This is a genomic window from Leptolyngbya sp. FACHB-541 (genome assembly GCF_014695875.1).
Classification (GTDB): Bacteria; Cyanobacteriota; Cyanobacteriia; order Elainellales; family Elainellaceae; genus JAAUTN01.
The window spans coordinates 115,344-173,014 of record NZ_JACJPC010000027.1 but is presented as its reverse complement, the minus strand read 5'-3'; the positions used below and the strand labels follow the sequence as shown (position 1 = coordinate 173,014).

Annotated in this window: 54 protein-coding genes and 1 pseudogene (2 of these 55 cut by a window edge); 27 read left to right on the top strand and 28 right to left on the bottom strand. The window is 48.1% G+C overall.

Annotated features, from left to right (window positions below):
* From H6G00_RS04230 to H6G00_RS04205, 6 genes are all read left to right on the top strand, one after another.
* Positions 1-1,012, top strand: the 3' portion of a protein-coding gene (locus H6G00_RS04230) for an ABC transporter ATP-binding protein (protein ID WP_242042118.1). The gene continues 536 nt to the left of window position 1, outside the view; only the last 1,012 of its 1,548 coding nucleotides appear in the window; the start codon falls outside the window, past its left edge; the stop codon is at positions 1,010-1,012.
* On the top strand, positions 1,009-2,067 hold the full coding sequence (locus tag H6G00_RS04225) for an ABC transporter permease (RefSeq protein ID WP_190795746.1): 1,059 nt from the start codon (positions 1,009-1,011) through the stop codon (positions 2,065-2,067). Before H6G00_RS04230 ends, H6G00_RS04225 begins: the two co-directional genes overlap by 4 nt.
* 18 nt (positions 2,068-2,085) lie before the next feature.
* On the top strand, positions 2,086-3,054 hold the full coding sequence (locus H6G00_RS04220; protein ID WP_190795745.1) for an ABC transporter permease: 969 nt from the start codon (positions 2,086-2,088) through the stop codon (positions 3,052-3,054).
* 112 nt (positions 3,055-3,166) lie between these two features.
* Complete coding sequence (locus tag H6G00_RS04215) at positions 3,167-4,804, top strand: DUF2079 domain-containing protein (protein WP_190795744.1); 1,638 nt, start codon at positions 3,167-3,169, stop codon at positions 4,802-4,804.
* A 65-nt stretch (positions 4,805-4,869) separates the two neighbouring features.
* Positions 4,870-6,645 (top strand): hypothetical protein, encoded by a 1,776-nt coding sequence (locus tag H6G00_RS04210; protein ID WP_242042117.1) that lies wholly within the window; start codon positions 4,870-4,872, stop codon positions 6,643-6,645.
* A 131-nt stretch (positions 6,646-6,776) separates the two neighbouring features.
* Entirely contained in the window at positions 6,777-7,643 is an 867-nt protein-coding gene (locus H6G00_RS04205; protein ID WP_190645573.1) for a branched-chain amino acid ABC transporter permease, read from the top strand.
* Between the two features lie 225 nt (positions 7,644-7,868).
* Here H6G00_RS04205 and H6G00_RS04200 read toward each other — a convergent pair whose 3' ends face one another.
* Positions 7,869-8,009, bottom strand: coding sequence for a photosystem I protein PsaX (locus tag H6G00_RS04200; RefSeq protein WP_190645572.1), 141 nt, complete (start codon positions 8,007-8,009; stop codon positions 7,869-7,871).
* Positions 8,010-8,159: 150 nt separating this feature from the next.
* Entirely contained in the window at positions 8,160-9,098 is a 939-nt protein-coding gene (lipA, locus tag H6G00_RS04195) for a lipoyl synthase (RefSeq protein ID WP_190795743.1), read from the bottom strand.
* 483 nt (positions 9,099-9,581) lie between these two features.
* Here lipA and H6G00_RS04190 point away from each other — a divergent pair, with 483 nt between their 5' ends.
* Positions 9,582-10,136, top strand: coding sequence for a response regulator (locus H6G00_RS04190; RefSeq protein ID WP_190795742.1), 555 nt, complete (start codon positions 9,582-9,584; stop codon positions 10,134-10,136).
* An 11-nt stretch (positions 10,137-10,147) separates the two neighbouring features.
* Here H6G00_RS04190 and recR read toward each other — a convergent pair whose 3' ends face one another.
* Positions 10,148-10,750 (bottom strand): recombination mediator RecR, encoded by a 603-nt coding sequence (gene recR / locus H6G00_RS04185; RefSeq protein ID WP_190645664.1) that lies wholly within the window; start codon positions 10,748-10,750, stop codon positions 10,148-10,150.
* A gap of 155 nt (positions 10,751-10,905) precedes the next feature.
* On the opposite strand from recR, the gene H6G00_RS04180 reads away from it, so the two are divergent.
* Together H6G00_RS04180 and H6G00_RS04175 are read left to right on the top strand one after the other, a co-directional pair.
* On the top strand, positions 10,906-11,226 hold the full coding sequence (locus H6G00_RS04180; RefSeq protein WP_190795741.1) for a hypothetical protein: 321 nt from the start codon (positions 10,906-10,908) through the stop codon (positions 11,224-11,226).
* 70 nt (positions 11,227-11,296) lie between these two features.
* A complete protein-coding gene (locus H6G00_RS04175) occupies positions 11,297-11,740 on the top strand; it encodes a DUF29 domain-containing protein (protein ID WP_190795740.1) in 444 nt (147 codons plus the stop codon).
* 46 nt (positions 11,741-11,786) lie between these two features.
* Here H6G00_RS04175 and H6G00_RS04170 read toward each other — a convergent pair whose 3' ends face one another.
* Both H6G00_RS04170 and H6G00_RS04165 read right to left on the bottom strand, forming a co-directional pair.
* Complete coding sequence (locus tag H6G00_RS04170) at positions 11,787-12,290, bottom strand: GNAT family N-acetyltransferase (protein WP_190795739.1); 504 nt, start codon at positions 12,288-12,290, stop codon at positions 11,787-11,789.
* Between the two features lie 12 nt (positions 12,291-12,302).
* Positions 12,303-12,800 carry a GNAT family N-acetyltransferase gene (locus H6G00_RS04165; RefSeq protein WP_190795738.1) on the bottom strand — a complete coding sequence of 166 codons (498 nt, stop codon included), beginning with the start codon at positions 12,798-12,800 and terminating at the stop codon, positions 12,303-12,305.
* A 191-nt stretch (positions 12,801-12,991) separates the two neighbouring features.
* Between H6G00_RS04165 and H6G00_RS04160 the strand changes: the two genes are divergently transcribed.
* A complete protein-coding gene (locus tag H6G00_RS04160) occupies positions 12,992-14,440 on the top strand; it encodes a PLP-dependent aminotransferase family protein (RefSeq protein WP_190795737.1) in 1,449 nt (482 codons plus the stop codon).
* Positions 14,441-14,658: 218 nt separating this feature from the next.
* Here the strand turns inward: H6G00_RS04160 and H6G00_RS04155 are convergent, their stop codons facing one another.
* Entirely contained in the window at positions 14,659-15,435 is a 777-nt protein-coding gene (locus H6G00_RS04155; RefSeq protein WP_190795736.1) for a hypothetical protein, read from the bottom strand.
* A gap of 314 nt (positions 15,436-15,749) precedes the next feature.
* Between H6G00_RS04155 and H6G00_RS35180 the strand changes: the two genes are divergently transcribed.
* Positions 15,750-16,016, top strand: coding sequence for a hypothetical protein (locus H6G00_RS35180; RefSeq protein ID WP_347278148.1), 267 nt, complete (start codon positions 15,750-15,752; stop codon positions 16,014-16,016).
* Here the strand turns inward: H6G00_RS35180 and H6G00_RS04150 are convergent.
* The 3 genes from H6G00_RS04150 to H6G00_RS04140 all read right to left on the bottom strand — a co-directional run bounded on the left by H6G00_RS04150 (position 15,959) and on the right by H6G00_RS04140 (position 22,508).
* Positions 15,959-16,240 carry a hypothetical protein gene (locus tag H6G00_RS04150; protein WP_190683286.1) on the bottom strand — a complete coding sequence of 94 codons (282 nt, stop codon included), beginning with the start codon at positions 16,238-16,240 and terminating at the stop codon, positions 15,959-15,961. The genes H6G00_RS35180 and H6G00_RS04150 overlap by 58 nt on opposite strands.
* A gap of 91 nt (positions 16,241-16,331) precedes the next feature.
* On the bottom strand, positions 16,332-20,807 hold the full coding sequence (locus tag H6G00_RS04145) for a choice-of-anchor D domain-containing protein (RefSeq protein WP_190795735.1): 4,476 nt from the start codon (positions 20,805-20,807) through the stop codon (positions 16,332-16,334).
* Between the two features lie 465 nt (positions 20,808-21,272).
* Entirely contained in the window at positions 21,273-22,508 is a 1,236-nt protein-coding gene (locus tag H6G00_RS04140) for a lipid-A-disaccharide synthase-related protein (protein ID WP_190645561.1), read from the bottom strand.
* A gap of 237 nt (positions 22,509-22,745) precedes the next feature.
* On the opposite strand from H6G00_RS04140, the gene H6G00_RS04135 reads away from it, so the two are divergent.
* Both H6G00_RS04135 and H6G00_RS04130 read left to right on the top strand, forming a co-directional pair.
* Complete coding sequence (locus tag H6G00_RS04135) at positions 22,746-23,654, top strand: hypothetical protein (protein WP_190645560.1); 909 nt, start codon at positions 22,746-22,748, stop codon at positions 23,652-23,654.
* A gap of 286 nt (positions 23,655-23,940) precedes the next feature.
* Positions 23,941-24,477, top strand: coding sequence for a DoxX family membrane protein (locus H6G00_RS04130; protein WP_190645559.1), 537 nt, complete (start codon positions 23,941-23,943; stop codon positions 24,475-24,477).
* A gap of 37 nt (positions 24,478-24,514) precedes the next feature.
* Here H6G00_RS04130 and H6G00_RS04125 read toward each other — a convergent pair whose 3' ends face one another.
* Entirely contained in the window at positions 24,515-24,799 is a 285-nt protein-coding gene (locus H6G00_RS04125) for a hypothetical protein (RefSeq protein ID WP_190795734.1), read from the bottom strand.
* A gap of 539 nt (positions 24,800-25,338) precedes the next feature.
* On the opposite strand from H6G00_RS04125, the gene H6G00_RS04120 reads away from it, so the two are divergent.
* The gene (locus H6G00_RS04120) at positions 25,339-25,632 is read left to right on the top strand and encodes a hypothetical protein (protein ID WP_190645557.1); all 294 of its coding nucleotides are present in this window, start codon (positions 25,339-25,341) and stop codon (positions 25,630-25,632) included.
* Here H6G00_RS04120 and H6G00_RS04115 read toward each other — a convergent pair.
* Positions 25,627-27,084: an aminotransferase class I/II-fold pyridoxal phosphate-dependent enzyme gene (locus tag H6G00_RS04115; protein WP_190645556.1), complete on the bottom strand. Its 1,458-nt coding sequence runs from the start codon at positions 27,082-27,084 to the stop codon at positions 25,627-25,629. The genes H6G00_RS04120 and H6G00_RS04115 overlap by 6 nt on opposite strands.
* 207 nt (positions 27,085-27,291) lie before the next feature.
* On the opposite strand from H6G00_RS04115, the gene H6G00_RS04110 reads away from it, so the two are divergent.
* The 3 genes from H6G00_RS04110 (at position 27,292) to H6G00_RS04100 (ending at position 30,394) form a co-directional block, all read left to right on the top strand.
* Positions 27,292-27,555: a hypothetical protein gene (locus H6G00_RS04110; RefSeq protein WP_190795733.1), complete on the top strand. Its 264-nt coding sequence runs from the start codon at positions 27,292-27,294 to the stop codon at positions 27,553-27,555.
* Between the two features lie 296 nt (positions 27,556-27,851).
* Complete coding sequence (locus tag H6G00_RS04105) at positions 27,852-28,556, top strand: SAM-dependent methyltransferase (RefSeq protein WP_190795732.1); 705 nt, start codon at positions 27,852-27,854, stop codon at positions 28,554-28,556.
* A gap of 101 nt (positions 28,557-28,657) precedes the next feature.
* Positions 28,658-30,394, top strand: coding sequence for a CHASE domain-containing protein (locus H6G00_RS04100; RefSeq protein WP_190795731.1), 1,737 nt, complete (start codon positions 28,658-28,660; stop codon positions 30,392-30,394).
* A 68-nt stretch (positions 30,395-30,462) separates the two neighbouring features.
* On the opposite strand, the gene H6G00_RS04095 is transcribed toward H6G00_RS04100, so the two are convergent.
* From H6G00_RS04095 to H6G00_RS04080, 4 genes and pseudogenes are all read right to left on the bottom strand, one after another.
* The gene (locus H6G00_RS04095; RefSeq protein ID WP_190795730.1) at positions 30,463-30,651 is read right to left on the bottom strand and encodes a hypothetical protein; all 189 of its coding nucleotides are present in this window, start codon (positions 30,649-30,651) and stop codon (positions 30,463-30,465) included.
* A 281-nt stretch (positions 30,652-30,932) separates the two neighbouring features.
* Positions 30,933-31,211 (bottom strand): hypothetical protein, encoded by a 279-nt coding sequence (locus H6G00_RS04090; RefSeq protein ID WP_190795729.1) that lies wholly within the window; start codon positions 31,209-31,211, stop codon positions 30,933-30,935.
* Positions 31,208-31,999: pseudogene (locus tag H6G00_RS35175) on the bottom strand (ATP-binding cassette domain-containing protein). The gene H6G00_RS04090 and the pseudogene H6G00_RS35175 overlap by 4 nt, the downstream one beginning before the upstream one ends.
* Before the next feature lie 40 nt (positions 32,000-32,039).
* The gene (locus H6G00_RS04080) at positions 32,040-32,429 is read right to left on the bottom strand and encodes a hypothetical protein (protein WP_199318294.1); all 390 of its coding nucleotides are present in this window, start codon (positions 32,427-32,429) and stop codon (positions 32,040-32,042) included.
* A 60-nt stretch (positions 32,430-32,489) separates the two neighbouring features.
* Here H6G00_RS04080 and H6G00_RS04075 point away from each other — a divergent pair, with 60 nt between their 5' ends.
* On the top strand, positions 32,490-33,797 hold the full coding sequence (locus H6G00_RS04075; RefSeq protein ID WP_190795728.1) for a recombinase family protein: 1,308 nt from the start codon (positions 32,490-32,492) through the stop codon (positions 33,795-33,797).
* Positions 33,798-33,816: 19 nt separating this feature from the next.
* On the opposite strand, the gene H6G00_RS04070 is transcribed toward H6G00_RS04075, so the two are convergent.
* The 5 genes from H6G00_RS04070 to H6G00_RS04055 all read right to left on the bottom strand — a co-directional run bounded on the left by H6G00_RS04070 (position 33,817) and on the right by H6G00_RS04055 (position 39,524).
* The gene (locus H6G00_RS04070; protein ID WP_190795727.1) at positions 33,817-35,496 is read right to left on the bottom strand and encodes a hypothetical protein; all 1,680 of its coding nucleotides are present in this window, start codon (positions 35,494-35,496) and stop codon (positions 33,817-33,819) included.
* Positions 35,497-35,797: 301 nt separating this feature from the next.
* A complete protein-coding gene (locus H6G00_RS36535; protein WP_347278146.1) occupies positions 35,798-35,980 on the bottom strand; it encodes a hypothetical protein in 183 nt (60 codons plus the stop codon).
* A gap of 539 nt (positions 35,981-36,519) precedes the next feature.
* Positions 36,520-36,957 (bottom strand): GNAT family N-acetyltransferase, encoded by a 438-nt coding sequence (locus tag H6G00_RS04065; RefSeq protein WP_190795726.1) that lies wholly within the window; start codon positions 36,955-36,957, stop codon positions 36,520-36,522.
* Positions 36,958-37,477: 520 nt separating this feature from the next.
* Entirely contained in the window at positions 37,478-38,272 is a 795-nt protein-coding gene (locus H6G00_RS04060; RefSeq protein ID WP_190683232.1) for an RNA polymerase sigma factor SigF, read from the bottom strand.
* 421 nt (positions 38,273-38,693) lie between these two features.
* Positions 38,694-39,524: a photosystem II manganese-stabilizing polypeptide gene (locus tag H6G00_RS04055; RefSeq protein WP_190795725.1), complete on the bottom strand. Its 831-nt coding sequence runs from the start codon at positions 39,522-39,524 to the stop codon at positions 38,694-38,696.
* A 610-nt stretch (positions 39,525-40,134) separates the two neighbouring features.
* Between H6G00_RS04055 and H6G00_RS04050 the strand changes: the two genes are divergently transcribed.
* Together H6G00_RS04050 and clpP are read left to right on the top strand one after the other, a co-directional pair.
* Positions 40,135-40,527, top strand: a complete 393-nt coding sequence (locus H6G00_RS04050; protein WP_242042116.1) for a hypothetical protein — start codon at positions 40,135-40,137, stop codon at positions 40,525-40,527.
* Between the two features lie 137 nt (positions 40,528-40,664).
* Positions 40,665-41,273 carry an ATP-dependent Clp endopeptidase proteolytic subunit ClpP gene (gene clpP, locus H6G00_RS04045; protein WP_190642261.1) on the top strand — a complete coding sequence of 203 codons (609 nt, stop codon included), beginning with the start codon at positions 40,665-40,667 and terminating at the stop codon, positions 41,271-41,273.
* Between the two features lie 60 nt (positions 41,274-41,333).
* Here the strand turns inward: clpP and H6G00_RS04040 are convergent, their stop codons facing one another.
* Positions 41,334-42,173, bottom strand: coding sequence for a hypothetical protein (locus H6G00_RS04040; protein ID WP_190795724.1), 840 nt, complete (start codon positions 42,171-42,173; stop codon positions 41,334-41,336).
* 238 nt (positions 42,174-42,411) lie between these two features.
* On the opposite strand from H6G00_RS04040, the gene H6G00_RS04035 reads away from it, so the two are divergent.
* Complete coding sequence (locus tag H6G00_RS04035) at positions 42,412-43,200, top strand: DUF475 domain-containing protein (protein ID WP_190795723.1); 789 nt, start codon at positions 42,412-42,414, stop codon at positions 43,198-43,200.
* Positions 43,201-43,357: 157 nt separating this feature from the next.
* Here H6G00_RS04035 and ndk read toward each other — a convergent pair whose 3' ends face one another.
* On the bottom strand, positions 43,358-43,807 hold the full coding sequence (gene ndk / locus H6G00_RS04030; RefSeq protein ID WP_190795722.1) for a nucleoside-diphosphate kinase: 450 nt from the start codon (positions 43,805-43,807) through the stop codon (positions 43,358-43,360).
* Positions 43,808-44,006: 199 nt separating this feature from the next.
* Here ndk and speA point away from each other — a divergent pair, with 199 nt between their 5' ends.
* A complete protein-coding gene (gene speA, locus H6G00_RS04025) occupies positions 44,007-45,980 on the top strand; it encodes a biosynthetic arginine decarboxylase (RefSeq protein ID WP_190795721.1) in 1,974 nt (657 codons plus the stop codon).
* A 196-nt stretch (positions 45,981-46,176) separates the two neighbouring features.
* On the opposite strand, the gene H6G00_RS04020 is transcribed toward speA, so the two are convergent.
* The 3 genes from H6G00_RS04020 to H6G00_RS04010 form a co-directional block, all read right to left on the bottom strand.
* On the bottom strand, positions 46,177-46,467 hold the full coding sequence (locus tag H6G00_RS04020; RefSeq protein ID WP_190795720.1) for a GlsB/YeaQ/YmgE family stress response membrane protein: 291 nt from the start codon (positions 46,465-46,467) through the stop codon (positions 46,177-46,179).
* A gap of 34 nt (positions 46,468-46,501) precedes the next feature.
* Entirely contained in the window at positions 46,502-46,660 is a 159-nt protein-coding gene (locus H6G00_RS04015; RefSeq protein ID WP_190683215.1) for a YqaE/Pmp3 family membrane protein, read from the bottom strand.
* Between the two features lie 135 nt (positions 46,661-46,795).
* Positions 46,796-47,812, bottom strand: a complete 1,017-nt coding sequence (locus H6G00_RS04010; protein ID WP_190795719.1) for a tetratricopeptide repeat protein — start codon at positions 47,810-47,812, stop codon at positions 46,796-46,798.
* Positions 47,813-48,444: 632 nt separating this feature from the next.
* On the opposite strand from H6G00_RS04010, the gene H6G00_RS04005 reads away from it, so the two are divergent.
* From H6G00_RS04005 to H6G00_RS03995, 3 genes are all read left to right on the top strand, one after another.
* Entirely contained in the window at positions 48,445-50,112 is a 1,668-nt protein-coding gene (locus tag H6G00_RS04005; protein ID WP_190795718.1) for a radical SAM protein, read from the top strand.
* A gap of 130 nt (positions 50,113-50,242) precedes the next feature.
* Positions 50,243-51,055: a pantothenate kinase gene (locus tag H6G00_RS04000; RefSeq protein ID WP_347278145.1), complete on the top strand. Its 813-nt coding sequence runs from the start codon at positions 50,243-50,245 to the stop codon at positions 51,053-51,055.
* Positions 51,056-51,209: 154 nt separating this feature from the next.
* Positions 51,210-53,558 (top strand): cation:proton antiporter, encoded by a 2,349-nt coding sequence (locus tag H6G00_RS03995; RefSeq protein WP_190795717.1) that lies wholly within the window; start codon positions 51,210-51,212, stop codon positions 53,556-53,558.
* On the opposite strand, the gene H6G00_RS03990 is transcribed toward H6G00_RS03995, so the two are convergent.
* The gene (locus H6G00_RS03990) at positions 53,555-53,770 is read right to left on the bottom strand and encodes an RNA-binding protein hfq (protein ID WP_190642292.1); all 216 of its coding nucleotides are present in this window, start codon (positions 53,768-53,770) and stop codon (positions 53,555-53,557) included. The two genes, H6G00_RS03995 and H6G00_RS03990, sit on opposite strands and share 4 nt — an antisense overlap.
* A gap of 248 nt (positions 53,771-54,018) precedes the next feature.
* Between H6G00_RS03990 and dapF the strand changes: the two genes are divergently transcribed.
* Positions 54,019-54,876, top strand: coding sequence for a diaminopimelate epimerase (gene dapF / locus H6G00_RS03985; RefSeq protein ID WP_190642251.1), 858 nt, complete (start codon positions 54,019-54,021; stop codon positions 54,874-54,876).
* Between the two features lie 72 nt (positions 54,877-54,948).
* Positions 54,949-55,668, top strand: coding sequence for a PD-(D/E)XK nuclease family protein (locus H6G00_RS03980; RefSeq protein ID WP_190795716.1), 720 nt, complete (start codon positions 54,949-54,951; stop codon positions 55,666-55,668).
* A 239-nt stretch (positions 55,669-55,907) separates the two neighbouring features.
* Here H6G00_RS03980 and ndhD1 read toward each other — a convergent pair whose 3' ends face one another.
* Entirely contained in the window at positions 55,908-57,494 is a 1,587-nt protein-coding gene (gene ndhD1, locus H6G00_RS03975) for a photosynthetic/respiratory NAD(P)H-quinone oxidoreductase subunit D1 (RefSeq protein ID WP_190795715.1), read from the bottom strand.
* Positions 57,495-57,542: 48 nt separating this feature from the next.
* Positions 57,543-57,671, bottom strand: the final stretch of a protein-coding gene (locus H6G00_RS03970) for an NAD(P)H-quinone oxidoreductase subunit 5 (protein WP_190795714.1). 1,962 nt of this gene lie beyond the right edge of the window; only the last 129 of its 2,091 coding nucleotides appear in the window; its start codon lies beyond the right edge, outside the window — the gene reads right to left on this strand; it ends in the stop codon at positions 57,543-57,545.

The window sequence follows — 57,671 nt, the reverse complement described above, 5'->3', positions numbered from 1 at the left end:
GACCCCGCAAGAAACTGAAGGGTTAATGACCATTCTGCGAGGATTGGCGGCTCAGGGAACTGCAATTATTTTTATTAGCCACAAGCTAAATGAAGTGTTGTCATTGTGCGATCGCGTCACTGTGTTGCGAGACGGTCAGCGAGTTGGCTCTGTCGAGGTTGCTGACTGTGATGCTCATCATTTGACTGAGCTAATGGTGGGGAGAGAGGTGAATCTAGACCGTCCAAATCGGGTCGTTGTGGAAGTTGTGGATCGTTCTCCCCTGCTGTCTCTGGAGCAAGTTTCTGCGGTAGGGCATCACCGCTTGCCGGTTCTCCAGAATGTTAATCTTCAAGTTTATCCAGGCGAAATTGTTGGCATTGCTGGGGTTGATGGTAACGGGCAACAGGAATTGGAAGAGGCAATTATTGGGCTGCGATCGCTCACTCAAGGACAAATTCACTGTAACGGCACCCTGGCTCATATTCCCTCCGATCGCTACAGCATGGGCTTGATCTCTGAGTTTTCGGTGACAGAAAATCTGCTGCTGCGCGATATCGATCGTTTCCCCTTCAGCCAGAAAGGATTTCTGCGTCCAGCGCAAATGGTGAAACAGGCGATCGCCCTGGTGCAGCAATACCTGATTCGGACTCCTTCGGTTTACACGCCGAGCGGCACCTTGTCTGGTGGCAATGCTCAAAAGGTGATTATTGCTCGTGAGCTATGTCGCAACCATCCAATTATTCTCGCGGCTCAACCGACACGAGGGCTAGATGTAGGAGCGATGGAATATGTTCATGCTCAACTGATGGCTCGGCGAGATGCAGGAGCAGCAATTTTGCTGATTTCAACAGAACTGGATGAAATCTTGCGCCTGTGCGATCGCATCGCCGTTCTCTATGAAGGTCAGATTGTCGGTTTGATAGACGCAGCGACAGCAGATGTCAATCATCTGGGGCTACTGATGGCAGGCAAGACTCAAGTTACGGATGACCCCATGATGAGTGAGAAGCGATCGCTCCAAACTTCATGACTTCTAATTCTGTTGCATCTAACCCGATCAAACAATTCTCGCTGCAAAGGTTGAAACCTTTAGCTCCAGTGCTGGGAATTCTTATCGCCCTATTATTCAGCAGCATTTTGCTGGTGCTTAGTGGAGCCAACCCGCTACAAGCCTACCAGAAATTGCTCCTTGGTGCATTTGGAGGATCGCGTCAACTGACTGAGACGTTGCTCAAAACTACGCCTATTTTGATCATCGCGCTGGGGTTGGCGATCGCCTTCAAAGCACGGGTTTGGAACATTGGGGCAGAAGGCCAGTATCACATTGGAGCCTTGCTGGGTGGCTGGGTTGCTCTCACATTTCCAACGCTACCCGCTATTTTGCTGATTCCTCTAATGCTGATTGCAGGTGGACTGGGCGGTTTATTGTGGAGCGGCTTGGCTGGGTTGCTGCATTTGAAGCGAGGAGTCAACCTGATCATCTGCACTCTAATGCTGAACTACATTGGCATTCTGTTGGTGCAGTATGCTGCACGAGTTCCATTGCGCGACCCCAACGGCTTCTTGCCCGAATCTGCCAAATTTGTGGCGGCAGCACGTTTGCCCCGCCTGGGAGATAGTCGGCTTCACATCGGCGTTTTGCTGGCGTTGATCCTGGTCGGTCTAGCCTATGTGCTGCTGTGGCGTACTACACTTGGCTTTCGGCTGCAGGCAGTGGGCGCAAAGCTCAGCGTCGCAGAATGGGTCGGCATCAAAACCGGACGAAGCATTCTGACCGCTTTACTGATCAGCGGCACTTTGGCAGGGTTGGCAGGTGTGATCGAGGTCAGCGCCACCTACACCCGTCTAAAGCCCAGCATTTCTGATGGCTACGGCTTCACCGGCATTTTAGTGGCGCTGTTGGGGCAACTGCATCCTGTTGGCATATTAGTTGCAGCCGTGCTGTTTTCAGCTCTGGAGGTCGGTGCACAGGGCTTAAATGTGTCTCTGCAAATTCCAGCGGCGGTTGCTGGCGTACTACAGGCGCTACTGGTGCTGGGTGTGCTGGCTGGACAGGCGATCGCCCAACGAGAACCAACTGCTTAACCCATTCCTTCTTTGCTTATGCCCTGGGATCAAATCTTAACCACTACCTTCCTGATTGCCATTCTCACCGCCGGGATTCGGCTTGCCGTGCCCGTGCTGCTGGCTGTTTTAGGCGAAATCATTACCCAGCTATCCGGTGTGATGAACCTGGGATTGGAGGGCGTAATGCTGGTTGGTGGATTAGCTGGATTTGCGACTACCTATGCGCTGCAACAGACAACAGGATTGATTGAACTGTCCGTTTGGCCGGGATTGCTGGCAGGACTGCTAGCTGGAATGTTGATGGGGTTGGTGATGGCAATTCTCTCAATTACCTGCCGCACCGATCAGGTCATCGCCGGAATTACACTGGTTCTCCTGGGGCAAAGCCTGACGACTTATTTCTACCGAGAGTATCCTGCTTTGGGCAAAGCTCGCGTTACTGGGCTAACTTCCCTGCCGATTCCAGGACTCTCCAAAATTCCAGTAGTAGGTGATGTGCTGTTTAACCATAGCCTGGTGGTTTATTTGAGTGCGCTGCTCGTGATGCTCTGCTGGTTTTTGCTGTACCGCACCCGCTGGGGGCTTCAGATTCGCGCAACCGGAGAACATCCAGCCGTTGTAGACACTTCTGGGCTAAGTGTCACCACTATTCGCTATCTTTGCACCCTAGCAGGTTCTGCCCTGGCTGGGTTTGGTGGGGCTGTGTTGACGGTGGTACAGCTCAATTTATTTATTGAAGGAGTGACGGCTGGGCGAGGTTGGATTGCGATCGCCCTCGTGTTTTTCTCCCGTTGGCAACCCGGACTGGCACTATTCGGCGCACTGCTATTCGGAATTGCCGACGCAATCCAATTTCGAATTCAAGCATTAGGATCGGAAACTCTGCCCTACGAATCTCTGTTGATGCTCCCCTACCTGCTAACGCTGCTGGTATTGGTGAGTCGCCGCATCCGTGACCAAACTCCAACCGCACTGGGCATTCCTTACATTCAGGGCAAACGGTGAATGGGCAAACGCTATGGCTTACCCATCCGAAAATTGCTGACACTAGATTCAGAGGAATGGTAAGCTAAATCGCACTAATGCTTACTCCCCCGTCCATGACTTTTTCTCGGTAATGATCTGGCAAAAAGCTTTTAAGTCGCCTCAACTCCAGTTCGTGATCGGCGTTGCTATCCTTTTCTGGGGAGTATGCTGCATCTTGGTGTTGCACAGATACTACAATTTTTCCTTAACTTACGTTTCCTTTGATCAAGGAATCTTCAACCAAGTTTTTTGGAATAGTTTGCACAGTCGGCTGTTTGAAAGTTCCTTATCGTCTACTGAGTCGGCAAGCGTCATGCAGGGCGACATTCCAGATGTGTCTTATCGTCGTCTAGGACAGCATTTTACGCCTGCCCTGCTGCTGTGGCTACCTTTCTATGCTTTGTTTCAATCACCTGCTGGGTTGTCCATTTTACAAGTGACGCTAGTTACAGCAGCAGGATTTGTACTGTATGCGTTGGCGCGACACTACCACTCGCCTCAGCTATCGAGTTTGATAGTGGTGAGTTATTTTGGTGCGATCGCTGTCATTGGTCCCACTGTTGCTAATTTTCACGACATTTGTCAGATCCCACTTTATGGTTTTGGATTACTCCTGGCATTAGAAAAACGCAGGTGGTGGATAGTTGGAATTCTGGCAATCTTGCTTCTACTGGTTCGGGAAGACAGCGGCATAATTTTGTTCAGCATTGGGTTTTACCTAGTGATCAGCCGTCGCTATCCCCGTATTGGGGTCGGGTTGTGTCTGTTGAGCTTGGCTTACATCCTCCTTGTCACCAACTTAATCATGCCGCTGTTTTCTCAAGACATTTCTCAGCGGTTCATGGTGGAACAGTTTGGGCAATTCGTTGACAATGAAGAAGCCTCAACACTAGACGTGCTATGGGCGATCGCTCGTAACCCTGGACAATTGATTGTTGAAATTGTGACACCCGTGGGGAAGACGATCAGTTATTTGTTAGGGCATTGGGTGCCACTCGCTTTTGTGCCGTTAGTTGCTCCTGAAGCTTGGGCATTAGCTGGATTTCCACTGCTCAAAATTTTGCTACTAAAGGCAGAAGTCACCGCTCTATCTCCACACTGGCGCTATGCGATGTCTTTGGTTCCAGGATTGTTTTACGGAACTATTCTCTGGTGGGCAAAGCATCCCGATCGCTTCACTCGTCAGTTTCGGTTCTTCTGGACTGCCTGTATTGGGCTCTCGCTATTCTTCACTTTGACAGCAAATCCCAGCCATGCACTGTCTTGGGCAATTCCAGATTCTTTCCAACCTTGGGTTTATGTGTCTCCGCCACAACAATGGCAGCATAGTCAGGCAGTTCGATCGCTCCTTGCCCAAATTCCAAGTGATGCTAGTGTAACCGCCACAGATCAAATCGTTTCTCATTTGTCGAGTCGGCGAGAGGCACTGCGGTTTCCCAGCTTCCAATTGCGAAATGATTTGGACGAGAGTGTATCGGTAGAGTATGCGATCGCCGATCTTTGGTATCTGCAACAGTATGAACCGGCGTTTGAGAGCTACCGCGAAAGTCTCAAGTCAATGATTGATGCTACCAATACCCTCATAGAGCGTCAGTACGGCCTGATTGGTTTTGAAGATAGTGTTGTTCTTCTGCAAAATGGAGCAAATTCTAATCGGACAGCTCTAAATGCGTGGACAACCTACCAACAAGAATTAGCTCCTATCTTTAGCAACGAAGCTTCTCCATAACAATTTTTTGACAAGACAATCAAATTCTTGTAGCCAATTTAGTTGGCAAATCAACTTGTTCCTTTATGCGTATTAAAAACCTCCTAAAACTTAAGGCATCATCAGGACAACCAAATAAACACCATGAATTTATTTGGTTGTGTCTAAGTTTAATGATTCCGCTCCACTTTGGATTAATATCTCTTCAGCGCGCGTTCAGTGCCGAAAATGTTGTGCAAGATGATGCTAGGCATCACGTTGTTTGGTTACAGCGGTATATCGATCCTCAACTTTTTCCGAATGACTTAATTGCAGATTACTTTCAAACCCTTGCTCCTGCTGGATTTCGATCGCTCTATTGGATGGTGGCAAAGCTAGGAATTGAGCCGCTCCTGTTAGCTAAGATTCTACCTGTAATATTGGCACTAATCACTTCTGCTTACATCTTCAAAGCTTATCTACGTCTCTTGCCAATTCCGGCAGGTGCTTTTCTAGCCGTTTTACTGCTCAATCAAACTTTTTGGTTAAAGGATGATATTGCTTCGGCAACCCCCCGAGCTTTTGTATATCCCCTTTTTGCTGCTTTCTTATATTATCTGTTGCGGCGATCGCTAGTTCCTTGCTTAATCACAATTGCTCTCCAGGGACTATTTTTTCCACAACTTCTGCTTGTAGAAATTACGATTCTCACTGTTCGTTTAATCAATTGGCAAAACGGATTACCTCGCCTAACTCAGGAGAAGCATCATTACATCGTTTGGTTACTCGGTTTAGGAGTTGCTGCTCTTGTCGTACTTCCATTTACGCAGAGTTTTTCAGGGTTTGGGGAAGTTGTAACAGCTTCACAGATGAAAGCAATGCCTGAATTTGGTTCAGAAGGGAGAAGTAAGTATTTTGGTGTTGATCCTCTTTCATTTATATTGTCAGGTTCTAGCGGTTTACGAGCTCCTGACATGCCTTACGTCAACTGGATTAGTTTAAGTTTGCCAATAATACTAAAATCTCAATTGTCACTGGTTAGGAGCGTTACGAGAGAAATTCGTATTTTATGGCAAATATTATTTGCTTCCTTGGGAGTGTTTCTTCTAGCTCATCTAGTGTTGTTGAAACTGTATTTTCCCAGTCGATATACTTATCACAGTTTACGGTTTGTGATGCCAATAGCGGCTGCGATCGCTTTTACAATTTTGTTTCATGCAAGTTGGCGTTGGTTACAGCAAAATAGAGCGGTAAACGCATCAGGTCAAATCGCTTCCATTCGTTCCTTTGCTAAACCAAGATATAAGGTTAAACATTATGCTGCAATAGGGATGATAGGAACGCTATTTATCCTGTGTTTAGTTACCTTCGCTTTGCCTGCTGTTGCCTTAAATCGTCAACAGTGGGTAGTTGGGCGTTATCCAGAAATCTATGATTTCTTTGCCAAACAACCAAAAGATACACTCATTGCTTCTTTAGCTAAGGAAGCCAATTCTTTTCCTGCATTTTCCCAGCGTTCGATTTTAGCTGGAGAAGAATTTGCATTTGCCTATCATCCAAGCTATTACAATCAATTTAAGCAACACACTATTGATACTATCTATGCGCTATACAGTTCTGATTCTGAGGAAGTTGAGGAAGTGATTCAATCCTATGGGATTGATTTCTTTGTAGTAGAAAACACCTCTTTTCAGTCCGAGTTTCTTAAAGAGAAAAAGTGGTTAATCCATAGTTCTTTTCAGCCAGTTGTGCTTGAGGCAATTGCTTGGCTTGAACGAGGAGAAAAGCCTGTTTTGCAGAGGTTGCAAGATCAATGCTCAGTTTTATCTGAAAGAAACTTGACTATCATTGATGCGAACTGCATTACAATCTCTGACGGCTAATTCTTTGCTTTTGGGTATACAATCTGAAATTTGGTGCAGTTTGAACTTTCGAACTGGAATTGTTCTTAGACAATTGTTTCCAGGAATGGCAGATCAAATAAACTGTTGCTCAGGGGTCACATAAGGTAGGTATGGATCAACAACTCATTCAACTGTTGGTAAACGGGATTGCGACTGGCAGCATTATTGCTCTGGCCGCAGTCGGGCTGACGTTAACCTACGGAATTTTGCGACTCGCAAACTTTGCTCATGGCGATTTGATGACGCTCGGAGCTTACCTGACCCTATTGATCAACGCTAACGGAGCTAATATTTGGCTCTCGATGATTGTTGGAGCGGTAGCAACAGTAGGAGCAGCCCTTGTTAGCGAAAAGCTACTGTGGTCGCCCATGCGCGATCGCCGGGCTACCTCCACCACGCTGATCATTATTTCAATCGGTTTAGCTTTATTTATCCGCAACGGCATCATCCTATTTTGGGGAGGAGACAACCAGGCTTATAACCTGCCCGTCGCCACTGCGCTTGATATCTTTGGCATCAAGATTGCCTACTACCGAATTGTGGTTGTGGCGCTTGCTATCCTGGCAATTTTAGGACTTCATTACCTGCTGCAAAACACCAAGATCGGTAAGGCAATGCGGGCAGTCGCAGATAATATTGACTTGGCGCGTGTCTCCGGCATTAACGTCGATCAGGTCGTCATCTGGACATGGGTGATCGCTGCGGGGCTAACGGCATTAGGGGGCGGTATGTACGGGCTGATTACGGCAGTGCGCCCAAATATGGGCTGGTTCTTAATTCTGCCGATGTTTGCCTCGGTGATTTTAGGCGGAATCGGCAATCCTTATGGGGCGATCGCCGGAGCTTTCGTCATTGGCATTGCCCAGGAAGTTGGCACCTACTGGCTCCCTACAGAATACAAGCTGGGGGTTGCCTTATTTATCATGATTCTGGTTTTGCTGATTCGCCCTCAAGGGCTGTTCCGAGGCACAATTTGATTACTTTAGTCCATAACCTGATAACAGCCAAACTGAGAATAGCGCCCGTCAGCGACGATATTCTGTCTGAATTCAAACTTTGCAGCAGAGCTTGGAATGGACAGCCGCCACCAACAAAAATAATGGCTGTAAGTTGAAGACCTTGGATTGAATCCACAGCCCTCAACTCACAGCCAAAGATTTTGTATTTGTCAGCTTGGCTAGAGCAAGCTGCTTGCGTAGAAATTACTTAAGAATGCCAAAGTAGAAGGCTGCAACCAAGAAATTGCCCGCCAGCAGAATAATTGCCCAAAGCGTGCGATAGGGGTAGGGAGGGTTCCCTGAAGTAGCAACGTTTTCTTTCAGTCTTGCTTGTTTAGAAGTCATGGGAATCAATTCCTTATGAGTAACTTTACATGTGAACTCAAACCTAAATTAATTATTAACTGTCGGATGACAAAGCACAGCACCCAATTGACAGAACTCAATATTAATTCTGCGGTTATGGCTAATTTGGCTTCACCTGCGACCTAAGTGCTACTCGCTCTCTCCTGCGTGGTATGAGCTACGGACGAGTGGGCCAGAACGAACGTGAGCAAATCCCAGATCACGGGCAATCGCCCCCAATTCCTCAAATTCTTCTGGTGTCCAATATTTCTGTACTGGCAAATGTGCTAGCGATGGGCGCATGTATTGTCCTAGAGTGAGGCGATCGCAGCCTACCGCTCTCAAGTCCTGCATCGCTTCAACTAACTCAGCTTTCGTTTCCCCATGCCCCAACATCAGTCCAGATTTCGTGGGAATCGATGGCTCAAGTTCTTTGACGATTTGCAGCACTTGAAGCGATCGCTCATACTTTGCCCCTCGACGCACCGGACCTTGAAGGCGGCGCACCGTTTCCACATTGTGGTTGTAGCAAGCAGGCTCAGCCTGTACAACTGTAGCAATGCGCTGTCGCTGAGCGATATCTCCCTCTGTGCCACCCCAAAAATCGGGAGTCAACACTTCAATCTGGGTTCCAAAATTGACTTGGCGGACGGCTTCCATCGTTTGGGCAAACCATCCCGCTCCCTGATCAGGCAGATCATCCCGTGCTACTGAAGTCAGCACCACGTAGCGCAGCCCCAACAGTCGGACTGACTCAGCGATTTTTTGAGGTTCCTCTGGGTCTAGCGGCATTGGAGCATGGCCCTTATCGACCTGACAAAAGCCACAGGCACGGGTACAGGTCGGACCCATCAGCAAAAAGGTGGCCGTTTTTTGGGCATAGCATTCGCCTCGATTGGGGCAACGCCCTTCTTCACAGATTGTGTGAATTTGCCGCTGCTTAATAATCTGCTGCACCGTGGAGATTTCGCTGGCTTTACCGATGGGGCGACGCAGCCAAGTTGGCAAAGGAGAGGGCGATCGCCTTACTCCTACTTCTACGTCCTCCTCCGCAACTCGATTTGAGGTTTGATCCACGTCTAAAGGCATATTCTCCCAATCCCATCACTACCCGGCAGAGCCAATATGCTACCGATTCTATCGTCTCCTCCCGGTAAAACGGCTCTGTTGGCGCTATGGAGGAGTGTCAAATCCGCAAAGACTTTTTTGTGTAGAGGACGATAAGATTTGGGATAGCTAAATGAAGTAGGGGTGATGCAGTTAAATCCTGATTCTGGAGAGTAAAGACTTGCCAGAAGATTCAACTAAACGCCTCAACTTAGCGAATAGTTAGAAAATTGTTTTGCCGCAAACAGCGATGTCTGGCTAAAATGCAAGCTATTCCGTAGATCAGAGGCTACACTAGTCCATGACACAATAGACGTTGCATAGCAGATGATGCAAGGCATAGTCTATTTTTCCTAAGCGTTCTCAAGCTTTTGTTATGGGTCGGTTTCATGTCCCTACAGAGCAGGTAGTTCGACAAAATACACCCTTCGTTTGTTCCTTCGAGTCACACCAAAGGAGTCCATTGTGGCAAGTCACAAAATCCTAGTCATTGATGACAGCAGAGTTATCCGCAACATGGTAAGGGACATGTTGCCCAAAGGTAACTTCCAAGTCCTGGAAGCCAAAGATGGGATTGAAGGACTTGATGCGATTCGGCAAGAACGCCCCAACTTGATTATGTTGGATTTCCTACTGCCCCGCATGAGCGGTTGGGAAGTTTTCCAGCAAATTCAAGGGCAGACTGATTTGCAAAGCATTCCTCTCGTGATGATGTCTGGTCGGCGAGAAGAGGTCACCGAAAAGATTTCAGAACCCTTTGAGTTTTTTGAATTTATTGAGAAGCCGTTTGAGCAAAAGCAGCTGATTGAGGCGATCAAGGCAGCGATGGCAAAGGCCCGCCTGCCTCGCCGCCCTCAACCTGTAGCTGGTGTCGGAGCTAACGCTGGCACTGCCGCCAGCGTTAGCTCAGCCGAAGTGGAGGCACTCAACCAAAAAATCGCCAAGATGCAGGGTGAAATCGATACGCTGAAGAAACAAATGGGTCAGCTTCTAACGTTTATTAAGCAAAAGCTGAAGTAGCCCAACAGTTCCTAATCTAAGTCTCGCCTGCCTTCCAGAGCGCGTGCCAGAGTTACTTCATCGGCATATTCCAAATCGCCGCCCATGGGCAAGCCGAATGCAATTCGGGTGACTCGCGTAAAGGGTTTAAGCAACTGCCCAACATAAAGGGTGGTTGTTTCGCCTTCAACGCTGGGGCTAATTGCCAAAATCACTTCTTTAATGCTCTGCTGACTGACCCTTCGCACAAGCTGTGTGATGTGAAGTTGGTCCGGACCGATGCCGTCTATAGGTGAGATCAATCCGCCCAGGACGTGATATTTTCCCTTGTATTCACGGGTTCGCTCTAAGGCAATCACATCTCTGGAATCGGCAACCACGCAAATAGTGTTGTGATCGCGGTTTGGAGCGCTACAGATTTCGCAGACAGGTTCAGCAGATAGGTGAAAGCATACAGAACAGAAGCCAACTTGCTGCTTAGCTTCCATCAGGGCTTGAGCCAGCGCTTTGACCTCTTCTTCAGGGCGCTTGAGGATGTGCAGCGCGAGACGCTGGGCTGTTTTGGGACCAACACCAGGTAATCGCTGAAACTGCTCGATGAGACGAGCTAGAGGGCGTGTGTAAGCTGTCAGAATTCCTCCAGGTTTTCCTGCCTAAAATTTGATCATATAGCAATCCTTTGGGGGTTGTGGGCTACTCTTGAGGTAGCTGGTGTAATGGGCAGCGCCCGTTTTCGGTTTTGAAGTAGCTTGATCGAGTTCGCTATTGAGACAAGACGAGAGGGCAAACTATGAAACTCATTCTTCTAACTGCGGTAACACTTCTGAGCGTTGTTGGAGCCACTTCTGCCTGGGCTAACACTCTGGAAACTGAGTCAGTTGGTGTTCCTCAAGGTAATGCATCTCAGCTTCTACTCCCCGAACAAGAGCCTGAAGAATTTGAATATGATGGCGAGCGCCTCAACACTCTAGAAAACAACATTAACCAAACTGTCTTTGACGAGGATTCAATTCGTTCCAATATTATTCGTCCACCCGGTGAGCTAGGACTACCGCAAGAGCTGATTATTATCGACTCAGATAACGGCCCTGCGGTTGGCACAGAACTATAGCCCATTTGCGTAGGAGCGTTTCCTAGAAACGCTCCTGCGTTTAGCATTCGCTTTGTCAAAGGTAAAACAGATGGATACCCTTCACCTATATGAAATAGATTTCTATGCCTGGACGCAGGAGCAGATTGGTTTGCTCAAAGCGCATCAATGGGAACAATTAGATGCAGCAAACTTGATTGAAGAAATTGAAACTTTGGGCAGAAAAGAGCGCCAAGAGTTAAGAAATCGATTAGGTATTCTATTGGGACATCTGTTGAAGTGGCAATTCCAATCTGAAAAACGCAACAATAGCTGGCTAGGAACAATTCGTGAACAGAGGATTCAGATTAAGCTGCTTTTGAAAGATAGTCCTAGTTTGAAATCTTATCTGGCTGAAATTTTCTTTGCTGCTTATGAGTTAGGCTTAGCTTTAGCAATTCGGGAAACTCAGCTGGGAGAACAAATTTTTCCAGAAGTTTGTCCTTATACAGTTGAACAAACGATCAATCCTGATTTCTTGCCAGAGCCAGATTAGATTGACGGTTTAGAGAGAGTTTAAAGGGTGAAAAATGCTCCTCATCCTAAAGCTTTAGGTTCAATTTCTGGTGAGTTACTGAGTTGCCCCAAGCATTGTCTGTGTATTCTTCGTCAACGACGAACCCAAACTTTTCATAGAGGTGTCGAGCGGCAGTTAATCCTGAGAAAGTCCAAAGATAAATTTGATTGAGCTGAGCCTGTTTACAAAAAACGATCGCCTTCTCTAACAGCAGTTGACCGATCCCATAACCCTGATATTCGGGTGAAAGAATAAACCATCTTAATCGGGCACCTTTAGATTTGGCTTTACTGCCGTCAATGGCGATCGCCCCCACAACCTCCCCATTCAAATTTGCTGTCCAAATGCCATCGTGAGATGGCTCAAAGCGAAGCAAAAATTCTGATAGCTGAGTCGCGATTTCGGCTTCAAACTTTACGTCTAAGCCCCAATTTTGGCTGTAGTAAATGGCATGAAGTTCGGTAATGCGACCAATCGTGCCGGGAGTATATCCTTTAATTTCAACTTGAATACCACTGGTTGACTGCATCAAGGACATCTCCTAACCGTTTAGGGTTGAAAGAACGTACTTGTAGAATCGAGTATCTGCTTGCATGACGGGAAATGTAGAAGGCAATTCAGCTTGGTTGATCTGTAGAAAACCATTCTTTTCGTAAAAGCGATGGGCAGCTTTAAAGACCTCAATCGTGCCCAGATAAAGTTCTGAGATAGAGTGGATTTCAGCCCAATCTAATAAAGTGTTGAGAAGCTGTTGACCAACCCCAATATGCTTGCCTCGATAGTTTTGATCAACAAACATCTTTCGGATCGCAGCTTGACTATTACCGATATCAATTAAGGCGATCGTACCTACTACTCTTTCTTGTTCAGTAGCAATCCAAAAGTTTCCCTTTTTAACTTGATAAAACTGAGGAATTTTGAGCAGGTCGGGCTGGTTCTCAATTTTGATCGGTGCTGCAAATTCATCTTGCTGAACATGTCGAATTAAGTTAATTACCTGGTCACGATATTCAGATGTGTAAGTCTGTACGGTTGGCATTGGCTAGCCCAGAATGGAGAAGAATCTGTAGAAACAAGACTCAACCAAATTCTAAGCTAGCCTTCACGCCACAAACAGATGCAGTTAATCGGATTTGTACCCTAACAGTTTTATTTTGAGATTAACTGTACTGTTAGTTGTAACGGAAATTGTGTCTGTCTATTGGCTCCTACTTCGGGCAAGATGGCTGCATGAATGAGAGCAAATCGCTTAAGTCGAGTCCGCTTTATGAACAGGTTGCCGATAAGGTTGCTCGATTGATTCAGCAAGGCACCTTACAGACGGGCGATCGCATTCCTTCGGTGCGCCAGCTTCGTTCTCAGCTTGGCGTTAGTGTGACGACGGTGCTAGAAGCCTATCGGTTGCTGGAGAGTGAGGGCTTAGTAGAAGCTCGTCCCCAATCGGGCTATTATGTGCGGTCCCAACAGCAGGATTTGCCGCCGGAGCCATCAATTTCTGCGCCCGAGGCGATCGCCACACCTGTTGGAGTTGGCTCACTGGTTTCTGAAATTTTGGCTGCGGCACGAAACCCAGAAATGTTTCCGTTGGGGGCATCGGTAAACAGTCCTGCCTTGTTACCCACGCTGAAGCTGAATCGCGTTTTGGCAAAAATTGCTCGTCATGCGGATGTCAACAGCAATGTTTATGATCTGCCGCCCGGAAACGAGCATGTGCGGCGACGGATTGCGCGGCGATCGCTCACTTGGGGAGGTAGCCTTACCGCTGAAGAAATTGTCACCACTTGCGGCTGTATGGAATCGCTCAATCTTTGCCTCAAAGCGGTAGCAAAGCCAGGGGACGTGATCGTGGTGGAGTCGCCTGTTTTTTACGGATTTCTACAAATTTTGGAAAGCTTGGGAATGAAGGCCTTGGAAATTCCCACCCATCCTAGAGATGGCGTTAGCCTGGAAGCGCTGGACGCTGCCATTCGCACTCATCCGGTAAAAGCCTGTCTCCTGACCCCAACCTTCAGTAATCCATTGGGAAGCTGTATGCCGGAGGAAAACAAGCAGCAATTGGTTGAAATGCTGGCTCAGGCACAGATTCCGCTGATTGAGGATGATGTTTCTGGGGATCTTTATTTTGATGCCAATCGCCCCAAGCCTGCTAAGGCCTTTGATCGAGAAGGAATGGTGCTGCTGTGTTCTTCTTTTTCTAAGGTGTTAGCTCCTGGATATCGTCTGGGTTGGACAGCGGCAGGACGATTTCAACCTCAGGTTGAGCGGCTGAAATATGCCAACACGCTTTCAAATCCAGTTTTGCTGCAATTGGCGATCGCCGAATTCCTTCAAAGCGGCAGCTACGACCACCACCTGCGGCAACTGCGTCAGGCTTATGCAATTCAGGTACAGCGAATGAGTCAGGCAGTCAGCCAGTTCTTCCCAAAAGGGACTAAGATTACCCGACCCCAAGGCGGCTTTTTGCTGTGGGTGGAGCTACCTGAAACCGTCGATTCCCTGGAGCTATACCGACAGGCGATGCAGCAGAACATTAGCATCGTCCCTGGACCAATTTTCTCAACTACACAAAGATACCAAAACTGCATTCGGTTGAACTGCGGCTATCCCTGGTCACGCGAAGTGGAGCAAGCTGTTAATGTTTTAGGGCAGTTGGCAGGGGCGATCGCTCGGACTGCGTAGCATCTGCGGTTGGCAATTCCTAGTTCATGCAACGTATCTCATGGGAATCGGGGGTATTCGTTGGAATTGGGTTTTGCTGCATTCGCTCGATCATCGGTTGCCGACACCTTCGCAGCATCACTAGGGGCTTTGGTAAATCTGCTGCACTAGAGTTGTTAGACACGGTGAAAAGTCAACATATGATGTGTTCAAGAATCTCTTTGGCAGAAAATTTAGTGTTAAGTATTTTTTGAAAATAGCTTCTTAGCGTCCCTACTACAAAGATGACTTGCAAATTCTAGAAGACCATCTAAGGTGACAAACTCAAGATGAGAAATAACGAACTCTTTTTCACCAGATGATGATTGATAGAGGTACTTTCGATTTACAAAGAATGGGCATTGATTTACCAACTCTGGATCTGAAATACGGTTTCCATTCACGTCATATTTTACGCACCACAACCGGTTGTTAGGGACAACAACTAAGGGGAAAACCAATGAAGCCGCCTGCTGACCAATGCGCTTTCCATCAGAAAATATTAGAGATATTAAGTCATGGGCAGAACTCAATGCTTGTGACCACTTGTTGTAAATACCTGAATCACCAGAAAAGATGTCAGCATCGTTCTTTAATCTGCCAACCTGATCACATGATTTACCAACAAATGCACCAGCAGGATAAAGAGAATCAGTGTTTTTCAATCGATAGGTTTGAGCATAAGAAATCATGGCAGCTGTTTTAGGTGTCAAACGTTGCGTTGTTCCGAACTTAGTCTGAATTTCAGTCTGTGGCTTAACAGAAATCGACAATTCATGAAATGCTTCTTCAGATCGTCGAGGTAAGCATGAAATCAGGATCGGAAAATTAGGGCGGAGATTTTTACATTCAACCGCAAGACGCAGGAGTTTTTCCTCTATCTGACGAGTTGCACGAATATCATATTCACGAGGTATCTGTGTAGCAGGATCTTCATAAGTACCTCCATGTTCGCAAGTAAAACCTAGCTTGATCAATTCTCTTAAAGTTTTGATCTCGAATGAAAAGTCCGAATGGTATCCAGGTACTCAATTAGGTCAGACGCTGCTATTGGATCAGGCTTCAGCTTTACCATCCGAATCTATTGGTCAGTAGAGAGAGCACATACTAAAATCAACTTAATTATGGCAGGAACATCTGTACTTAACACAAATGCACAGCCTCATTAAAGTAGAAATGTTTGTGAACAAGCAAGCTGTCTAACAACTTGTTAAGTTGAGGTGAGATCAGGCTTTTGGGGGTTCGACGACCTCGTTGTAGCAAGGAAGAATTCGCTCGATGAGGTGATGAGATCTATGAGTCTTGTGCTTGCTCACAAGTTGAGGAAGGTATTTATGGCAGGATTGTGGCGGTTGATGTTGAAAGTGGAACTTTTGAGCTTTCAGATGACATCCTAACTGCAACTAACGCTTTATTTAAGCAACTGTTGTTTGAGCAACTGTCTGATGCTCAATCCCGAATTGTCTGTATCGGACATCGAATAGTTCACCATTTTGGTGTTCAATCTTTGAGTTCACTCCAGTCGGGGCAGACGTCTCCTTGCCAGCCGAAGGGGTGAAAGCCACAAATTAGTACAGTGCGGTTGGCGCGGTTGTAGCCGTAGGCAATGCCGTGATAGTGTTCGCAGCGCTGGCAGACCTTGGGGCGAGAGGGGCTAACGTCAGTGAAGCCAAGTTGCGATCGCAATATATGTTGTTTGCTCTGCTGTCGGTGCCAGCGGTCGTAAGCAGCTTTTCTCAGAAAATAGTTGGCTTGGCAGAAGGGATCTTGGGCAGTATCCATGATGGAGGAGGGGTTGATTTGGGTAGTGACACAACGCAGACTAATCGATAGGCGAATTCTAGTGAAAGGCTAGCAAAATGTTCGCGAAATATTAACGTCCGTAGGGAGTGTAGCTTGGGACAGCAGCATTTCCAGAAGGTTCTCCAGAGCCACTGAGGCTGACGCTAACGGGGCCATCGGGAGCGTTGGTGGGAATGGTAAGTTGGGCGGTGCGATCGCCCGCTGCAAAAGGCGTAAAGCCAAGAGTAAGCTGACAACTGCTTCCCGGCTCAAGGGACTGATAGGAACACTCCAAAGTGTCGCCTGAGCTAGTTGAGAGTGCAAAAAAATCAGGATCACCCGTAAAGGCAATATTGCCAATTTCTAAAGGATTTGAGCCTGTGTTTGTTAAGGTTAGAACCTGTTGGTCAGCTGTGACGAGCAACGGCTGAGTGCCAAAATTAAGATTTGGAGAACTGAGCGACAAAGATGAATTTCCGCCCGGAGTTTCACTCGGAGTTTCCCCTGGAGTTGCGCCCGGAGTTTCCCCTGAGCTACTTCCAACGCCGATCAGATTCACCGCGATCGGACGGTCGGAGGCATTGCTGGGAATGGTCAGTTGGGCAGCGCGATCGCTCTCTGAACCGGCGAACAAGATGCTGATGTCACAGCGATCGCCAGGAGCTAAAACAGTATTAGAACAGCTAATTAAGCCATTATCTTCGGCGCTGGAGAAAGAGTCGGGATTGTTTCCGGTGATGGCAATGTTGCCAAGTCTCAGGTCGGCAGTGCCGTTGTTGGTGACTGAGATGACTGCTTCGCTATTTGCGGTGTTAAAGGTAAGGTTTGCGGGTGTGACGCTAATTCTCGCGGCTTGCGGAGTGCCGCTGCCGCCACCGCTGCCAGCACCGCTGCTAGCATTGCCGTTGTCGCCACTACTGGTTCCGCTGCCCCGTCCAGTTAACCCAACACCAGGGATGCGATTGGGGGCATTGCTGGAAACGGTTAGCTCGGCAGTGCGATCGCTGCCTGAGCCTCGAAAGGCGATCGCCACATCACACCGTTCGCCAGGAGCCAGGACGGTGTTAGCGCAGTTGATTGAGTTATCTCGCGTTGCCAGAGCAAAATAATTAGGATCGTTACCTGCGATCGCAATATTGCCAACTCGCAAATCAATTGCACCGTCGTTTCTGATGGTGATGACTTTGCCATTAGGGTCAGTTTCTTGCGCGTCAAAGGTGAGTTCGTCTGGAGTAAGGGCAATGCGCGGCACGCGGGGAATTGCGTTAACTCCAGTGCCGCCCAACCGCACACTTACGATGCCATTTGGGGCATTGCTGACGATCCGCAGGTCGGCAACCCGCTCGCCTGCCGCACCAGGAGCGAAGCTAATTTCAACAGTGCAGCTTGAGTTGGGCGCAACTGTATTGTTGGTGCAATTAGTGGAAGATTGGAAATCGTCTACATTCTGCCCGCCCAGGCTAAGTTCCTGCATCACGATTGGGGCAGAACCAGGATTATTCAGGGTAATCGTTTCTGTTACCCGTTGAGGCGCAACGTTTGCGCCAGCGACTCGCAGTTCCCCAAAGTCCACACTGTCAGGATTTACTCCCAGATTGGTTGTGCTGCCGCTAAAGCCCTGCTGAGGGGAACCTGCGGCAGCCGATTCATTGCCAAACCCACGCAATGGCACCGCCCAGGGGCGATCGCTCGTATTGCTTTGAATCACTAAACTGGCAGCGCGATCGCTGACTGCGGTTGGGGCAAAGCTCGCCTCAATCGTGCATGTCACGCCTGGTTGAATTGGCAGTCCAGTGCAGTTTTCAGTAGCCTGAAAGTCTGCTCGTGCCGGACCTGCCAGCTCAATACGCTCAAAGGTGACCGGAGCTGCACTGACGTTCTCTAATGTAATCACCTGGATTGGCGTTTGAATGCCAACGTCCTGTGCCTCAAAGTTGAGTCGGTTGGGGTTGAAACTGATCAGTGGATTGTTTGGCTCTTCGCCGGAACCGCGTAGGGGAATGGACTGTATGCGATCGCCCTGAGCATCATAGAAAGTTAAATTAGCCCGACGGTTGCCCGTGTCGGTTGGTACAAAGCTGACCTCAACTGTACAGCCTGCCGCTGGCTGAATTGGGGCAGCAGTGCAGTTTTCAGTCACTTCAAAGTCTTCAGAATCAGCCCCCGTCGGGGCAACGCGGCTAAATTGTAAAGGCGCTGAATCGCGATTTTCTAACTCCACCGTCTCCACCGCGCTGACGGTGTTTTGCTCCTGGTTGTCAAAATCCAGGCGATCGCGGCTCAACCACAGATCGGAATTGCGATTAGAGGTAAACAGCAGGGCCAACAGCGTGCCCAGAGCTGCAAACAGACCTGCCAAAATTGCCCACTTTAACCAGGGCGGTGCAGGAGTCGAGGTTGAACTAATCGTAGGAAGGGGAGTCGGCGTAGGTATCGGTGCGGCAATTGGCTCCGGCTCCGGCTCAAGCACTGGAATGGGTGGCTCTACCTGAGTGAGGGGAGGCAAAAGCAGCCCTAGATTGTGCAGCGTCGCTACCGTTCCGGGCTGGTCGCCCACAGATTCACGCTGTTCTAATGCCTGCGTCAACCAGGATTGAGCTGCAAACGAATCTTCTAGACACAGGGCGCGAGTGCCTAGCTGATGCATTGCCCAGGCTTTGGCAGCGCAATCGCCCAATGCCTGCGCTGCCTGCAATGCCCACTGCAATGCCTGTTCCCAGGCTCCCCATAGACCGCTCAGCGTCAAAGCAGGATCAATCGCCTTTGCTAGCCGCAGCACTTCTGACCAGCGCTGCGTTTCCACCCCAAGCTGCATCATTCGCAGCAACACATTACTTTCTTGAGCAAGTTCTGTCACCTGCCCATGTTGCTCCGCCCAAGTGGTGAAATAACTTAATATCCGATTGATCCACTGGTCGCGCTTGGGAACTCGTTGGAGGGGGGCAAGCAAGTTTGGAGCAATGCTGTAGCGGTTGCCATCGGTTAGTGCTAACCCTCGACTAGATAGCGATCGCAGCGTATTTTCAACATCGGGCAGTCTGGTCACAGCAGCCAAATTTTCTGGACGGGCAGGCACACCGCCTAGCACACTCAGCGCCGCCAAAGCCTGCCGCTCTGCCTGCGGTAGACTCGCAGACGCTTTTAACACCATCGCTTCTGGAGAGGGGCTGTCCTGCAACTGCTGGGCGATCGCGACTAGAGGGGATGATTCAAATGGCTGTCGATCGACGGGTTGATGATCTACCTCCAGTTGATTCAGGGGCTCATCAAACGGTCGATTTACATCAGCTGCCTGATGTCTTGCCAGTGACGCAACCTGGAGAATTCGCAGCGGATGCCCACCCAACACGTTGCAGATCTTTGCAGCGGGAGTATGCTCCTGCGCCTCAATCGGACGACCCAGACCCCGTTCCAGAAGGGTCAGCGCATCGTCCAGCGGCAAGCCTGGTATTGGAATTGCTTGTCCTTCGCTCCAAAGGTGGCGTTCCAAACCAGTTAGCAGAAACGTCAAATTGGGTGAGGCGTTGAGGAGATTTTCAACTTCCTCCCGCGATATCTGCACATCGTCCAGCAGAATCAGGGCCTTTTTGTCTTGCAGTGCATCCCGAATTTCTGTCTCTGTTGCTTTAATGGGAAGGCTGCTTTCGTATTCATAAAAATCTGTTAGCAAAATTTGCAGCAGATCTGGCACGGTCTGTCGGTAGGCATGACGATAGACGATGCCATCGGGAAAGGTGTTTGCCAAGCCCGAGACGTAGGCGATCGCCTGCAATAGCGACGTTTTTCCTAAGCCCGTTTCACCCCAAAACTCAACTGGTGTAGCAGATCGCAGATTGGTGAGCGCTGCCTCAACTTCTACCTGTCGCCCCAACAACTCAGGAAAAGGTGGGCAATAGCGCTGAGGTGTAGGAACCGGACGCAATTTCAAGTTTCGTAAACCGCCGGTTTGTGTGGTGTCGATCACCCCACCGTAGTCCGTCAGGTGCATGACCTTGTTGGCGATCGCAATCTGCTGCCCAACGCCATGTCCACCACTGTAGGGCTCTGAGCCATCGGCATTACCAGGCTGAACTAGAGTTGCTCCATTGTGACCATTGACCACCCCTCCAATTGGCTCTTGTTGCAGGACAGTGCCATTCCCGGAGTTGTCTGATGGCTCTAACCCTAACTCATCCAACCCTCTATCCATCCCGCTGGTATTGCTTGAGGGCTGATATAGAGTAGAGAGCCTTTGCTGCACCGTCGCAACAGAAAAGGCATTGGCTGGGTTAAGGTCAACTGCCTCCTGCCAAATCGGTTGACGTTGCCCCTTTTGTCGCCCATAAATTCTCACCATCCGAATCGACTCAACGCCCAAGCTAGTCAAGCCATTTCGAATAAAAGGAACCAGTTGTGCCTGAGGTGGAGCCTGATTTGCCTCAAGAAAAAGATGCAGACAGTCTTCGTCAATTTCTGCTTGAGTCCGAATGCCCTTGGGTTGCAGAGAGCGGTCAATCAGGGCGGCGATCGCCTCCGGATCGCCCTGCCTGGATTGCTCCAAAAGATTCTCCTGAGTTTCTTGCATCATAATTGCAACCCTGCAACATTAATTCAATTCAGCACAAGTCAGCGGTCACATTTCGAGAGGAATTTGACAAGGAAAAACGATCGATTCAGGAAGATTAAAAGAAGGTGGAGCTATGGATGATAGGGGGCATTGATCATCGGTCAAGGGTCATTAGGAGTAAACAATATAGTGAATCACAAATAACGAGTGGCAGGTGACAAATTAACCCCAAGTAGTTGTGCAAATTATCTCTGTATCTCCTGCAAATTGCTAGAAAAGCCAACTGATTTCTATATTCATAACGTTAATTTTGAAGAATTAGTCCAAATTTGGCATGATCCCCTTGATATAGCAATTTTGGTACTACTTGAATTTAAGGATGCTTAGGCTATTAAGCTACCTGGCAGAGGCGTTCTACAAAACATTCTGCAAAACTCATCCCCTAGCGTCCAACCCTAACCCTTAGCTCCTAAACCCCTAACTTCCCTACCCCAACTGCTCCAACAGAACTTTAGCAATCCGCTGTGTTGCTCCTGGTTGTCCCATGCGACGACGACCATTTTCATTGATTAATTGAAGGCGATCGGGATCTTGTAAGAGGGAGTCAATCACCTCAGCTACTCTAGTGGGCTGTTTTACCAGAATGGCGGATGGTCCAAGCAATCGAGTTTGGGCCTCGGCAAAAGCAGGGGTGAACTGCGGCCCTTCACCTGGAAGAATCAGGGCAGGTTTACCCAAGCCAACAAACTGTTCGGTGGCCGTGCCTGACATGGCGATCGCAAAATCTGCCTGGTGCAAACAATCCTCAAATGCCGACTGAGTCAAAATCAGCGTCGCACTGTGTTGGACGAACTTGAGGTCAGGATCAGCAGCCTGCTGTCGCCAACCTTGAGCTTCTAGAGCCTGTTGCAGCGGCAAAAGTTCCAGGCTGGGGGCGATCGCTCCCAACAACAGCAACTTTCGCCGTCTAAATAGAGTCAGCACACCGCGTACTGCCTGTAGAATGTGCTGCCAGTTTTGATATGCCTCTGGCACTCTAGAACCAGGTAACAGAACTAACGTTAGCGGTCGCTCAGCCTCAAAGTCTGCTTCGGATGCGTGAAGTTGAATTCCTTTAGGCTCCAGCCCGTCCATCATCGGGTTGCCCAGATCGTGAGCGGCGATCGCCCACTTGCTTAAAACCTCTGCTGTCAACCTGTCTCTGAGGAAAACAGCCTTGCAGCGGCGACGGCTCATCAGCCAGCGATCCCAGGGGAGGTAAACGGAACCTGACCAGCCTTCGAGTTGCTCAAACCAGGAAGGGCGCGGCAACCAACCTGCCTCATCGCGCAGGTAATATTCTGACTTGGCAGTGCTGACAAAGGCATAGGGGGCACCGCTCCACCAGGCAAACAGCAGCGGCACAATGTCGCCAACCGCCAAAATCGAGCCGCCTGTCTTAACCCAATCTTTGATTGCCTTAAGTTGAGACAGCGTGAGTTGCAGCAGCCCGCCTTTTAGGTCTCGCGCTAACTGCCTGCTATCCATATAAATGAAGCCACCCGAAGGCATTTGTCTCACTTGCCCAATCAGCGGAATGCCTGCCTGAATGTAAGCGCGTCCTTCTCCCACAATGGGTAGGGCCGCTAGCTTAGGATGGCTGGGATGCTGTTGCAGGGCTTGCAAAATGCGAAGGGCGATCGCATCTTCTCCGTGACCGTTACTCAGGCAAAGTAGCTTCATGCGAATTGACGATGAGATCTAATCATCATGTCATTGTGTAACACCTTAATGGAAGAAAAAGAACTCAAGATTGTTGCTTTTTTCAAACAAACGCGAAGTTTGGTCAGCCAAGAACAAGCAAAATAAAGCCTTTCTTAAGAGAACAACAAATCTTGCCCGTCTATGCTGATCGAGCCACCACAATATCCTAAATAGGCGTAAAACGCTAAAGCCCAAGTCACTATCCAGGTCATGCTCATGCTCAATGTCCTGACTTGTCCAATTCAGCAGCAATCGCCTTCGACTCACGATCAGGTGCAGATTGCGCTGGCGATCGCCGATGACAACATTCTCAAATCGCTACTGGTGAACTGCACCCCCGCGATCGCCCGTCCGTCTCTCATCGGAACGGTTAGCTCCAGCATTGGCGTGGCGATCGCCCCTCAAACCTCAGTTGACGGCATCATTCGATACGAATCTATTCACTGTGCCCTTGCTCCACCTGAATTTGAAGCCGAACACAGCCTGTTTCCTTACACCAACCAAACGACTAAGCAAAAAGAATATCAAAAGCTAACTCGCTGCGAGTCGGAAACCCGCAACTTAGGACAGAGCGTTTCGTTAGCACAAGCACTGTCGCTCTTAACACAGGTAGGATTTTTACCTCGACAGGTCGATGAAATTCTCAGCTTGTCTTACGAAGCTTGCCACAAATCCTGGTGGTACACGCTCGACGCGGATGGAAACCCTAATGTCCCATTTCTACGGCTGATTCGCACCCTGCGCTACCCCAATGGCAGCTATACGATTCAATACAAAGACTACTTCAGCCAGGAAAAGCCTTGCTGTTTCCAAAGCCAGACGCAGCAGGTGTTAGTCGAAATCAAAACTGGACTCCAGAGCTTTAGCGAAACCCTCGAAAAAATCAACTACTGCCGCAACCAGCTTGACATCCCAAAGGCAATTCTAATCTGTGATGCAGTGTCCGACCTGGAAGCCCGAGGCTTTATCAGTCAAGGGATCAGCTTGTATGCAGCTTCCGATCTGTTTTTGCCAGCTCAAGCTAACTGCGTCAATTGCATCACTAGAGACTGTCCCATGAATGGCACAGAGGATTCTCCTGTTCTCACCTGCCGTCGTTTTTGCCTTGGAGAAGATACCAACTGATAGCTCTTAGCAAAGATGGAGATTTTGTTTGATCTTCAAAAGAGTTGCGACTTAGAGGCACAGGCAAAACCTGTGTTCCTAATGCCAATTCTTTTTAAGGCTACACATTTTGAAGCGTACTCTGCGGATGTGAGGCACTCTCCAAAACGTAGCAGCTTCCTGTAGAAACGGCATAACCTTCAACCCATCAGTATTACTGTATGAGTAGCATTTACATTGCTTAATGCTTTACTAATTGTTATGATCCTTAACATTGATACATATCTCACCTTTAAGGATTTTTTCTGTGAATACTACTCAGCGCTTTACGGCCTTCCTGGTGGCAGCACTGAGACCCAATCTCGCACCCAACTACCTATCTCAGGCTGCCTGGGCAGTCCTTCGGATTGTTGCTGGGATCGTGATGATTCACAACGGTCTCGACAAGCTGTCTAACATTGAGAGCTTTGCCCAAGCTTACGTTTCCGTAATCGGTTTACCCTTTCCCATCTTCTTTAGCTACTGCGCTGCCTATACCGAGTTAATTGGTGCACCTCTTTTAGCTTTAGGTTTGCTAACCCGTCCCGCTGCAGCTGGGTTGTTTTCAACCATGCTCGTAGCCATGTACCACCACATCTTGGTAGCAGGCTTTAGCATTCCATACCTTGAGCTTTCTGCTCTTTATGCAGCCTGTTTTCTGTTTTATCTAGTGAATGGGGGAGGGCTGTTCTCCGTAGATGCTTTGCTTGCAGGTTGGCTCAATGCAGTTACTCGCAGTAACCAGGAGCAGCGGCTTGAGTCTCTAGAAACTTCCTACAAATCTACTGAGGCTATTTCAAAGTAGTGAGTTTGTCAGTGAGTTACCGAGCTAGTGGCTAGCTTTATTTGGTTAGCTTTGAAGGATTAACCGGCAAAGCCGCTACTAAAGTGCCATTGAGCAAAATTTTGATTTGCTGGGCCAGTCGCAGTTGAGCGACTGGCTCTCTTAAGATATCCCTGGCGGTGTATAGGGCACTGGCTGCTTCCTGGGTGCGGCAGTTGACTCGCAGGACTCCCCAGCGTCGAGAGACATGACACCTCGGAAGTGCATCTAGTTGCTTAAGCTCAGTTAAGTCTTCTCGGTAAAAGTCAAGAATGAGTTGGGTTATCTGTGAGTACCAGTTCATAAGTGTCAGAGTTTGCAGAATTACGCTCGGCAGCATGAGTCCGACAAAAGATTAGACAGCATGCAGATTGTCCTCTTGCTCAATTTCGGCTTTACAGCGAGTTCTCGAAAACTGAGTCGAGGTGCACACCTTCTATTAGCCCGATTTCTACCGTTCAGATCTGTAAGGCTTTTGATCTCACTTCCAATTGAACGAGAGGCTTTGAAATCTATTATGTCCATTCAAGCGTATCGATTCATCAGTCCAACCAGGTCTGCAAGAAGATTTAACGACTTCGATTTAACGAGTAAGTTATCCAAAAGCTTCTAAGCCTTTAGGGGAAAGACTTTGAGGAGATTTAGCCTGAGGGGGCTTCTGTAACAAACCGTACTATTTCTTGAAAAAGTGAGACAAAAAGTGACTCAACAAATCTCTCAGCAGATTGCTGAAGTTTTGGAGTGGCAATTACGCCATGTTGCTCAAGCTTTTAACAATTTGGTTTTGTAACCTTGATTAGCTGAAGAATCTGTCAACTGAATTAGCCTGTGGTAGTAAAACTCATGAAGGATACATCTCTCACAGACTTTTATCAGGATTGGCTGATTGAGGTTGCACAGGAAGAAGGTGGCTTTAGGATAGTTTGTTATTCTCCATCCAGGCAGCAACTTAGCGATCGCACCCTTCATCCGCATGACTTTGAAGCACTGCGGGCAGCGAGAAAGCTAATTGATCAGCGTCTTGTTTGTTACTCTCTGGCTAACCTGTTGCGAGATTGGTATGAGTTAGATTTGCTCAGCTTTGATGAGTGGCGATCGCTCAATCAATCATTGTTTACACCCGTGAAGACTTCATAAGCTTTGATGGCTGTATTTTCTGAGTAGTTTTCCTAAAACCGCAATTCCCCGCTCAATCTCCTCCGGCAGCATTGAAAAGTTGAGTCTTAATGCGGGATAGCCCTGCTGATTAGGGAAGAAAGATGACCCTGAGATGATCAGGACTTTTTGCTGAGCGGCTTCATGGCAAATCGCTTGCAGCGGCAACTCATCTGGCAGTTTCACCCATAGAAATAAACCGCCATTGGGAACTGTCCAGGATGCGGACTCAGGGAAATGTTGCTCCAACGCTTGCAGCATTACATTACGGCTATGCAAATGGTTATTTCGCAAGTGGTTTAAATAGTGGCGATAGTAACCAGCTGCCAGGTATTCACTGACGATCGCCTGAGAAACGGTGGAAACGCTGAGGTCTCGCAGCAGCTTTCGCTCCAGTATTGCCCGGTAGTGCTGCCCAGTAACGACCATGTAGCCCAACCGTAGCCCTGGCATCAAAGTTTTGGTAAAAGTACCCACATAAGTTACTAAATTGGAACGATCCAGGGCTTTGATCGGAGGCGGTACGATACCAAAGCTCAATCCCTCATAAGCGTTGTCTTCCAAGATGGGACAGTTATACTCAGAGGCTAATTGTAGAAGCTGTTGACGATGTGCCTGTGAGGTTGTAATTCCTGTTGGGTTTTGAAGCGTACTGATCGTATAAATCAGTTTAGGACGATGGCTGTGTAGATATTTTGCCAGCAGCGTCAAATTCATTCCTTCATTGGTCATCGGAATCCCAATGATTCTTGCGCCTGCTTGTTGGAATAGGGCTAGCGCGCCGTGATAGCTAGGAGATTCAACAATTACCCAATCTCCTGGCTGAAGGTAGTAGTGAGCAGCCAGAGAAATTCCCTGCATGGAACCATTGGTGATGATCAAATCTTCTGGAGAAACCTCTAACCCTTGCTGAACCAGCAGTTGCACGATTTGCTTACGCAGAGTTAGCTGTCCCTGAGGAATGTTGTAGTTAAACAGCGTGTCGCTGACGCCTTTAACCGCCCGACGAGCCACGCGTTGAAGATTTTCCAGCCCAGTAGCGCGAGGAAAGCCGGAACTGAAGTTGATCATCTCGCCCTGCTGCTGTGCCTGAACTGAGGCGGAGTAAATGTCAAAGTAAGACATCTCGCCCTGCTCAGGAATGATTACCTCTTGCTGGGGGGCAAAGGTAGATGCAGCTTTGGGTGAAGGAATGGTCTCAGCGCTGACAAAATAACCTGATCCTGCACGGGCATAGATTAAACCATCTGCTTCTAGAACGCCGTATGCCTCAATGACCGTCAGCTTGTTGACCTGAGCATTCTCTGCTAGTACGCGAATCGAGGGGAGGCGATCGCCCGGTTTCAAAATCCCAGATTGAATCAGGCGACTGATGCGATCGCGGATTTGCAAGTACACAGGCTCCGGTGAACGGCGATCAAGAGGAATCTTCACGGCAAGACAGGGTTAAGTCACATCATAGTTTGCAATATAAGCGATTCCTTATTCTTTCACCTAGTACAGTTTTTGAAAGTTTTAGTAGAACAGTTTGTTCGTGCTTGAAACTGTATCAGTTAAAGTCAGGAAATTTGTACCTTCTCATTACTATCTAAATGACAGAAAGTAGAGTGAATTCAGTTTTTAAGAGGCGAAAAGCTCCAGATGAAACTCTCTACTCCATTAGTCTTAAAGCCGTCTCATGTTCAATCGTTGACAGTTTCCAATCGCTTTTTATCGGCGTTGAAGCAGTTTGGTAAGCAGTTGATTCAATTGATTGTAGGTACTCATGAAGTGCAGATTTGGCAGGTCAGTGATCGCGCAGGCAACGTATATTGGCGCGTTTATGATCCAGTTACAAAAGACTCTACTAGCTTTGGTTCTAGCAGTGAAGTAAGAATTTGGCTAGAACAGCGTTATTATCGCTAAATCTTAACCTGAGTTACGTTGAATGATGTATCGATAAAATTCATTCAAACGATGAATTTTATTGATAGAAGGTTTTTGAGCGAGTTCTGGAAAGTATCTTTCACAACTCGCTTTGTTTATTTCTAATTAGATTGATTCAAATAGTTTAACTAAACGAATTTTTTGAAAAGTTCAAGCTTTTCTGTAGTTTGAAAGATTTAAGTCTTTTCGCAAAAACGTGGGCTATCACGACAAGTTAAATCTGAGTACAATAACTTAGTTGTTTTTAGTCAATTGGTGTGATAAAAGGACATTCTTTGGGATTAAAACTGGAAAGCGTTGTACCTTGGGGGCGATCGCTAGACGAATACATAGGCATGTTTGCCCTATCGCCTGCCGACTTACAGCGAAAAATTTTGGACTGTGGGGGTGGTCCCGCTAGCTTCAACGCTGAAATGACTGACAGGGGCTACTCTGTGATTTCCTGCGATCCCGTCTATCAGTTTTCTGTGGGTGAGATTGAGCAACGCGTTCAGGCAACCTATGCCCCGATTGTGGAAGGCGTTCGGGCGAATCGCGATCGCTATGTCTGGCACGCGATCCAGTCTCCAGAACAGTTAGGAGAAATTCGCCTAATGGCAATGCGTCGGTTTTTAGTAGATTTTCCAACAGGATTCCAGTTGGGGCGTTATGTCGTGGATCAGTTGCCTACGCTATCGTTTCACACAGGGCAGTTTGATTTGGCGCTATGCGGACATTTGCTTTTCACTTACTCTGACCAACTTTCAACCGAGTTTCACCTCAGCGCTATCCAAGAACTTTGCCGAGTCGCTAACGAAGTCCGGATTTTTCCAATTCTTGACCTTTCTGGGGAAACTTCACCCATTCTGCCAATTGTGCTGGAAGAATTGCCGCAGCAAGGATATTCATTAGAAATTAAACCTGTCTCTTACGAATTTCAGCGCGGCGGCAATCAGTTTCTACAGATTTCGAGAAACCCAGAATCCAACCACCTTATCTAGAACGGCACGATTGCTTCACCTTTCTGTAGCCTTTTGAACGATGGAACGCTTCAGGATCGCTTTAGATCTGTTTGAGGCTCAATTAGTGCTCAGATATTTGTATGGCTAAGCTTTCTGTCAGTCACCCCGTTGTTTTAAGACTGGCGCTAGGAGTAGGGGTAGGGTTATCTATCCTCGCGGCTTTATTTGTGGGTCGATGGGAAGTTTCTAACCAGCAAACTCGGTTTCAAAGACAGATCGAGAGTTTAGCAACAGCCTTGCAGCGGAGCCTGAATCGCTATACCGATGTGCTGGCGTTTTTGGGAGATTACTACGTCGTCACTCAAGGGCAAGTTGAGCGGCAAGAGTTTTCTAACTATGTGGCGCGATCGCTCAACACATATCCTGGCATTCAGGCGCTGGAGTGGGCACCCTTGGTGCAGCAGGCAGATCGTTTAGCTTTTGAACGAACGATCCAGGCAGAAGGCTATCCAAACTTTCAAATTACTGAGTTGACGAGTGACAATCGGCTCGTTAGAGCAGGCGATCGCCCCTATTACATTCCCGTTACTTACGTTGTTCCGTTCGCCAATAATGAAGCCGCATTTGGGTTTGATTTGAACTCTAATCCGGCTCGTGCTGTCGCTATAGAGTTTGCCAGAGCTCAGGGAAAGATTACCGCAACGGGACGTATCCGTTTGGTGCAAGAACAACGCGATCAGTTTGGTTTTCTGGTCTTTTTGCCGTTATATCAAACGGCTACGGTTCCTGATGTATCCAGCCGACGTGAGCAGTTTGAAGGATTTTTGCTCGGTGTTTTTCGAGTCTCAAATGTGGTTGAAGAATCACTCCAGGATTTGGGATACGAAATTGACTTTGTTTTATATGACCAGAATGTCAGTGCCGACCAGCGGTTTTTGGGACGATATGATGCCGTTGTTCAGCAGGTGATGACCAATGAGCGCGATCGCCCATCCCACTCTCTATGCTCCACAGCCACTCACTGTAGCCGTACCCTCACGGTCGGACAACGCCAATGGCAAGTCATCTTTTCACCATCTGGTAATTATCCGTTTAATCTGAACTATGGCGCACCTACCACCCTTTTTGTGGGACTGGTGCTGACTGCCAGCCTAGTGCTTTTTTTGAGTAACTTAAATCGTGAGTTGACTCAGGAAAAGATGTTAAACAACCTGAAACTGCGGTTTTTTTCAATGGCATCGCATGAACTTCGCACGCCGCTCAGCACCATTCTGCTGTCGGCAGAGTCGTTACAACTGAACCGCGACGAATTGTCCGAAGCTCAAAAACAAAACAACATTCAGCGTATTTATCTCACTGCAAAACGAATGAGTCAACAGATTACGGATTTGTTCACGTTAACGCGGGCAGAAGTCGGCAAACTGGAGTTTAACCCAGAGCTATTAGAAGTAGAACCTTTTTGTCAGCAAGTTCTTGAGGAACTAGAAGATAATATCCATCAACGCGTTAGCTTGACTAGCCATTGTCAAAACACGAAGGCGTTCTGGGATAAAAAAATGGTGCGATCGCTACTCACTAACTTGCTTTTTAATGCCGCTAAGTATTCCCCTAACAATCTGTCCGTGCAGATAATTTTGCGTTGTGATTACCAAACCGCAATCATAGAAATTTGCGATCGCGGTATTGGTATTCCAGTTGTAGAGCAAGCCCAAATTCAAGAAGCCTTCTCTCGTGGCAGCAACGTAGGTGATGTTGCTGGTACAGGATTAGGTTTAGCAGTAGTGAAAACCTGTGTTGAATTGCACCGGGGAGAATGGGCGATCGAGAGTGAGGAAGGACAGGGAACAACTGTAACTGTGAAATTGCCATTGGAGTAATACCCAACCCGCACTTTTTTGACGTTTAGTTAAGTCACCTACTTGCTCTACGAGATATTTCAGCAGTATCAGGGCTGATTCACGATCCACTTACAAACCAGTTTTCCGTCTTCAACGATCCACTGTGCGGTTAAATTAGGTTTTCTTGATGAGATGTAGTGAGTTGAAATGAGTTTTGAGTGAAGGTCTGAAGTGCCGACGCGATCGGGGATGGAAATGTTTTCCGAAGTAGGTTGGTGACGATATTCTAGCTGCACGATTTGAACTCCTTGATTGAGAGATGGGGGGAAACCCTCAGAGGGCTACTAACTAAAAGAGCTAGCTGGAGGTTAGTTCAAGGTTTAGCCTTGGCGGTGTTGCGGCTCAGCTATTCTAGAAACTGAATTCAGTGTGCCTTTGAAACCCATACCAAACAATCGGGGTTTAGGCTTTTAAGCAAGAACTTAAGCAGATGCAGCAGAAAAATCGTCAACGCCCTGATTTTCCAAAGGGTTTCGAGCAAAGGGATAGAAACTCAGATGAAATTGGACTGCTTAAGTTAAGAAGAATTTTTCTCAGCCAGGAGAAAAGCGCTAAAGGTTCTCAGTACGGTTGCGCCAAAGTCGATCGCCATGTTGTCTGTAAACATTGCCTGGAATAAGGTGGCGATCGTTGTCCAGGGTGTTGGCAAAAGTACCGGATTAACCCATCCAGAAACAGAAATCAGCCACCAGATGATAAAGAGTGCCAGCACTCCCACCAAGGGAAGGAGCTGATCGATGTGACGAAATCGCAAAGCGGTTTGAACACGACGCTTAGAGCCATAGGTTGCAGTCATTTCCGCATCTCCTGACGAAAAATTTCTAAACAGTAACGACTCACTTCAACAAATTCGGCAGAAGAAAGGGTTTCAAAGGTGCGAGGACGAGGCGCGGTAAACGATACCATCTCTACCAGACGGGTTGGACGCTTACTTAACAGCAGGATGGTGTCTGCCAAAAACACTGCTTCTTCTAGGTTGTGTACCACCATAAACATAGGAATTTTGGTGGTCATGAAAATTCCCTGGAGCTTATCGCGCACAAACAGCGTGGTTTCAAAATCCAGTGCTGAAAAAGGTTCATCTAGAAACAACACTTCTGGATCAGCAACTAATGCTCGCATGATTGAAATAAGCTGTTGCTGTCCACCTGAAAAGCTGTAGGGATAGCGCTTTAGATCGAGTTGGATGTTGAAAGTGCTAATTAATCGCTCGACGCGATCGCGGCACTCTTTGTCTGGCACCCCTTTTACCCGTAAGGGGTAAGCAATATTCTCGTAAGCACTTAGCTAGGGCAGCATTGCATCTCGATAGTTTTGAAACACATAACCAATTCGTGCCCGCCGAATCGGTTTACCATGAATGCGGATTTCGCCTCCATTAAAGGGAATCAGTCCGCTGATCATGTTAATCAGCGTTGATTTGCCGCAACCGTTGGGTCCAAACACAGATACCAACTGGTTATTCGTTAAGTCCAAGTTGAAATTGTCGTACAGGACGGAATCGCCGAACGATTTACACAATCCCTGCACTGAGACAAAGTGTTCATGGGGAGCAATGCGCTGCTCAGTTATTGAATCTAACATCATAAACGTCTCCTAAGTCTAAATTCCTTCAAACGCTAAATCAAACAGGTTTGTACAACAACGCCGACACATCAACCGCACGCGAAAAGACTGTTTTTTCGGTCATGAAATCAAAGAATTTTTGGAAATATGCCACATCTTCTAGAGTGAACTCGTCATACAGGGTGTAGCCCACAAGTGGTACTTTCTCCACCAGATCTCCTTCAATTGTGGTATATCCCACCAGGTACTGACGGGCTTCGTCAGGGTTATCTCGAATGTCTTGAATTGCCCGACGATATGCCTCAGCATAGGTTTGAGTTGCTTCTGGAAACTGTTCTATGAACTTGCTGCTGAGGGCAGCCGATCCACCAAACCAGGGAGCCATTGAATCACCCAGAATGTATTTGGAGACAACGCCATTCTCCAGAATGCGAGTGATTCCTTTCATTTCACCCACGGTTCCGGTTGGCTAATCACCTATCCTGAATTAAGGATTGGGCTAATCACTATGAAAACAATCGCTTACTCTTATACCGATCCTTTATTAGAATCTGCACCAGATGCGACCATTTGGGGATGGGAAGTCGATCGGATTTATCAAGACCTGGGCGATCGCCAGCAGCTTCAACAGTTACTTCAAGATTGTCAGTCAGAGTCAAACGATTCCTCAGAAACCTATTTATTAGTGCGTCGGTTAGAAGAATTAGGAGACTCTGTGCAGGCAGTAGGCGATCGCCTAACAGAATTTGAAACTCTAGGTGTTCACCTAATTGCAACGGAGGAAAAAGTTGGCGCAGACAATCAGCCGCTTACCCGTTCAGATCTGCTGAAACTGCTGCGATCGATTCAAGATAGCCAGCGCAGTCGCCACATTCGCAAAGGTCACGCTCGAAATCGGATCAAGGCTCTGCCACCTCCGGGCAAAGTACCTTACGGCTATCGTCGCGGCAAGGATCGCTATATCGTTGATCGCAGCACTGCACCCATTGTCAAAGAGTTTTTTGATAACTTCTTGCTCTATGGTTCGCTTAGAGGAAGTGTTCGACATTTAGAAAAAAAATACGGCAAAAAAATCTCGGTTTCTACAGGAAAACGTTGGCTTACTAGTTCGGTCTATCGTGGCGATTTGCTCTATCAGAACGGAGAGGTCGTCTCAGATACCCATGCGGCGATCGTGTCCCGAGAAGAGGCAGCTCAGGTCGATCGCCTGCTGCGTCGTAATCGCCGCTTGTCTCCCCGTTCTGCCAGTGCGCCGCGATCGCTGGCAGGGCTGGTGTTTTGTGCAGCTTGCAACTCCGCGATGACGGTCACTCGGGTCACAGCGGTACGTAAATCGCAGGAATATCTCTATCTGCGACCGATTGCTTGCCCAAAGTGCCCTAAATGTCGCGCTTTACCTTACCAACAAGTGTTAGAGCAAACGATTCAGCGAATTTGTGAAGATTTACCCCGTGCAGTCAGCGGAGCAGAAATGCCGGACCTGGAGCGAATCAAGCAAGGCGTTTCAGCTCAGATTGCTGCAAAGCAGGCTGTCCTGGAACAGTTACAACCCTTGGTAACAAGCGGTGTTTTAGACGTAGAAACGGCTGATTTGAGAGCCTACAAAATCCGTACAGAAATCTCAGCTCTGCAAGCTCAGCTAGCTCAATTTCCCCCTGTTAACTTGCGGGCGATCGCTCAGGCTGTCTCCATCCCCCAGTTCTGGCTAGACCTATCAGAAGCAGAACGACGGTTCTATTTTCGAGAATTCATTCGCCAAGTTCAGATTTCCCGCCAAGAACAAACCTGGCAAATTCAGCTTGTTTTTATCTTTTAGCCTTTGTGTCCACAGCCACTCAATCCTCAACAGGAGCATCGCTGCTGGTAGGGTTAGCATCATTACGCCTGCCCGAATTTCGCACTCGCATGACCTTACTCAACAGGTCATACCAAAAAGATGCACCCATTGACAGTGCAATTCCAGAGACAAACCAGCCAAGAATGCGTCTAAGATATGGCACTCGGAAGAATGGAATGAGCGAATACTGTCCTTCTAAATTCTGAGCGTATATATTCTCTTGATTCCAACCAATGGGCAAGGATAATCCTTGTAGCGCCCCATCCACTGCATCTCTGATGTTGCGTAAGCGAACAGCTTCAGCCGAATTAGCATTAGCAGCTTGACCTGCTTCTGGTTCAGCCGGTAGAGAAAAATCGGGCGGCAGCGGCTCAAATGTTTCCGGTTCAGAATTCTGAAATTCGCTCGCAGAATCGGATGGCAATGTTTCTTCTATTTCAGGTTCAAATTCTTGAGATTCATCATTGGGTTCAGAAATTGGAGGTTCCGATTCTGATACGAATGGCGAACTGGCTGGAGTTTGAAGCGGCTGAGCAACCAGTTGATCGGCTGCATTGGAGATGGTCGATCGCAAAATTGAATCTTTAGACAACCGATTCACAATGTGAAAAGTGTCAGCATTACTGATAGTAGCAACGAGGAAACCGATGGCGATCGCAATTCCTTTTGAATTGCGCTTATAAACTCCCGACGATCTCTCCATTGAGTAGTCAAACCAAGTTCCAACTTCCTGCTCTAACTGCTGCACTCCTGCCTGCAAGCCGTCAGCTTTAAGCTGAGCCTGTCGAGCTAGCGCAATCAAGTTTCGCTGTAATTGCTCTGGAATTTCCGGATTTTTCTCATGAATTCGGGCAATAATTCTAGCAATTTGAGGCGACAAGTTTTGCTGATTGGATTTATCTAAAACAATCGCTAAAACCTCAGAAACGGTAGGTTCCATGCGCCTGAGAGCGATCGCCTGCCGCAGATAGGGCAAACGCCTGCGAATAATCTCCTGGCAGTGATGATTATCTGAAAGACTTGATTCTGTATTATCAACAAATTGCTTAATCTGTTCAGCGATTTGGTCAATTGCAGTAGTAAAAGCAACTCTGCCTCTAGCAAAATTCTCAAAAATATCAGCAAGTTCGCTTTCTAAAGCTTGAAGTTCGCTAACCAATAAAGAATCATCGCCAAGACTACTTCTGAGGTCTTGCAAAACCTGCTTCACCAATTCCAGCTTATCTTTATTGAATTTTTGAACCGTCAACTCACTGACTTTCTGACTCAATAACTCTAGATCAAGCTTCTGCAAAAGCGCTGTAGCAAAGGCTTGGGAAGGAATGTAGGAAGGACCGCTTCGCTGACTACCAAACACGTTTTGTACGCCCGTGACCGACCGATAAAAGTCACCAGTTGCATGGCTGAGCTTGCGAAAAGATCTAGCGATTCGCCCTTTAGCTTCCTGGTTAAGCGCTTTAAGCGGAGGACTGCTATACAAGTCATCAACAAATCTTTGCTGGATTGAACCGGTTTCAACCTCTCCAGTTAACAAAACATCAATTGCTTTTTTAAGATGTTCAGCCCGCCATTGCAATAGAGTTGCAATAAGTTCCTGAATTTCCGAAGTTAACAGGCTTAGGATTAAGTAAATAAAAATTAAACCGATAGCAATATCAAAGACGAGAGGTAAGTTCATCCCTCAATAGCTCCCAACTTAGCTAACAAATAGTGATTTACTGAAGCATGGGGTAATATATAACACAACTCATCTAGAAATATATCTATTTAAACAAGTTTAAATCTGAAAAAGAGGGTTTATTTATGACAATCTGTCATAAATAAACCCTCTTTGTAAGGATGTCTTTTGAAAGAAGTGAAAGTTGTACAGCCTAAAAAAATAGCTTTTAGCGCTGGAGAAGATAGAATCCTTCAACTATCAACATTTAAGTTACCAGCAAATTCCGCAAAGTTTGCTAGTGCTTTTGTTACTTAACAAACTACTGACAGACCAAATCGAGTGCATCAACTAAACGGTCTAACTTTTTAACCTGTTGCTGATTTGTAGCGATCGTCGACGAAAAATTAGGCATTTCTTGCCAGCAATGAGAGCAAAACCAATAAATGCTATTGTGGCGAGCGTGACGAAGCAACTGTTCAGAGCAGCAAGGGCAGGTGTTCATAATATTTTAAAGGGAGTTCAAAGTGAGGATAAACTTCTTAATCATTTGGGCTGGGAACACGATTCTTAAAAAAAGCGGAGTTGCTGATAGTAAGATGAGCAGCAAATAGATTCAAGCTAAACGAAAGACCCTAATCAAATTGTCGTCTTAAATACAAAACAAGGAATCTAACTCGAGAAACATTTATGTGGTTGAGGGGCTTGTTTCTACTAGCCTATTCACTCTTTTCCAGAACGGAACAAGTCAACACAAAAGTTTATAGAGTAGGTTTGAGCTAATAACCATCCCTTGCCCAAAGCGGATATGCCTCTGTCCAGTAAGTTAACGAATGTTTAGAGATGCAATGCGGTTATGAGTTTAGCTAACTCTCTAGGAATAGCTTGAAAACGAGGAAAAATAAGTCGTCTGGGGTTGGGGATCAAGCCTTTCCTTATCCAAACTCGCTTCCCCTCTTGAATAATCAAGGCTTGAGCTGAGACTTTAAGCCCTAGGTTTAAGAGGAAAAGTGATACAAAACACTATTTTTGGCTTGCCGGACTTTACAGCGATCGCAACCTCATTTCTATATGAGGGATACCTGCCTCTTCAAACACTTCACCCCGCTGCTCAAAGCCAAGCTTCTGATAGAAGTCTTTGACATAATGCTGAGCGTTAACTTTAATTTCAGGGATGTTTTTTGTATTTAAAAAGACAATTGCTTCTTCCATCAGTCGCTTCCCAATACCCTGTCCACGACAGTTTGATAGCACTGCAACTCGCTCAATTTTGGCAAGTTGGTCGCTAAGCAAACGGATTCTGGCCGTTCCAACTGGCTCGCCATTTAAATGTGCTAGCAGGTGAATGGCGGCTTCATCTTGTCCGTCAAATTCGAGCACTGCATCAACTCCCTGCTCAACCTGAAACACCTGGTAGCGAATAGCCTGAATCAGGGATTTCTCCGCTGCATAGAAAACAACTCTAATTACCAAATTGCTCATTTACACTCTCCCCTTTGGCTCTAAGGCTCTTGGCTCACGGCGTGTCCAGGACTTTAGATTAGATGATTATTAAATCGTTTAATACCGTTTCTCTAAAAGAGGGCTACCCCTGGCAGGACACTCTAGAGGATGTCTGATGCAGAATCCGTTTCGTAAAGAAGCACTATTGGTTGTATAGGCGAAGCATTCGGCAAAAGAACTGTGCTTCAGTTGCAAGGGTTGTAACCGCATGATTCGCCCCTACTGCTACCGTTACTCTATAGACAGATTTGATATGAGAAGTAGCTCATGCCTTACGTATGGGCGAGACACTGGGCAAGCAATATCTAGAATGACGGAAAAATCGTTGTTTGAGTACCCTGCATGCTTCGCCGCTACAATCTTTCAGACGAGTTGAGGCTTTTCAGACATCCTGCCAAACAAAAATTAGGGTAGACGCATTGCACCTACCCAAACTTTGGCTCTCTATTGATCTGATCAGAACTTGCGCCTAAAGCGTAAAGAACTTGCCGGTTAACGCTTATTCAGCCTCATCCACTTCAGAAGGCAGACCTAGCATTGAGTTCTTTAATAGCTTCAGACCCTTCTTAACTCGGCGGGAAACAGTGACAGCGCTGATGCCCAGCCGTTCGGCTGTTTCTTTTTGAGTCAAGTCATGCAGGAACACAAATTCCAGAACTTCGCGAGTGCGCTTTTCTAGCTGAATTAGAGCTTGCTGTAACCGAATTTGATCTTCTTGAGCAAGCTGGAAGCTTTTGTATCGTGGGTCAGGAATGATTTCACCTAGACAGGTAGAACCTTCGTCCTCGTCGCGCATGGGGGCATCCAAGCTAAGCGGAGCGCGATTGCGGCAGGCTAGTCTGATTTCTTGCCATTCTGACAGGGGAATTTGGAGGGCGATCGCCACTTCACTATCGGTTGGCTGCCGGTGCAGCTTTGCCTGCAACTCCCTGGTTACGCAGGTTGCTTGATGCTGCAGAGCTTGCCAGCGTCTAGGAATCCGAATCGGTGAACCCTTATCCCGCAGGTAGTGCTGGATTTCGCCGCGAATATAAGGAATCGCGAAAGAGCTAAAGGCATGACCTTTGGACATATCGAACCGTTCAATTGCTCGAATCAGCCCCAGACTGCCCACCTGCAGTAAATCTTCGTAGCTTTCCGTACATTGGTTAATCCAATGGTGAGCTTCCTTCCTGACCAATCCAAAATTAAGTTGTACTAACTGATTACGGATTTCCGCAGAAGGAGACTTCTGATATTCCCGCAACAGATGCAAACTCTCACTTTTCAATTCGTTTATGACGATGGTAGACATGACGAGATTCAGGTAGGTAGAGCACGTTACTTCACAGAAGTCTGTATAGGTTCCCCAATGTCAAAACAGCTTAAGGACTGATGTCACATAAGGCAAGTCCTTGACAGGGCTAATACATCAAAAAATTAATCAAGGTACTCGAGGCTGGCTCTAAACTGCTACGGTACCCGCAATAGACTTAAAAATCAATAAAACTTAAATGAAAGCGGAGGGTTGAGGCTCCTGAAGTATTTAGGATTCGGTCGCTTTTAGGGATAGATCAAACCTATTCGGTCGACAAGGTTTGAAACAACGGCATTATTACTGAACCTGGCTTAAACCAGGGAGTTCCTGGATGAGAACAAAAAAGGGGGAAGTCTCCCCCTTTAAGTATCCGTATTTCGAACAGATAACAATGCTGAAGTCAATGATGCTGCTGAGTTTAAGCTTGAGCAGGCTCAATCCGAGCGTAGAACAGTCCTCGAATCTTTACGTCTACAGGAGCTGCTGTTCCCATGTCGGTGTCGGAGGGTTGAACGCTCTCAAAGGTACCTGCAACTTCACCTGACACATTATCAACTTTGGCAACTTGTAAAGAAATGCTGCCCTGTCCCATGTCAAAGCTCTTGATGTTTTCACGCAGCAGTTCTTCGCTATCGCCCCGGCTGGGCAAAGCGACTGCGGTGTCATAGCCAGTAGCAAGACCCCGACCTTTAGGATCTAGGAAGTTAGAGGTGCGGTATGAAGGAACTTTAAATGTGCCTTCAAAGTCCGTGGAAGTGTTGATGCTTTGCAGTCCAGACTGGCTTTGCGCTACCAAACCTTTGATGCTAAAGAGGAAAGGAATTTGTTCTCCACCGGGTAGCTGGACGGTAATAGCCTGGAAGTCAAATCCATCATCTTCCACAAACTTCAAGCTGCCATCGGATTGAACTTTTAGCTCACCGCTAACCTGATCGATCGTGGAGGTATAGCGGGTCAGGGGTTTGCCTGCGATGAATGCTGCCGATTGCCGCTTGTTGATAGGCTCTTCCTTCACAAAAAAGCTGGTTGGCTCCAAGCAAAGACCTGTCAAGGAAAAAGTTTGATCAGGGCTGATAGGAATAGATCCTCGGCTGGTTTCTCCGAGTTGAGGGCAGGAGTTAGCAAGACCAGTGCCTCGGATCTGATCGTAAGTGAGCGGGCCGCTTGCAGCGGATGGGCCTTCGCTACAAGCTGTCAAAAATCCTAGGCAAACTGCCAGGAATGCAACGATTAAAGCGCGATACCTCATGGTCAACCTCGATATAAATGTAAAATCCCGCTAGTATCATCTTAAAGAGAGAGCAGGTTTTGGCGATTCAAGCAGGGAAGGCGTGAGTTGAAGCCATCTCAAAGAGGGAAATCTTTCGCCAGGTTTGCTTATGCGTGTGGAAAAGGTGCTGTCGCCAATAGAGACTCAACGAACTCTTGACCAGATGGAATAAATGCTTAGAAGCAGCCTGGAATCGCTCGGATTAAGTCTCATACTGAATTCTACAAGACCTTGTCACCTTTTCTTAAGCTAGTCTAAGGATCATCTGTAAATTAGCCCGACCCCTGTTTTGAGAGGGATGTATTTCTGCCAAAGCCACCAATCAAGCTTCATTTAGTTCATGATTCGTAAGAAGCAGTGTTGAGAATTTGCGATCGCCCATTCATTCTGTTTACAGTTCATCATCTGCTAGCTCAAGCGATACAAGTTTGCAGAGATCCAATATTCTTGAACAGTTGCAGGATTAACAGTGGAACTCAGCGGTTTCAAGTTAAGTTCTAACCAAATCTGCTTTGAAGTTGCGTTTCTCCGTACTATCTTGTGGGGCATTTGGGGTATGGTGTTGGCTGAGTCTAGGGAAGTAAAGGGTATGACTGAGGAAGAAGAACCTTCTCCAGGTGCGGCAGTTCTAAGCAGTATTAAGTCTGTAGGAACGGAGAAGGAACAAACTGCAGAAATAACTGAGCTGGAGGCGATCGCCGCTTTTGTTCTACGAGAAGCAGATCGCTGCCAGGGAGATGGGCGATCGCTTCTAGCACTCTTGCGCCTATTAGAAGCGCTGCACCGCGAAATTCGCGATGGATTATTTCAAGAATCCTTGCCGGACAATCGTCAAGCGCTGTACGCATTGCTAAAAGACATGGAAGCTGAGGGAGGCTGGCCCTATATCCATCGCATGAAGCTGAAGGAGATTTTAGTTAACCTGCTCAAAGAGTCGGTTGATGCCGATGACTCGGCTCAGAGGCATTCTCAAAGCAGCTAAGAGAGTTATCAGGCTAACAGTACGTTTTAAGAAGGGGCGATTGGTCGTGGAATTCGAGGAATCACTACCGCACCCCAAGCTACTGAACGACGGTGAATCACTACAATGAGAAAAGATTCTGTGGAAAAGAGAGCTACATGATTCCTACCGTTATTGAACAATCTGGTCGGGGCGAACGCGCCTTTGACATCTATTCTCGGCTGTTGCGAGAGCGGATCGTTTTTTTGGGACAGCAGGTTGATTCTGACCTGGCAAACCTGATTGTGGCTCAGATGCTATTTCTTGAAGCGGAAGACCCAGAGAAAGACATTTACCTCTACATCAACTCTCCGGGCGGCTCGGTTATGGCGGGCTTGGGCATTTTTGACACGATGAACCACATTCGTCCAGACGTTTGCACAATCTGTGTAGGGTTAGCCGCTAGCATGGGTGCTTTCTTGCTTAGCGCTGGAGCAAAAGGTAAGCGGATGAGCCTGCCCCATTCCCGCATTATGATTCACCAACCATTGGGTGGTGCTCAGGGACAGGCGGCTGATATTGAAATTCAAGCAAGGGAGATCTTATATCACAAGAGCAGGCTTAACCAGTGGCTGGCTGATCATACCGGACAGCCACTAGAGCGGATTGAGCAGGACACCGAGCGCGACTTCTTTATGTCGGCGGCTGAGGCAATGGACTATGGCTTAATTGACCAGGTCATTGACAAGCGAGCGATCGGCAGCCGTCCTGAGCCTGTGAATGCTTAGGTTTGCTGATTCATGCTTAAAAGCAAAAGCGCGGCAATGCCGCGCTTTTGCTTTTAAGATCTACGACTGCGACTCAAGGTAGTGGAGAAAGTCGAGCAGTTCTGCGTCGGTCAGTTGTTGGCGCGATCGCTTTCCATACGTTTGCTCAAGGTGCTTACGTCCCTGCTCTCTGCCCCAACCCAAGCGTCTCAACTCCACGTCAGTTTGAGCAATCACATCAGAGTTGTCGAATGGCTGATCGAGCAGTGGAGCGAGAGGTTCTACGGGCTTAAGTTCAGCGCTTGTCTTACCATTCTTTTTGGCACGAGAAGATTTGGAGCTTGGAATAGAGGCGGAACTGCTTGTCTGTAGAGATTCTTCCTGCATTCCGGGGTCGGACAAAGGGTAATCGTTTGAATCATCTTCGTCAGGATTAGACAGGTAGAATTCTGTATTATCGATGTTGAATTCAGTACTAAATTCAGTATCCGATTCTAGACTGACAGTCGCATTGGGGAATGCAGCAGTTTTGGAAGCTGGGGGAGATGAAGCGGGGGTGGCAAGTGCTAGAGGTGGGGAAGGGGCGATCGCTCCTGAACCAACTTGCGACAACCGTGCCGTAGAAGCCGTCAGATCTGTCGAGGCTAAAGATTGAAGGGGCTTGTCTGAAGCAACTGGCAGCGGCGAATTAAGCAGGTTTGTTGGAGTGGGTACTATTCCCAAAGCTTCTAATGCCCTAACCTTAGCCCGATCTTCAGCAGCTTCAATGTTGGATGCTGCTGCCATGCCGCTCGCTAAGGTCGTTCCCCCAAGCTGAATTAAAGCGCGCACTACATAGTTCCCATCATGAACGGTAAGCAGTTCAGAAATGAGACTGCTGGACGGATAGCGGCTTTGTAATTGAACGATCAGGTGGTGCATTACAGGAAGGCGATAATGATGGCGATCTAGACTTTCCAGTATCGCAGGCTTACGCTACAGGCTATTTCTCTATTTTAGAGGCTGGCTAAGGAGTCTGGTTTCCCAAAATTGCTTGCCAATTATCTGGTTTGAGAATTATCTGAATTATGAGGTTAAGCTGAATTAGAGGATCGCTATCCTCAAGTAGATGCTTTTGGCATCTATTTTGTTGGTTTTTGAACTAAGAAATCGCTGATTAATGCTAGATCAACTGCTAGATTTATCTCCCGGCGGGATGGATGCCCTGCTGCTGCTGCCTGTGCTAATCGCTCTGGAGGCGGTGCTTTCAGCAGATAATGCGATCGCCTTGGCTGCGATCGCTCAAGGACTCGAAGGCGAGAAAATGCAGCGGCGTGCCCTCAATCTTGGTCTGGTGGTTGCCTTTGGACTCAGAGTTGTTCTGATTCTGACGGCAACTTGGGTGATTCAATTTTGGCAATTTGAGCTGCTGGGAGCCGCATACCTGCTGTGGCTAGTGTTTCAGTATTTCACCTCAGACGATGACAAAGACGGTAAGGAACATCACGGTCCGCGTTTTGCCTCACTCTGGCAAGCCATTCCGATGATTGCTGTTACCGACTTGGCGTTTTCGCTGGATAGCGTTACGACAGCGATCTCCATTTCCCAGGAAACTTGGCTAGTGCTAACGGGTGGGGCGGTTGGTGTAATCGCGCTGCGATTTATGGCAGGGCTGTTTATTCGCTGGCTAGACGAGTTTGTTCACCTAGAAGATGCGGGATATACAACCGTTGCCCTGGTTGGTCTGCGGCTGCTAGCCAGGGTAATCAATCCCGAGCTTGTGCCTCCAGAATGGTTAATGGTGACCATGATTGCGCTGCTGTTTGCTTGGGGCTTTTCCAAACGAGCTGAGCCTGAAGAAAGCAAACCTGAAGAGCTTTTAGCGGCTGGCTCAAACGTTGAGATGGATGTAGAGGCGGTAGAGGCGATCGCAGCAGAAAAAGAAGCTCAGGAAGTTTCTGCTGAATAGAGCCTTACAGATTTACGTTTCAGTCGTTACCAAGCTGAGGAAAATCTGTTTAAAAGAAGGATGGGCACAAAGCGTCGCTTTGTGCCCATCCTTTTTAGTAGCAAGGAATGGGGTTACTCTGCTTTGCCCATCCTTATATCTTCAGGAGTGGTGTCCTTTATTCGTAAACCCAGGGGTTGATTGTAGGTTGCCAGCTAGCCAGTTCTTCTGAAGTAAACCAGAGCGCGATTTCGCTCTGGGCAGTTTCCGGGGCATCAGAGCCGTGAATGATGTTGCGACCGATGCTAACGCCGTAGTCACCCCGGATTGTTCCTGGCTCTGCGGTGAGCGGATTGGTTGCACCAATGATTTTACGAGCTGAGGCGATTACCCCTTCTCCTTCCCACACCATTGCGACAACGGGTCCAGAGGTGATGAATTCAACCAGTCCGGGGAAGAAAGGCTTTTCCTTGTGAACACCGTAGTGCTTTTCTGCCAGTTCGCGGCTAACGTTCATCAGCTTTAAGCCTACGAGCGTAAAGCCTTTTGCTTCATAGCGGCGGATGATTTCACCGATGAGTCCACGCTGAACGCCATCCGGTTTGATTGCCAAAAATGTCCGTTCCACAGATCTGCTCCTACATGTTGTGTCTTAGACCTTCTCTATGCTCAGAAAAATGTGATCGTTTGTAAAGTGCAAACTTTGTATTCTTACCCAAGATTTAAACGTAATTTAACTGAAACCCTTGCCTGCTCACGGATGTAGCTCGTTTATAGAAACGATACGCTAAACTGGCTATTTAACAAATATTTGCGGGGGATGCGAAATGGGGATTCAGCCAAAAGCAGTTCAGGTTGAGTTAGAGAAGTCGTTGCTCGATTTACCCAATCAGCTAGAGACGACTCGACCTCAAACCTGGACCATTGAGGACAGTGAGGAACTGTATCGAATTCAGGGCTGGGGTGAACCCTATTTCTCGATCAACGCAGCGGGACATATTACAGTTTCCCCCAGGGGCGATCGCGGTGGTTCCCTCGACCTATTTGAACTAATGAATGCGCTGAAGCTGCGAAATCTGGGTTTACCGCTGCTCATTCGCTTTTCTGACATTCTCGAAGACCGGATCGAGCGGCTGAATGCCTGTTTTAGTAAGGCGATCGCCCGATACAACTATCCTGGCGTGTATCGCGGTGTGTTTCCCGTCAAGTGTAACCAGCAACGCCACTTAGTCGAAGACCTGGTGCGCTTTGGCAGACCCCATCAGTTTGGCTTAGAAGCCGGATCAAAGCCTGAATTGATGATCGCTCTAGCAACGCTCAAAACACCGGGCGCACTGCTGATCTGCAACGGCTATAAAGACCGGGAATACATTGAAACGGCGATGCTGGCACAGCGGTTAGGTCATACGCCAATTATTGTGCTGGAGCAGATCGAAGAAGTGCAGCTGGTGATCGAAGCGCAGCATAAGTTAGGCATTCAGCCGATCTTGGGCGTTCGGGCTAAGCTAAGCGCTAAGGGAATTGGGCGCTGGGGCACTTCGGCGGGCGATCGCGCTAAGTTTGGCTTAACCATTCCTGAAATCATCAGCGCCGTAGACCAGCTTCGAGCCGCAGATATGCTGGGGTCGCTACAGCTTCTGCACTTCCACATTGGCTCTCAGATTTCTTCCATTAGCGTCGTCAAGGATGCCCTGCGTGAAGCTAGCCAAGTCTATGTTGAGCTGGCGAAACTGGGCGCAGCAATGCAATATCTTGACGTGGGTGGCGGTTTGGGGGTGGACTATGACGGCTCTAAAACCAACTTTCACGCTTCCAAAAACTACAACATGCAAAACTACGCGAATGATGTGGTTGCAGAGGTGAAAGAAGCCTGTACCGAGCGAAGTCTGCCCGTTCCTACGTTGATTAGTGAAAGTGGACGGGCGATCGCCTCTCACCAATCGGTTCTCGTGTTTGATGTGCTGGGCACCAGCGATGTGCTGTCAGAGCTGCCTGAACCACTGCAAGAACGGGAGCATCTAATCATTCGCAACCTGTATGAAACCTACCGTTCTATTACGGTTGAGAACTATCAGGAGATGTATCACGACGCAACCCAGTTTAAGGAAGAGGCAGTTAGTCTGTTTGGGTTTGGCTACCTCAGTTTGACTGAGCGGGCAAGGGCAGAGCGGTTGTATTGGGCTTGTTGTCAGAAGATATTGGCGATCGCCCGTCAGCAAGACTATGTGCCTGACGACCTGGAAGATCTGGAAAAAATCATGGCCTCGATCTACTACATCAACCTCTCGGTGTTTCAGTCTGCACCAGATAGTTGGGCGATCGACCAGTTATTTCCGATCATGCCAATCCATCGTCTTGACGAGGAACCTACCGAACGTGCAACTCTGGCTGACCTGACCTGCGACAGCGACGGCAAAATCGACCAATTCATCGACCTGCGCGACGTAAAATCTGTTCTGGAACTTCATTCCCTCAAACCTGGAGAGCCATACTACCTGGGCATGTTTCTCGGCGGCGCATATCAGGAAATTATGGGTAATCTGCACAACCTGTTTGGTGACACTAATACCGTTCACATTCACCTCTCACCTAAAGGCTATCAAATCGAACATGTGGTCAAAGGCGACACGATGACAGAAGTGTTGGGTTATGTGCAGTACGACTCCGAAGACTTGATTGAAAGCATTCGCCAACAGGCAGAGCAAGCTTTACAAGAAAAGAAAATCACGATTCAGGAGTCACAACTGCTGCTACAAAATTACGAACGTAGCCTTAGCCGCTATACCTATCTCGCTCCATAGTTTGTTACCATCAAATTCAATTTTTGCGAGGAGAGAAGGGAAAAGAAAACAGGTCTTTTTCCTTCTCTTAATCCATCCTGAACGAAAACAGCTATGTTGTTGAGGACAAGTAAGGTTGAGATGATAGAGACTTCAGCGATCGCAAATTACTTATTCTCAACTGCGGTAGCATTTGCTGACGGGTAGATTTGCGGTGCTAATATCTACTTCGTCCCACTGTTGCTCTGCGAAATAATCCTAGAATGCCAGCAAAAATAGCTGAACCGATAATAGACCAGATAATAGGAAATGGCTGTCCGCCAACGTTTAACTCAAACAGCACAGGAAGTCCCAGTTCGCGGGCAAGCCACAGACCTAAGTAAGCGCCAATGATTCCAACAACAATGGAAGCCAAGCAGCCACCGGCGGTGTAGCCAACTAGAGATTGACCAATTCCTCCACAAATTGCTGCAACTAAGAGCAATATACCAATCTCTACAAGTGACATTTTTAATTACAGAGGGTTACAGGATAAGTTAGTCCTATCTTCTAGCAATGATCCAAACTGCGTGAACAACTCCTGGAATGTAACCCAGTAAAGTTAAGAGAATGTTGAGCCAGAATTGCCCTGTTAAACCAACCTGTAAAAACACACCCAGAGGAGGTAAGAAAATTGCACAAATTAGTCGGATGATATCCATAATTTTGTTCTAGATTGCTCTAGAGTGCTTTAGTTACTACACTACTCTCTCAGTTCTTCTAAAGATCTGTCTTCTATCAGAGGACAGAATGTAGAGAAGAAGGTGAACAAAGCAATGAAAACAAAGCTTAATAGCTTAATACAAGCTTGCTCTAACATAGTCACCGATCGCACAGTAAGCAGTTTTAAGGGTAGCGATCGCCTGTTTCTCTAACTTTTGATCGCAGGTCGTTTTGGCAAGTATGAGCCGTTGCTCGTAGTACTCAATTGCCCGACCCGGATCGCCAATCGCTTCATAAATCACGCCCAGGCTTTCTAGCGCCTGTTCTTCATTTTGGTGGTCTTGTAGGGCACGGGCGATCGCTAACCGCTGCTGATGATAGGTAATGGCTTTGCGATGGTCGCCTAAGGTGAAGCAAACACTCGCTAAATTCTTCAAAATCTGTGATTCGACCTGTAAATCTCCAGAACGGCGAATAATCGTCAGCAGCCGTTCGTAGTATTCAACTGTCTTAGCGTAGTTTGCCAGGGAGTGATAAGCGTTTCCCAGGTTTCGCAACACCTGTGCTTCAACTTGACGATCCTGCAATACTTGCGCCAGGGTCAAACTTTGCTCATAGTAAGCGATCGCCGTTTGACGGTCGCCAATTGCCTTGTAAGCCATGCCCAAATTGTTCAGCGCAGCCATTTCGCCCCGCTGATCTCGAATTTCTCGGGAGACATTCAGACTTTGCTGCTTGCAGTCAATTGCCTTTACATGGTCGTTGAGATGCCGGTAAGCATTCCCCAGGTTGCCTAATGCTTGACGCTCCGTGCGGCGGTCTGCAATTTGGCGGGCGATCGCTAGGCTAAGCTCTGAGTGGGCGATCGCCTCAGCGTAGTTGCCTAGCGCATAGTAAACCAGCCCCAAGTTATTCAGCGATTTCCCTTCTCCTTGAAGGTCTTGAGCCTGCCGGTAGCCTATCAACGCCTGCTGAAAAGTTTGCAGCGCCACCTTAAATTCGCGTGCCTGGTGTTGCTCAACGCCCTTTTCAAATACCCGATCTGTCCCAGCTTTCACCCGATTTGCCTCAGCGTCAGCGTCCTCAGGCTGTACGACAGTTTCCTGAGAAGGAACGAAGGTTTTTTGCTGATGGCCAGACAGTTTAGCCATAAAGTTGAATGCTTGCCCTTTAAACTTCAGCGATCCGGTGCATCCGGTTGTCTGCTGTGACAGTGATTTTAGCCCATGAGAGCTATTGTCCAGGAAAACTGCCAGCAGAAACTAGCTTAATCTTCAAGCCTTTGCCTCAGCGATCGCACTTACTCTCTTTTACTTTAAAGTTTGTGGCAAAACCGCTCAATTCTCCTTGAATCAAAGAATTGAGAGATTTACCATGCATTGGCGGTAACCAACTAGCCTTGCAGCAAAAGTAGGCAGTGCTTAAACAAAGCACGATGCTGACGAATCTTATCGTAAAGACCGTAAATTCACCTAACTCCTGAGGATGAGCTCGAAGCGATGTCAACCCTGAAACTCTGAATTTTCACTCAGTCCAATTCATTCTTAATATAAAACCTTGCTGGAAGTACACAGTGTATGTCCGGAATTGCAGTGGTATTGTTCCCCATTGGCTCTGATAAGAATTTCCTAGAAATTACGGAGACAAGGATACGCTTGAGGTAGCAGCAGAGTCAGTGGAGTAGTTCCAATTTTTTACTGGTTTGTCTTGGCTTGCTCAAAAGCACTCATGCAGCATGTTTATTGTTTAGAGTGAAGAAGCCCCTCAAACTGCCTTTCAGCCTGTGAATTCCAGCTTTGCTGCCGAACGCCTCTTGTTTACGCCTGCGACTCCTAGCGCAGACGCAATTCCTACCATTTTTGCTTTTCCGAATGAGTACAGCGTAGGCATTACTAGTCTGGGCTATCAGGTCGTTTGGGCGACGCTTGCGTCTCGAACTGATTTGCAGGTCAGCAGGCTATTTACTGATCTGCACGAGCCCCTGCCTGCTCAGCCAGAACTCTTGGGATTTTCGCTCTCCTGGGAACTCGACTACAGTAATGTCCTGAGCTTGCTAGAAGCCTTGGATATTCCCATTCGGGCAACAGAACGCTCATCTCAGCATCCCTTAGTGTTTGGTGGTGGTCCCGTTTTGACGGCAAATCCAGAACCTTTTGCCGACTTTTTTGACCTGATTTTGTTGGGCGATGGCGAAAATCTGTTGGGTGATTTTATTGCGGCTTATCAGCAAGTAAGAGGAAGCGATCGCCCCTCTCAGCTCCGGCACTTGGCGAAGGTTCCAGGCATTTACGTCCCTAGTTTGTATGAGGTGAGCTATCTCAGCGAAGAGGGGGCGATCGCTTCAATTCAGCCGATGGAGTCAGACATTCCGGCTCAGGTCGAGAAGCAAACCTATCGCGGTAACACCCTTTCTGCTTCGACAGTCGTCACGGAAAAAGCCGCCTGGGAAAATATCTACATGGTGGAGGTCGTGCGTAGCTGCCCAGAAATGTGTCGCTTTTGTCTGGCTAGCTACCTGACGTTGCCCTTTCGCACTGCCAGTTTAGAGGGTTCTCTGATTCCGGCGATTGAGCGAGGTTTGAAAGTTACCGATCGCTTGGGGCTACTCGGTGCCTCGGTGACGCAGCATCCCGAGTTTGAAGCGCTGTTAGACCATCTCAATCAGCCTCAGTATGATTCAGTGCGGCTTAGCCTAGCTTCAGTCCGCACCAACACCGTCACGCCCAAGCTAGCCGAAACGCTGGTTAAACATGACACTCGCTCCATTACCATCGCGGTTGAAAGTGGCTCTGATCGTCTGCGTCAGGTGATCAACAAGAAGCTCACTAATGACGAAATTATTCAAGCAGCAATCCATGCGAAGGCAGGCGGTTTGAGTGCGCTTAAGCTCTACGGCATGGCTGGCATTCCCGGTGAGGAACCGGACGATCTTGACCAGACGGTAGAAATGTTGCGGGCGGTAAAACGGGCGGCTCCCGGACTGCGGTTGACCTTTGGGTGCAGTACGTTTGTGCCCAAGTCTCACACCCCGTTTCAGTGGTTTGGAGTGAACTCACAAGCAGAGAAGCGGCTAAAACTGCTGCAAAAGCAGTTGCGTCCACAGGGGATTGATTTTCGCCCTGAAAGCTATAGCTGGTCGGTGATTCAAGCGCTCATTTCAAGGGGCGATCGCCGTCTTTCAAAACTTTTAGAACTAGCCCGACACTATGGCGACTCGCTGGGCAGTTACCGCCGTGCTTTCAAGCAGCTAAAAGGGCAACTCCCCGATTTAGACTTTTATGTTCACGAAAACTGGTCAACCGAGCAGGTATTGCCCTGGAGTCATCTGCACGGTGCACTGCCTCAATCTACTTTGCTCAAGCATTTAGACTCTGCAATGGAGCATTTTCCGGTTGCTTCAGCGAAGGATGTTCAAATTGCAGATGCTGAATTAGCCGTAGCGCAGCCTTAGAATAATCTCTGCCCCTCAGATCAGACACGTCGAGGGTAGTCCTAAAAAAGTAATGATTTTGAGTTGCGCAGGCTTCGCCCGCGCAACTCAAAATCATTACCTCAATACCACTACCAAGTCGAGAATGGGGGTGACTGGTTTGTCTGAAAGTACCTGGTTAGCTTTGGCGATCGGAAACTCTCGGCTGCATTGGGCCTGGTTTGAAGATGACGCGTTAAAGCAAACTTGGGATACGCCACATTTGTCGATTGAGGCGATCGCCACCCTAACAGCTCCCTCACTGCATTTTTCCCCTTCCAATGAATTGCCTGAGAATTTGCAAAATGCTGTTCCGCCACAACTCGCTTCACTCTTAGGTCAACAGCCACTTCTACTAATTGCTTCCGTTGTTCCCAATCAGACAACTTTTTGGCAGTCTTACCCCAGAACCTGGACAATTCGCCTTGATCACATTCCTCTACGAGGAACCTATCCCACCTTAGGAATCGATCGCGCGCTGGCAGTTTGGGCAGCCACAACAATCTGGAATCTGCCTGCACTTGTCATCGATGCCGGAACTGCTCTGACGTTTACTGGTGCAAATGAAGGGCAATTGATAGGCGGCGCAATTTTGCCGGGATTGCAATTACAGTTGCGATCGCTTACCCAAACCGCAGCTTTGCCATTCCTCGATAGCCAAATTGCTGCTCCTACCCGTTGGGCAACCGGTACAGCAGACGCAATTTACAGCGGCATCCTGTATACCCTTCTGGCGGGGATACGCGATTTTGCTGAAGATTGGCTAGAGAAATTCCCTGAAAGTGCGATCGCCCTTACGGGTGGGGACAGTACCCTACTTTTTACGCACCTTCAACAGCGATTTCCCAATCTTGCCACCCACATTGATGTCGCTCCAGCCCTAATCTTTCAGGGAATGCAAGCTGTCAAACGGCAACACCTTTAAATCTTGTTGTCATTTGTCCTTCATCGTAGGCGCTGGTAGAGAATGATCCCCTATCTTGTCAAGTCTCCCAGCAAACAGAAAAACTCTGTATTCTGTAGATTAAGAGACTTAAACTTCCTCCTAGTTTTTTTAATTTTCTCTTCGCGGAAATTCTGTGCAAGAAGACTTCAGGCTGATTGTTGATTTGGTCATTGTTTTAGCGGCAGCAGCAGGGGGTGGCTTACTAGCCTCCCTGTTGAAGCAACCCGTGCTGCTTGGGTATTTGGTTGGTGGCGTTGTCGTTGGTCCAGCAGGTCTGGGTCTAGTCAAGGAACTGATTCAAGTCGAAACGTTAGCCCAGTTTGGCGCTGCATTCCTACTGTTTGCCCTAGGTGTGGAGTTTTCTCTGACAGAGCTTAAAAAAGTTCAGGGAATTAGTTTGGGCGGTGGTGGACTGCAAATTCTATCGACCATTCTAATCACTGCACTGCTATCGGTGGCGATCGGTTGGGTGACATCACCTGTACAGGGTGTGTTCCTGGGAGCAATTTTGTCGCTCTCCTCAACCGCAGTCGTGCTGAAGTGCCTGATGGAGCGCAACGAAACCGAAACTCCTCACGGGCGCGTGATGTTGGGTATTCTGATTGTGCAAGACTTGGCACTGGGTTTAATGCTGGCGGTGCTGCCTGCGTTGGATCGTCCCTACGACGAAATTGGACTAGCGGTAGGTTTGGCTCTACTGAAAATTGCGTTATTAGCGGGGGCGGCTGTTGTTGCCGGAATTTGGCTAATTCCACCATTACTGCGATTTCTAGCACGAACTGAAAGCCGCGAATTGTTTTTGCTAGGCGTTGTGGCGCTTTGTTTGGGCATTGCTCTGCTCACCGAATCACTAGGGCTGTCGATTGAGATGGGCGCGTTCATCGCCGGACTGATGATCTCGGAGGTTGAGTACGCTGATCAGACTTTGACTTATGTAGAACCCATCCGCGATATTTTTGCGACTCTATTTTTTGCGGCGATCGGTATGTTGATCGACCCAGTTTTTCTCTGGAATAATCTAGAGCTAATCTTAGGGCTGGTGGCACTGGTGCTGCTGGGCAAATTTCTGATTATCACGCCACTGGTTAAAGCCTTTCGCTACCCGTTGAAAACCGCACTCATTGTAGGTTTGGGACTAGCCCAAATTGGTGAGTTTTCCTTTGTGTTAGCTAGCAAAGGACAAATGTTGGGGTTAGTTTCACGACGGGTTTACCTGCTAATTTTAGGCACGACAGCCGTGACTTTGGTTGTTACGCCGTTTGTACTGCGGTTTGTGCCGCAGCTATTTGTTTGGGCGGAAATGGTGCCCTGGCTCAAGCGCTACATGGAAAGTTCAGACCGGGCATTTGAAGTGGCAGAAGAATTGCCGCTGCAAAACCATGTGGTGGTCTGTGGCTATGGGCGGGTTGGACGCAATATTGTAAGACTGCTGCAAGACCATGATTATCCGGTAACGGTGGTTGATCAGTCAGAGCAGGCAATTCAGCAACTCCGCGAAGCGGGAATTCCCTATGTCTATGGCAATGCGGCAAGTCTGCATGTGCTGGAAACGGCTGGGGTAAATCAGGCATCGGGAATGGCGATCGCCCTCCCTGACCCAATGAGTACTCGCTTGTGTCTGAAGCGATCGCTAGAATTAGCACCGGAGCTGGATGTAGTCGTCCGCGCCTATCAAGACAAAGACATCGAGCTACTGTACCAACTGGGAGCTAGAGAGGTCGTACAGCCGGAGTTTGAAGCCAGTTTAGAACTTTCGACTCACCTGTTGGTGACGATGGGCTTACCGCTGCCGTTTATTCAGCGAGAGGTCGAGCAAATTCGTGACAGTCACTACCTCGATTTTCGTCCAGAACGGTCATCTAAAGAGGTGGCACGAGACCTGCGGGTTGCGGCTCAGGATATGAGCAACAAGTGGTACACCCTACCTCAAGATTCTCCTTTGACGGGAATGACCCTAGAAGAAGCCGATTTGCGTCGTCTGACTGGTGTGAGTCTGATGGCAATTCGTCGGGCTGAAGGGGAAGAGTTAGACTATCCTGACTCTCAAACAGCACTGAAACCGGGCGATCGCCTTTTAGTTGTAGGCGAATCAGACGAGTTAGGGGCATTTGACGAACTGGCAAAAGGAGAAATGCCCGTTCCAACCAAAGCGTTGTCCTGCCAATGGGTGATGCTGTCCGCAAACAGCCCAATTGTTGGCAAAACCCTCTCGGACCTCAATCTCAGTCGCGAATACGAGGTGCAGGTACAGGCGATTCGACGGGAAGGCAAATTTCTGCGCTTCCCAGATGGCTCTGCGGATCTGCAAGCGGGCGATCGTCTTCTCCTCTGCGGCACCGTCACTAGTCTGATGAGGGTGCAGCAGGTGATTAGTTCACAGATGCCTTTGCCCAATCTCCAGATTCCCACCGTTAAGGTGCAAGTCGGAGAAACTCTTCAGGAATATTTGCCGCTCGATAGCCTACGCGAACCCAATAATTAAAACTTTGGCTTCATATAAACGATTGCTTGCCGCCAAACAATCGTCGGCTGGTCGTACTGATCCATCAGGCAAATACAGTGCTGGTCTTGCCAGCGCAACTTTCCCACAATCAGATCATCGGTAACCAGCTTCAGTTCAATTTCTCGCTCTTCTCGAATTAAGGTTTGAATTTGCCGAATGCTAGGAAGCCCAGTCTCTAACTCGTTTGCCATCATTTCTACCATAGGAATTTAGGTTGGTGGAGGTTAGCTATCGGTCATGGTCGTTGGTGACTACGACGAACCAAAAAGACTACACCCCTCACCAAAACTGCTATAGAACTCACAGATTCAGCTTACAGCGAACGGCGGATGGGTGCCATAGCAATCCTGCACTGCAATTCCTGGATGGGTAAAAAGTCGCTCATCGTCATCGTAGTTTTCTAATATCGCTAATAATTGATCAGGGCATGGAGAGAAGTATGACCATCGAATTTACCAAGTATCACGGACTGGGTAACGACTTTATTCTGATTGATAATCGTCATCAGGTAGACCCGGTGTTAACGCCAGAGCAGGCGGTGAAATGGTGCGATCGCCACTTTGGCATCGGCGCAGACGGCGTAATTTTTGCGCTGCCTGGACAAGACGGCACCGACTACACTATGCGAATCTTTAACTGCGATGGCTCTGAGCCAGAAATGTGCGGCAATGGCATTCGCTGTCTAGCAAGGTTTCTATCCGACCTGGAAATTGCTGATAGCGGTTCTTCCAAGCCTGCCTTTAAAATTCACACGCTAGGCGGAGTTATAACTCCCAAACTAGAAGCAAACGGGCAGATTACCGTTGATATGGGGTTGCCTCAGCTGCTTGCTGGAGAAATTCCCACCACGCTGGCTGCTGCTGACCAGAAGGTCATTGACCAGCCGCTAGAAGTCGCTGGTCAAACCTGGCAAGTCACCTGTGTCAGCATGGGCAATCCCCATTGCATCACCTTTGTTGAAGACGTAGCGGCTGTACCTCTAGAGCAGCTCGGACCTCAGTTTGAGCATCATCCCGTCTTTCCTAAGCGAATTAATACCGAATTCATCGAGGTTGTCCGCCCCGACTACTTGAAAATGCGCGTCTGGGAACGTGGAGCTGGAATTACTTTAGCTTGCGGTACGGGAGCCTGTGCCTCACTGGTTGCGGCAGTGTTGAATGAGAAGTGCGATCGCCGCGCCACCGTTGAGCTACCTGGTGGTTGCCTCGAAATCGAATGGTCAGCCTCCGACGAGCGCCTCTACATGACCGGCCCAGCCACCCGCGTCTTCATCAGCGAAGTTTTCCCCAACCTCTAACCCCACCCAACCTCTAATCCCTAATAGCGAAGTTTTCCCCAACCTCTAACCCCACCCCACCTCTAATCCCTAATGCCCACCCTCCGCCTGCTCCCGACTTACCGTGCTAAGTCCGTCCGTGAAGGCGGGCAAAGTTACTTTGTCGATAGCCAGGGAGTACGCTTGCCCAGCGTTACTACTATTCTCAATGTCACCAAACCTCAAGCTGACCGGGAAGCACTGGCACAGTGGCGATCGCGTTTGGGCACTACCGAAGCCAACCGCGTTGCTAGCACTGCCAGCCGCCGGGGAACGCTCACCCACAAGCAAATTAAGAACTATCTCCTGGGAGAGGAAAGCGATTGCCCAGAAACCGCCCAGCCCTACTGGGAAAGTTTACAACCCGTTCTGGTAGATATTGAGGACGTGCGGCTGGTTGAGAGCTCTGTGTTTCACTATGACTTGGGCTACGCCGGGAAGGTAGACTGCATCGCTAGCTATCAAGGCGAGCCTTGTGTTTGTGATTGGAAAACTGCCGACAAGCCCAAAGGTTCAGTTGAGCGGCTACACGACAGCCCATTACAGCTAGCCGCTTACTGCGGGGCAGCAAATCATTGCTACCCAGAACAGGACTTAAAGCTGAGAAGTGCGCTATTAGTCGTCGCGATTTCAGGACAACCCGCGGAAGTATTCCGGTTCAGTGCAGAGGCACTGCTGGACTACTGGCAGCAGTGGCAGGCGCGAGTAGAGCTGTTCTACCGAATCAGGCGATCCCCAGTTCCTGGAACATTACCAGCGGGAGGAAAAAGTTGACAATAAAAATGCCCCAAACACAAACGCCTTCACCAAAATGTTGCTGCAGATATTAGCGGGTGCTGAGGCAAAATTTCTAGTTAGCGAATGGACATAGCTGAAGAGTCGTGACCAATTCCAAGACACGGCTAAAGGAATCTTGGGCGATCGCTGTTCCAGTGGTTGCTGCGCTACAAATTGAGGACAAAAAAAGAGGAAAGGACTTGCCTTTCCTCTTTACTCAACGAATTGACGTTGTATTATTTAGCGATCGCCGGAGCCCGAAATATTTGAGCCGCCAACGGTTCTCTTACCGGAGCTTGCTCAGCCAACGTCGGGACTGAATCCCGCAAACGAGCAGTAAGCTGAATCGTTTTAGAATCGTAAACCTGAGTCAGCAGCTTCGGATAAAAACCAATGCCAATGATTGGGATCAGCAAACAAGCAATAATAAACACCTCACGCGGCTCTGCATCAACCAAAACTTCGTGAGAAGTCAACTCCTTGTTTTCTGGTCCGAAGAAAATCTCCCGCAGCATAGACAGCAGGTAAATCGGCGTGAGAATGACACCCACTGCTGCCAAGAAGACTACCAGAACCTTAAAAGTCACGCTGTAAGCATCACTCGTCGCAAAACCTACAAACACCATTAGTTCCGCAACAAAGCCGCTCATTCCTGGTAGAGCCAGAGAAGCGAGAGAGCAAGTGGTAAACATAGCGAAAATCTTCGGCATCTGCTTACCTACGCCACCCATCTCATCCAGGATCAGGGTATGCGTCCGGTCGTAAGTTGCTCCAACCAGGAAAAACAAACTCGCTCCAATCAAGCCATGCGATACCATCTGCAATACTGCACCGCTCAATCCCAAATCGGTGAACGATGCGATCCCAATCAGCACGAAGCCCATATGGGAAATAGAAGAATAGGCGATTTTGCGCTTCAGGTTGCGTTGAGCAAACGATGTGAGAGCCGCATAAATGATATTTACCACGCCCAGGATCACCAAAATTGGCGCAAAGTAAGCATGAGCACCGGGCAGCATTTCTGCATTCATCCGGACTAAGGCATAGCCGCCCATTTTCAATAGAATTCCTGCCAGCAGCATGTGAACAGGTGCCGTTGCCTCTCCGTGTGCGTCGGGTAACCAGGTATGCAGCGGGAAGATCGGCAGCTTGACGGCGTAGGCAATCAGAAATCCGGCATAGACAAGAAGCTGGAAGTTAAGGGGAAAGTCCTTTGCCATCAGCGATCGCATATCAAACGTCACGGTATCGCCGTAAAACGCCATTGCTAACGCTGCAATTAAGATAAACAGCGAACCCCCAGCCGTATAAAGGATGAACTTGGTTGCCGCATATAGCCGCTTCTTACCGCCCCAAATCGAGAGCAAAAAGTAAACCGGAACAAGTTCTAGCTCCCAAACCAGGAAGAAAAGCAGCATATCCTGCACCGCAAAGACAGCAATCTGACCGCCATACATTGCCAGCATCAGGAAGTAAAACAGCTTCGGCTTTAGCGTCACAGGCCAGGATGCCAAAATTGCTAGCGTAGAGATGAACCCAGTCAGCAAAATCAGCGGCATTGACAAGCCATCTGCCCCAACCGACCAGTTCAGGTCGAGGGAAGGAACCCAGGCATAGCTTTCAACCAACTGCATCCCCGGATCGGAGAGGTCGTATTGCGTGTAAAAAGCGTAAGAAATGATTGCAAAGTCGATTAGTCCGACAATTAGGGCATACCAACGAACTGTTTTGCCATCCTTATCTGGGATCAAGGGCACCAGCAAGGAGGCAACTACAGGAAGCAAAATGATCGTGGTAAGCCAGGGAAAATTGGCAGTATCCATTAGCTCAGTTTTTTATCAGCGATAGGATTTGGGTTGGGAGATGAGGGTTTAGGTAATACCGGAGATCAGAACTAAGCCCAGAACTGCTCCAAATACTATCAGGGCATAGAACTGTGCCCGTCCATTTTCCAGATATTTTAGGCCTTCGCCTGTAATCAGGGTGACGAGGCCGGCCAG

Coding starts and splice junctions, on each gene's coding strand:
- H6G00_RS04225 (WP_190795746.1), top strand. CDS start 1,009: ATGACTTCTAATTCTGTTGCATCTAACCCGATCAAACAATTCTCGCTG.
- H6G00_RS04220 (WP_190795745.1), top strand. CDS start 2,086: ATGCCCTGGGATCAAATCTTAACCACTACCTTCCTGATTGCCATTCTC.
- H6G00_RS04215 (WP_190795744.1), top strand. CDS start 3,167: ATGATCTGGCAAAAAGCTTTTAAGTCGCCTCAACTCCAGTTCGTGATC.
- H6G00_RS04210 (WP_242042117.1), top strand. CDS start 4,870: ATGCGTATTAAAAACCTCCTAAAACTTAAGGCATCATCAGGACAACCA.
- H6G00_RS04205 (WP_190645573.1), top strand. CDS start 6,777: ATGGATCAACAACTCATTCAACTGTTGGTAAACGGGATTGCGACTGGC.
- H6G00_RS04200 (WP_190645572.1), bottom strand. CDS start 8,009: ATGACTTCTAAACAAGCAAGACTGAAAGAAAACGTTGCTACTTCAGGG.
- lipA (WP_190795743.1), bottom strand. CDS start 9,098: ATGCCTTTAGACGTGGATCAAACCTCAAATCGAGTTGCGGAGGAGGAC.
- H6G00_RS04180 (WP_190795741.1), top strand. CDS start 10,906: ATGAAACTCATTCTTCTAACTGCGGTAACACTTCTGAGCGTTGTTGGA.
- H6G00_RS04175 (WP_190795740.1), top strand. CDS start 11,297: ATGGATACCCTTCACCTATATGAAATAGATTTCTATGCCTGGACGCAG.
- H6G00_RS04170 (WP_190795739.1), bottom strand. CDS start 12,290: ATGCAGTCAACCAGTGGTATTCAAGTTGAAATTAAAGGATATACTCCC.
- H6G00_RS04165 (WP_190795738.1), bottom strand. CDS start 12,800: ATGCCAACCGTACAGACTTACACATCTGAATATCGTGACCAGGTAATT.
- H6G00_RS04160 (WP_190795737.1), top strand. CDS start 12,992: ATGAATGAGAGCAAATCGCTTAAGTCGAGTCCGCTTTATGAACAGGTT.
- H6G00_RS04150 (WP_190683286.1), bottom strand. CDS start 16,240: ATGGATACTGCCCAAGATCCCTTCTGCCAAGCCAACTATTTTCTGAGA.
- H6G00_RS04145 (WP_190795735.1), bottom strand. CDS start 20,807: ATGATGCAAGAAACTCAGGAGAATCTTTTGGAGCAATCCAGGCAGGGC.
- H6G00_RS04140 (WP_190645561.1), bottom strand. CDS start 22,508: ATGAAGCTACTTTGCCTGAGTAACGGTCACGGAGAAGATGCGATCGCC.
- H6G00_RS04135 (WP_190645560.1), top strand. CDS start 22,746: ATGCTCAATGTCCTGACTTGTCCAATTCAGCAGCAATCGCCTTCGACT.
- H6G00_RS04125 (WP_190795734.1), bottom strand. CDS start 24,799: ATGAACTGGTACTCACAGATAACCCAACTCATTCTTGACTTTTACCGA.
- H6G00_RS04120 (WP_190645557.1), top strand. CDS start 25,339: ATGAAGGATACATCTCTCACAGACTTTTATCAGGATTGGCTGATTGAG.
- H6G00_RS04110 (WP_190795733.1), top strand. CDS start 27,292: ATGAAACTCTCTACTCCATTAGTCTTAAAGCCGTCTCATGTTCAATCG.
- H6G00_RS04100 (WP_190795731.1), top strand. CDS start 28,658: ATGGCTAAGCTTTCTGTCAGTCACCCCGTTGTTTTAAGACTGGCGCTA.
- H6G00_RS04090 (WP_190795729.1), bottom strand. CDS start 31,211: ATGACTGCAACCTATGGCTCTAAGCGTCGTGTTCAAACCGCTTTGCGA.
- H6G00_RS04080 (WP_199318294.1), bottom strand. CDS start 32,429: ATGAAAGGAATCACTCGCATTCTGGAGAATGGCGTTGTCTCCAAATAC.
- H6G00_RS04075 (WP_190795728.1), top strand. CDS start 32,490: ATGAAAACAATCGCTTACTCTTATACCGATCCTTTATTAGAATCTGCA.
- H6G00_RS04070 (WP_190795727.1), bottom strand. CDS start 35,496: ATGAACTTACCTCTCGTCTTTGATATTGCTATCGGTTTAATTTTTATT.
- H6G00_RS36535 (WP_347278146.1), bottom strand. CDS start 35,980: ATGAACACCTGCCCTTGCTGCTCTGAACAGTTGCTTCGTCACGCTCGC.
- H6G00_RS04065 (WP_190795726.1), bottom strand. CDS start 36,957: ATGAGCAATTTGGTAATTAGAGTTGTTTTCTATGCAGCGGAGAAATCC.
- H6G00_RS04060 (WP_190683232.1), bottom strand. CDS start 38,272: ATGTCTACCATCGTCATAAACGAATTGAAAAGTGAGAGTTTGCATCTG.
- H6G00_RS04055 (WP_190795725.1), bottom strand. CDS start 39,524: ATGAGGTATCGCGCTTTAATCGTTGCATTCCTGGCAGTTTGCCTAGGA.
- H6G00_RS04050 (WP_242042116.1), top strand. CDS start 40,135: ATGACTGAGGAAGAAGAACCTTCTCCAGGTGCGGCAGTTCTAAGCAGT.
- clpP (WP_190642261.1), top strand. CDS start 40,665: ATGATTCCTACCGTTATTGAACAATCTGGTCGGGGCGAACGCGCCTTT.
- H6G00_RS04040 (WP_190795724.1), bottom strand. CDS start 42,173: ATGCACCACCTGATCGTTCAATTACAAAGCCGCTATCCGTCCAGCAGT.
- H6G00_RS04035 (WP_190795723.1), top strand. CDS start 42,412: ATGCTAGATCAACTGCTAGATTTATCTCCCGGCGGGATGGATGCCCTG.
- speA (WP_190795721.1), top strand. CDS start 44,007: ATGGGGATTCAGCCAAAAGCAGTTCAGGTTGAGTTAGAGAAGTCGTTG.
- H6G00_RS04020 (WP_190795720.1), bottom strand. CDS start 46,467: ATGTCACTTGTAGAGATTGGTATATTGCTCTTAGTTGCAGCAATTTGT.
- H6G00_RS04015 (WP_190683215.1), bottom strand. CDS start 46,660: ATGGATATCATCCGACTAATTTGTGCAATTTTCTTACCTCCTCTGGGT.
- H6G00_RS04010 (WP_190795719.1), bottom strand. CDS start 47,812: ATGGCTAAACTGTCTGGCCATCAGCAAAAAACCTTCGTTCCTTCTCAG.
- H6G00_RS03990 (WP_190642292.1), bottom strand. CDS start 53,770: ATGGCAAACGAGTTAGAGACTGGGCTTCCTAGCATTCGGCAAATTCAA.
- dapF (WP_190642251.1), top strand. CDS start 54,019: ATGACCATCGAATTTACCAAGTATCACGGACTGGGTAACGACTTTATT.
- H6G00_RS03980 (WP_190795716.1), top strand. CDS start 54,949: ATGCCCACCCTCCGCCTGCTCCCGACTTACCGTGCTAAGTCCGTCCGT.
- ndhD1 (WP_190795715.1), bottom strand. CDS start 57,494: ATGGATACTGCCAATTTTCCCTGGCTTACCACGATCATTTTGCTTCCT.